Here is a 57,671-nt window from a genome sequence, read left to right as displayed (position 1 = left end):
TGCCTGCAAACTGCAACCGCATAATAATAGAAAGCGTATCATGCCGGTATCGTATGCGTCTGGCCGTTGTGGCACAAGAAAAAACGTCTTATCGTCAGCGAAAACTTGATTTTCATTCTAAAAAAGACTACATTCGTGCAGAAATTCAGGCCATGAACTCTTCATCTTTCCCCATCTCCGCAGCCAAACGCAAAGATTCCATCCTGCCGACGGTTTCAGGATTGCGCCTTACCCGCCAGCGGCAGGAAGTGTATCAAGTGTTGATGGACAAGCGCGACCACCCTACTGCCGCCGAAGTTTTCCGCCGTGCGAAACTGCGCCTGCCGTCCATTTCTCTGGCCACCGTTTATAACTGTTTGGAAGCTTTGGTCAAACATCGCCTTGTAAGACAGGTAAATTTTGATCGGGAACCGTCCCGTTATTGTCCCAACCTTGTAGAACACGGACACTTTCAGGATATCGACACCGGCATCATCCACGACATCACGCTGAAACCGGGCGTATTGCTGGAAGATGTGATCGATCTGCCTCCGGGCGCCTGCGTGAACGAGGCGGAAATCACCCTCCGCGGTTCCATCGTCAAACCATAGACATTTTCACATCATTCCACACAAGCATGAGTCTCATCATTCAAGATCTGCACGCCAACGTCCACGGGACGGAAATCCTGAAGGGAATCAACCTCGAAATCCCCAAGGGAGAAATCCATGCCATCATGGGGCCGAACGGCTCCGGCAAAAGCACCCTCTCCAAGGTGCTGTGCGGACATGAAGATTACGAGGTCACGGGCGGCAGCGCCACGATGGACGGCCACGACCTGCTCTCCATGAGCGTGGACGAACGCAGCCGCGCCGGGCTGTTCCTCGCCTTCCAGTACCCCGTCGAAGTGCCGGGCGTCACCAATGCCAACTTCCTCCGCGCCGCCATGCAGGCCCGCATGCCCGAAGGAGAAGAGCTGGATGCCGTCGCCTTCTACAAGACACTGTATGCGAAGATGGACAAACTCGGCATGGCCCGCAAGTTCACCTCCCGCGCCGTGAACGAAGGCTTCTCCGGCGGTGAAAAGAAGCGCAACGACATCCTCCAGATGATGATGCTCGAACCGACATACGCCATTCTGGACGAAACCGACTCCGGGCTGGATATCGACGCCCTCCGCATCGTCTCCGAAGGCGTGAACTCCATGCGCTCGCCGATGCGCAGCTTCCTCGTCATCACGCACTACAAGCGGCTGCTCGAATACATCAAGCCGGATGTGGTGCATGTGCTGTCGGACGGCAAAATCGTCCGCACGGGCGGCTACGAGCTGGTGGACGAGCTGGAAGAGCACGGCTACGAGTTTCTGAAAAACACGGAACAATAAAGTCTTCATGGACGAATCACCATTCAGTTTCGACTCGGCGAAGGGGAACTTCTCCTTCCCGGAAAAACACAAGTACGACGCCGGGTACGGCCTGACGCCCGACACCGTCGATTACATCGTCAACGTCAAGGGAGAAAAGGACTGGATACGCGAATTCCGCCAGAACGCCCTCCGCAAATTCGAGGAAATGCCCCTGCCCACCCACTGGGCCACGAAAGACCTCGAAAAGATCGACTTCTCCGCCATCCGCTACTACCTCGCCCACGGCGAACGCCCCAAGAAAAGCTGGGACGAAGTGCCGGACGAAGTGAAGCGCACCTTCGAACGCCTCGGCGTACCCGAACAGGAACGCGCCTTCCTCGCAGGCGTGGACGCGCAGTACGACTCGGAAACGGCGTACAACAACATGAAGGAAGAACTGCAGAAGCAGGGCGTCATCTTCGTGAACTCCACCGAAGGACTGATGGAGCATGAAGAAATCTTCCGCCCGTGGTTCGGCAAGGTCATCCCCGTGGGCGACAACAAATTCTCCGCGCTGAACAGCGCCGTCTTCTCCGGCGGCTCGTTCATCTACGTGCCCAAGGGCGTGAAGCTCAAGCACCCGCTGCAAGCCTATTTCCGCATCAATTCCGAGAACTTCGGCCAGTTCGAACGCACGCTCATCATCGCGGACGAAGACTCCGAAATCATGTACATGGAAGGCTGCACGGCTCCGCAGTTCGATACCTCGACCCTGCATTCCGCCGTCGTCGAACTCGTCGCGATGAAAAACGCGAAGATTCAATATGTGACCGTCCAGAACTGGTCATCCAACGTCTTCAACCTCGTCACCAAGCGCGGACTCGCGCACGAAGGCGCGGAAATCCGCTGGATCGACTGCAACATCGGTTCCGGCCTGACGATGAAATACCCCGGCGTCGTGCTGAAAGGCCGCCGGGCGCGCGGCGAAGTCATCTCCATCGCCCTGGCCAACACCGGGCAGCATCAGGACACGGGCGCGAAAATGATCCACGCAGCCGACGAAACCACCTCCAACGTCGTCTCCAAATCCATCAGCATCGGCACGGGCCGGGCGAGCTACCGCGGCCAGGTCGTCATCCCCAAGGGATTGAAAGGCTGCAAAAACAACACGGAATGCGATGCCCTGCTCATCAACACCGACAGCCGGACGGACACCTACCCCGCCATCAGCGTGACGGGCAACCGCAGCGCGGTGCAGCACGAAGCCTCCGTCTCGCAGGTCTCCGAAGAAATGCTCTTCTACATGCAGCAGCGCGGCCTGTCGCGAGCCTCGGCCATGTCCCTCGCCGTCAACGGATTCATCAACGAACTCGTCAAGGAATTCCCGATGGAATACTCCGTGGAGCTGCGCCGCCTGATCGACCTCGAAATGGAGGACAGCATCGGTTAACCCTTTCCGGCACCTATCACGATGAATGACGCTCTGAACCACTTCCGCCAGCAGGCCGCCTCCCGCGCCGAAACTCTTGCCGCCCCGGACCGCCTGAATGAAGACTGGCGCTACGGACGCCCCGCCGCGTATGCGGCCGCCGTGCTTGACCGCCTGCAAACGCCGCCCCCTGTGGCGGACGAAGCCGTAACCGCCACGCTGGCAGGCCCCGTACTGCCGGGAGTCAGCATCCAGCCGCTCGGCAAGCCCGAAGAGCTGGAACACCTCGCTTCCGTCCACTCCATCGGCTCCGGCAGAATCCTCGCCATGCAGCAGAGCCTGCCCGTCTGCGGCCTCTGCATCTCGATCGCCCCCGGCTGCATCGTCGAACACCCCATCGAAATCACCTGCACCGTACGCGGAGAGATGGGACTGCTCTCCCCTTCCATCCTCATCCTGATGGGTGAAGGCTCCAAAGCCACGATCCGGGAAATCCACCGGGGAGACGGCGGCAACAGCCAAATGATCGTCGGCGTGCAGAAAGCCGTACTTGCGCCGCATGCCTCCCTTTCCTACGAACTGGTGCAGGAACTCGGCAGCACGGGCCGCGCCATGGAAATAGCCGAATACAGGCTGGCCGAAGGCGCAACCCTCAACCAGCTCACGCGCCACCTCCACACGGAATGGGCGCGGCAGGAAACGACCTGCGTGCTTACCGGACGCGAAGCCCGTGCCGAACTCTTCTCCGCCAATGCGGTAGACGGCAGCCGTGTACTCGACCAGCGCACGCGGCAGATACACTCCTCGCCGGGAGCATACAGCAACCTTCTGTACAAAAACGTCGTGGGCGACACAGCCACGGCTACCTTCGCCGGCATGATCCTCGTGGAGCCCGGAGCCCATGAGACGGACGCCTACCAGGCCAACCGCAACATGATGCTCAGCGAACAGGCTTCCATCAACTCCCTGCCCGGCCTCGAAATTCTGGCGGACGGAGTCAAATGCTCGCACGGCAGCGCCACCTCCCCGATGGATGAAGAACAGCTCTTCTACCTCCAATCCCGGGGCATCCCGGAAGAACAGGCGCAGCGGCTCGTCGCAGAAGGCTTCCTGCATGATGCGGTCGTCCGCTTTCGCGGCGAAACCGGAGAATAGCGGCTTGCCATGCTCGACTGGATCTTTCCCCGCATCTGCGCCCTGTGCGGGGAACCCTCCGGTACGGCATATTCCCTTTGTCCTGCGTGCATGGATGCGTTGCCGCGCGTCGAAGCTCCGGTATGCCTTCATTGCGGCACGCCGTTACCCGGAGCATCCGCCCAGGCCGAAATGTGTGCCGAGTGTTCGGAGCATGAACGTACATTCGATTTTGCCCGCTCGACCCTGTCGCGCAGCGAAGAGGCACGCAGGCTCATCATCGACCTGAAATACCACGGCAGAAACCACCTCGTTCCGGCGCTCGCCGATCTGATGTCCGGGACGCTTCAAACCGATCCTCTTCTGCGGACAACGGCGTGGACGCTCGTCCCCATCCCGATGACTTCCGGCAGAATGCACAGGCGCGGCTACAACCAGTCCCTCCTGCTGGCAAAATCGCTTGGAAAACGCCTCGGTTTCGGCATGGCCGAACCTCTCGTCCATCTCCGCGACGCCATGAGCCAGACGGCTCTTCTCAAGCAGGAACGCGCCCGGCATGCCGACACGGTGTACCGGGTATCGCCAGCCTATGTTGCCGGCAGAAAAACAATCCCTGCCCACCTGCTGCTGATCGACGATGTATTCACCACAGGAGCAACGGCGCGGGCATGCGCCCGGCAGCTCCGCCGCCTCCCGGATGTCCGCACCGTCGCCGTTCTGACGCTGATGCGAGCCTGAAAAACGCCCGGCCTCCTTTCGGAAACCGGGCATCGCAAATGCGGCAATACCGCATCAGGCCTTTCTGCGGCGTTTCCACATCAGCCCGAGGAGGCTCATCATGCCGAGCGCAGGCGCCGACGGTTCGGGAATGGAGGCTTCGCGCGTCAACATGATCGTACCGTCCACCGCGAGATTCGCCGCATCCACCGTGTACAGGCTGCGGTCGAACACCAGCTGGGCATTCTCCAGCTTTTGGTAATCCTCAGCCCGGGCCATGTCAAACAGCTTGTAGCTGCGGCTGTCTCCTTCGGCCATGGATTCTCCGTCCAGCACATTCAGAACCAGCTTCAGGGAAGAATCGTTCATCCGGTCGAACGTGCCGGAAATGCGGATCATGTCCGACTGGTCGACCGAACGCGCTGCCGCCGTGGCAAGATCCAGCATGCAGGAAACATTCCCCAGCACAAGGCCGGAGTTGAATTGAATCGTGCCGATCTCGCCGTTGGCGGCCGCTTGCAGATTGCCCTGCACCATATTCACGATGGAAGAGAACGAACCCGTGCCGCCGATCGTGCCGCTTTCGACCTGGACGGAGCCGCCGACCTGCGCATTATTGAGCAGGATGGAACCGTTCTTCACCGTGATCGAGCCGGAACCCGTGGCTCCGTTGGCAGCGACGATCAGAGTACCGTCGTTCACAGTCGTGCCGCCGCTGTATGTACTGGCAGCAGACAGGGTAAGGGAACCCTTGCCCGCCTTACTCAATGCGCCGGACTGACCCGATTCATTGGCGATCGCCTGGGCGATCGTAACGTTGAAACCGTTGGTATCCACCGTTCCGCCTTTCGCGCTGATGGCGATGCTGCTGGCGGAAATCATGTTCGCATGGTCCTGCCGGGCTTTCAGCGTGCCTCCGTCGAAATGCACGTTGCCCGTCATATTCGTACTCTTGCGAAGAATCGAGACTGCTTCCACCGTGCCTCCGTCGGCAATGTACAGGTTGGACGTAAAGCCCGACGAAACCGCATTGGAATGCCCCAAGCCGATCGTCTCTGCCACCAGCACGCCGCCGTTGCGTACGGTCACATCCGTATCCTGCCGTACGCCGATATTGAATGTGTTCGCGACCGAGAACCGGCCACCGTCTTCCACCGTCAGCATATCCTTGCGCCCGGCTACCTTCTGGTTGCCCAGATTGACCGACACTTTGCTTTCCAGCCAGCTTCCTTCGCCCGTAACCAGAATGGCGCTATTGGTGGCGTTCGCCCCCGTCGTCCATGTGCCTGCGGAGAACTCGCCCACACCCTGCACCGTCAAATGCGCGCCCTGCGATACCTTCAGCGTGGCCGACGAAACGTCGAAACGCCCGGACGCAATATTGATCTCCGTATCTCCCGTCACTTCCAGCGTACCGGCCTTCACATTGCTGGTAGCGATGGAATTCTGGCTGGATGAAATCGAACCGCCCTGCACCGTCAGCGTTCCGGCGCCCTCCTTCGTGAAATTGGTTCCGGAAGCGGCCTGCAGCGCATCGAACACGGCATTGTTGCCGTTCGTATTGACCGTCAGATTACCCAGAGCCGACACCGTACCTGCATGAATGTCCGGCGACACGAGCCTGATCGTGGCCGCAGATGAAAAACCGACATTGTCTCCCTGATGGAATTGCCCGTCCGAAGAACTCCAGCTGCCACCCGTACCGATGCCCCAATCACCCGAAGAAGAACCTGTCCATGTATTCATCGACGATGCACCGGGCAGTGCGTAAGACGGGCGCGCCCCGCTCAAGGTATCGGGAGCCCATGCCCCGGTTTCCGACCAGTAGATGCCTCCAAGCGCCCCATAGGCCGCCGAGGATGAATTGGCCTGTCCGATATAAAAGCCGTTGATGGCCGCACCTGTGGAGCCGGACAGCGCTTCGCCGATCAGCATGCCGTTGCGCCAGACATAATACCCGGCCGCCACGCCGCCGCTCGCAATGTAGGCGATGCGGAAATCTGCCATTTCAGCAGATTGCGAACCGCCGTACAACATGGTATTCCCCCAGAAAACGCCGTTCTCGCGAATGTCGAGCTGCAGACCGGAAGACGCGGAAGTATTGCCGAACCCGATCGTCATCTGGTTGCCGAACACGCCGGAGGTCAATTGAAGGCTGACTTCAAGCGTGCGTTCGGCGATGGTGTTGCCGCTCCATTGCCATGACAGGCGCGTCGGATCCGAAGAACCCAGCGGAGCCGTAAATACGAACAGATCGCTGGGTGACGAAGAGCCCGTCGCCGTCAACTGCCGGGCGGCCACATGGGAACCCTGCACAGCCAAAGACGAACCGCCGGAAGACGAGTCCGGCAGGGAGGACATATTCTGCCGGATGAATTTGGAAGCATCGACAACGGCGACTCGCGCCTTGCCTGCCGTCCTCTGCCCCGTACCCATCGCTTCGGCCAGATTGTTGGCAAAAATCATCGATCCTTGAGCTTCCGGATGCACACCATCGGTCGTCATGGTCACAGGATCAAAGCCGATGCTGCCGTCGAACACCTTGACTTGCGAATTCCCGTTGTTCCATGAATCGCCGACGGCCATCAGCATATCGTTGATGACCTTCTTCTCGGCGGGGTAACGCCCCGTCTGCTTCGCCGTATCGACCGGAAGCACGGTACTGATGTAGAAATTGGCATTCGGATTCGCCTCACGGTACATCTCGACCATCGCCTTGATATTCGCGACCGTCTGCTCCGGAGTCGTATTGTTCACGGGGTTTCCGAAATGGTCGTTGATCCCGACCATGATCACGATCGTATCGGGCTTATAAGTTGACAAAGCGGGAAGATCCTTATTCTTGAAATGCCCGGAACCGTCGTCCCACGCCGTCCCCTTCCATCCGTCCGGCAGAGTCGTATCGAGCGCGGCGCCGCCGGGTGTCGTGGAAACCCAATTCCTGATGTAGCCTCCGCCTCGCGTACCTCCGTAATCGGGAATCTGGTCTCCCGCCTTGAAATCTCCGATCAGAGCGCCGGAATACCAGCTGGCATGGCCCTCGTGCATGCCGATGAAATTCTGTCCCTGATAGAGGGAGTTGACTCTTCCGGAATTGCGGGAACCGACCATCTGGAAATCTTTGGAACCGGACACGGCGGCTGTATTGGTGCCGTTCGTCTTATCCTGGTAACCGTTGTCAAGGAACGATTTCCAGATACTCTTGCGGTAATCCGCACGTTCCGTAATGGAATCGCCTACAAAGGCGATATTACCCAGATAGGGTGTATCCGCACCCAGCAGGGACGGCAGGATTCCCGTATAGCACGAGAAGAAAACGACGCATGTCGAGAGAGGTTTCATCGTCAAGATACAAGTTGGTTATTATCACGAAAAATACCATGAATTTTGCAGAAAAAGCATATTGAAATGGCATATTTCATCCAAATCAGAATAGCATATACGACGAGGAATGCAATGCATCTTTTCGGAAAATTCGGAGATTCATCATTGGACACTTCCTTCTTGACTCGCAAACGGAAACATGCCATCCTGCCACGCAGTGATTCCCGACAACATCTCCCTCAAAACCGCCGTACAGGTCATGTTTTACGATACGGACTGCGGCGGAGTCGTCCACAACCTCGCCTACCTGCGCTGGATCGAAGAATGCCGCACCAAGCTTGCCACAAAAATAGGCATGGACTACCTGACGCTGACGAAGGACAACAAATACACCGTCGTCGTGCGCCATGAAATCGACTACATCTTCCCCGCCGTACTGGCCGATCAGATCGAAACGATGGGCTGGCTGGAAAGCGTCGACCGCGCCTCGCTGTGGTTCCGCTTTGAAGTGCGCCGCCCCTCCGACGGCAAACTCTGCGTGCGAGCGCGGCAGCGGCTGGCCCTCGTCCAGATGCCCGAAGCCCGCCCGTGCAGGCTCCCGGCCGAATGGAAAAACCTCATCCCCCCAAACCACACTACCGCTTGATCTCCTCCCCATGGATACCTATGAATACAAAAACTCCCCCTCGGCAGAGCCGCAGGGGCCGTTTCCTCTCGACCTCCTGCCGGAACTCCGCCAAAAGGGCTATCTCGGCCCCGGTTCCTTCATTCGCGAGAACGGCGGCGAATGGGTGAGCGCACGCGGCATAGGCATTCCTCTTTTCTATCCTGCCGCCTCCCGCAAGGCGGCTTGGATGCTCGTTGCACTGCTCTGGTTCCTTTGGCTGCTGACAAACAACTGGCACATGCCTGTGGACGCACAGACGGGCAACGGCCAGCCCAATATCTGGACCTTCACCGTCGACCACCAGTGGTGGCGGCTCCTGACAGGAACCTTTCTCAGCCCCGGCGCGGTACCCCTGTGCCTCGCCACGGGGCTGATCCTCCTCATGGGGCCGTTCATCACCCCCTTTCTTGGCACCGCCGGATTCCTCCTGCTTTATGTTCTGTGCGGCATCGGCGGCAGTTTCGCCGTGCTGGAGTGGTACATTCCCCACTTCGGTTCTACGGAGGATATCGTTTCCCTGTACGAATACCAAAGCACGCCCGTGCCAGGCATCGTGTCCGCCGCCTACGGGCTTCTTGGTGCGGCGCTGGTGCTTTGCCCGCGCCGTCCGTGCATCAGGGATAATGTGCTGGCTTGGGCGGCGTCCGTCATGATATGCACGGTCGCACTCTACTTCTTCATCGGGATCACGGATAGCATCGTCCCGTACATGCGGCTCTCTTTTCTCGGCCTGCTACTGGGAATGGCGTTTGCCTCCCCCTGTGCTCTGGTGCATGCTTTCCGGCGCAGGCAGTGCGGCAAACTTCCCCAATCGGGCCATCGTTTTCTCTCCGTTTCGTCGGCTTGCAGCCTTGCCTTGTGGCTCATTTTGGCGGGAGCGTGGATGAATTACAAACAGACGGGCAAGAACAGCGCCATCGCAGCAGAAGAAGAATCCCGCTGCTACCTGCATGGCAAAGGCAAGCCTCAGAACAATCTGGCAGCCCTCGCCAGATTGATGCAAGCGGCCCGGGCAGGCTATCCGTACGCTTATGAGGCGATTGCCTACAGCCATATGGATCATCTGCCGCCCAGACACCGCAACAAACTCCATTCTCAACAATACGAACCACGGCAATACGCCACCCTCGCCTGGCAGCTCAACCGATCACCGGAGCACCGCAAACGAGCCGTTGCATGGTTTCGGAAAGCCGCTCAATACGGTTTCCCCGATGCGGCTGCGGAACTGGGCATTGCCCTGATGAACGGAGACGGCTGCCGGCAAAATTTGAGTGAGGCCCGCCTGTGGCTCACCCATGCAAAGACGAGAAAAGCCGATGAAGCCCTCGCTCGCCTGAATGTCTACGAACGGGGGCTGAAAGAGAGCTTCTGGCAGGATTACCGCCATATAAGAAACTTTTTCCGCTCCTGCTTGGCCATGATAAAACAGGACTGATATCCCAATCCCCAACGTACGCCATGAACCCTCCCAACATATCCTCTCACGGCCACCGGAGCGGATGCCTGTACGAATACGGAAACAGTTCCAAGTCCGAACCGAACGGCCCCTTCACCCTCGATGAAATGGCTGCCCTGCGGTGCCGTGGGTATGTCTCCCCTTCCACCTTCGTGCGGATGAACGGCGGAGAGTGGCAACGCGCCTCGGAATGCGGCATCCCGATTTCCTACCCGAAGGCAGACTATCCGGCTGCATGTGTTCTCGTCCTGCTGCTGCTCGCCGTCTATTGCCTGCTGCCTTCTCCGTTTCCTTCATGGGAGCTGCACACGGCCAACGGCCAGCCCAATATCTGGACGTGCGCCGTCGATGGGCAATGGTGGCGCATCTTCACCGGCACATTCTCCTGCACGGGCATCCTCTCTCTGGGTACGGCGGCCGTCCTGATCCTCTCCATGGGAGCGCGCGTCGTCCCCTTTGTGGGGCGCATCGGCTTTCTCCTGCTCTACATGCTTTGCGGCATGGGCGGCAGCCTTGCAGCGATTGCTCTCTACATCCCGGAAATCGAAACATCCTACGGTTTGTGCCATCTGCCACTCTCGGGTGTGGTTCCGGGCTGTTACGGTCTGATGGGAGCGGCGATCGTCCTTGGAGGCTGGCGGAGTTTCTGCTCTGGTACGGTCTGGTCATGGGGAGCGATGATCATGCTGGCGACGTTTCTCGTCTGCGTGGTTTTTCCCCTGTTGTTGAGCCAACTGGCCCGTGCCACTTTCCTAATGGCAACGGCGGGCCTTCTTCTGGGCATCTTGCTGGCGCTGCCATACTACCTGCTTCACCTGAGCCGCCACGACACCCCTGTAGCTCCGCCCGGTGTGCCTATGGCTCCTTCGCGCAAAGCACGGCGGATGTGCCTTGCGGCCATCTTCATGCTGGCATGCGCCGCTCTGGCCAATTATATGGCAACGGGAAGCGAAAGCGCCATACTGGACGAAGAACGCGCTTATACGGCGGATGACGAGAAGGCCGGCGAACTTCTCATCCGGGCCGCTTCCAACGGATTCCCTTATGCCTGCGAAGCGGCGGCCTACTGCTACATGGACAGGCCTCCGCTTATTCTCCGCAACTATAGCTTCAACCTGTGCTACAATCCGCAACGCTGGACGAAACCCAGCAACCGTTCGGAAAATCCGGAACAGGCCGCCTTCTGGATGGAAAAAGCCGCCATGCACGGTTTCCCGGAAGCACAGTATGAAACGGGAAAAAACTACATGAACGGTTTCGGGGTGGACAAGGATGCCGAGCGGGCCTTATACTGGCTGAACAAGGCTGTACGACAGGGCAACCGAAGAGCCGCCGGGCAAATGATCCTCTGGAAGATTCAGGATTATCTGGAAAAGGATTCCCAATCTCTGCCGTACTGGTTGAAGAAAAGCGCAGCCATATTGCCCGAAAACCTTTACCCGGTGAAGCCATGAAAAAATACCTGTATAAGGAACATCCTGATTCTGAGCCACAAGGTCCGTTGAACGTGTGGGAGATGCAGGCATTGCGCAGCTCCGGCTCCATATCGGACGACATGCTGATTCGGCGCGTCTCGACGCGCCGCCGTAAATCGTTCATGGCCTCGCCCTGGCAGCCCGCCGCAAAATGCTGGGATTGCAAGCCACAACCCAAAGCCGATTACCTGCTCCCTCTCCTCCTGCTTGCCGCCAATATCATCCTGTTTTTCCTGTCGCCTTCGGAACGCCTGAATATGGATTTCGATGCGAAAGACACGCTGCTTCCGAACGGATGGAGCTGCATCGACCAACAGGAATGGTGGAGATTCTTCACCGGATTATTCATGACAGGCGATCCCGTATTGCTGGCCGGGAATGCCTTGCTGCTGCTGACGGTCGCCCCCCTGCTCCCGCCTGTACTCGGTAGAGGCGGGTTCCTGCTGTTCTATTTTCTTTGCGGCATTATCGGCTCCTTCACGGCAGGGGGCATCATTCTGGCATATATTCCACAAATTCGCGATTTACCTGTACCTGTATTTGCCTCGCCGATGGGGGCGGCCACATTCAGCCTCATCGGAGCTTCGATGGTTTTGCCCGTCTGGCGCGCCTGGAAAATGCCGAATGCTTTCTGGAGTATGCTCCTCTTCCTGCTTCTTCCCCTCATTCTGAAGGAAATGGAACTCATTTCCTGCATGACGGGTCTGATCGTCGGACTCGGATTGATGCTCCTCTTCAAATACTTTCCGGTATCCAAAAGATCGCTTCTTCCGTGGGCCTTCCTGATTCCGGCAGCCGCTGCCGCATCCTTTGCCGGAACCGGGATCGACACGTCACTCGACGACTATTCCGAAGGCTGGGCCTACATGCAGGGCAATGGCGTGACGAAAGATTCCCGACACGCAGCGGCATGCTGGCACAAGGCCGCCGTACAAGGGTATGCTCCGGCACAAACGATCCTGGGCATTTACGAGCTCCGTACCCGCCGCAATCCGGAACGGGCCGTGTACTGGTGGAAGCTGGCGGCAGCATCCGGAGATGTGGAAGCCCAGTACAGGCTGGGCATGGCTTACCGGAACGGTACAGGCGTTTCCCGCAACGAATCGCAGTCGAGACACTGGATCGAGCGAGCGGCGGCAAACCGTCATCGTAAAGCCGCCAATGCCTTGCAACAATCGGAAACTTCAGACAAACAATGAAACAGTATTATTACAAGGAACATGCCGAGGCTTCCCCGAAGGGGCCGTTTTCGGAGTCCAAAATGGAACGCCTCCGCAGCAAGGGCATCGTCACTCCGGAGATGCTCGTCACCGTGCAGCAGGATGGAGACTGGAAACCTGTTGCCGATGAAAAGAGCCTGCGCCCGTACCCGAAAAACAGGTATGGAGCCATCCTTCTGCTGCTCGCCGTCAATTGGCTCGTTTATTTCTTCGTATCCGACCGTTCGCCTCAAGATCAGGAGCAAACGCTGAACGGTATGGCGTCCTATTGGGCCTGCATGGAAGACCATGAATGGTGGCGGTGCCTGACTGGCCTGTTCGTGGCTCCCGATTTGGGTATTCTGATCTTTTCCTCGCTCTCCCTGCTTCTGCTTGGCGTCATGGTGGCTCCCGTGATGGGGTTCTCCGGATTTCTTCTGTTCTACATCCTGTGCGGCCTCATCAGCACCATCTTATGTCTGCCGTTGGCATCATATCCGGCTTCGTCCGACGGCATCTTCTCATGGATGCTCGCTTCCTTGTTCCTCGAGTTTCCCATTCCCGGCATGCTGGCCTCTTCCTGCGGCATCGCGTCCGCCGCGATCATTCTGTGTTCCCACCGTCGGCGTTTCGGAATCAATGCCGGCACATGGTCAGCCCTGATGCTTGTCGGCGCCGCCGCCTTCTTTGCCCTCTCTTTTTCCCAGAATGTATTCCTGTTCATCACACTGTTCGGGGCTATCGTCGGCGGTTTTCTGGCGCTTCCCGGCTTCATCAAATACAACATGTTTCTTCGCCGCGAATCCGGACAAACTGAATTCAGGATCAGCATGCGGGATCAGTGGCATCTGTCCTTTACCGTGATTGCCCTGCTTGGAATCGCAACGGCTTCCTACCTGATTAGCGGAGACAAGGGAGGCTTGGCATCCTACAAAACCGCGTGGCAATGCGGCTGGACAAACGGCGAGACGGATAATAGCCCCCAGGCAGCCGAAGCCATGCTGGCGGCGGCGAAGCGCGGTTATCCCGCCGCCTGCGAGGCGGTAGGCTACCGCTATCTCAAGGGACTCGATTATCCGCCGAACCGGAAGGAAGCCGTCAAATGGTTCACTCTGGCCGCCGAATCCGGTTATCCTCAATCGCAATATGAACTGGCGAACGCCTTCAAGGAAGGACGAGGCACGCAGGCAAGCGACGAACAGGCTTTGGTATGGCTCCGGAAATCGGCAGATGCGGGTTACGGTCCCGCCGTACAGGCGCTGGCCGTCAGCTATCTGAACGGAAGCCTCGGCATCCATGATCCGGCGAAAGGAGCGGCTCTGCTGGAACAATGCATGGCGGGCATGCGCCTGTTCGAACCGGCAAAAGAAGCCGCCTACATCCTCGGCACCCTGTATGCACGAGGCGAAGGCGTCGGCAAGGATCCGGCAAAGGCGTTCGAACTGTACACGAAAGCGGCGGAACAGGGAATGGCGGACGCCCAGTGGAAACTCGCTCTCTGCTACAAAACGGGCGAAGGTGTGGCAAGCGATCCCGTCAAGTCGATTCAATGGATGCAGAAGGCTGCAGCACAAGATCAGCCCGATGCCATCCGCACGCTGCATGCTCTCCGGAAGATGTTGCCGTTCTCCGAAGATACCACGGAAGCGGATGCCCCGAAGGAGAACCGGCCATCTCCAGTCCCTCAGGATTGACCCCGCCGTTTTCCTCCTTCATGTCCGTATTGAAGCTTGAGCGCAGGGCAAAGTATGCTATGAATGGAGTACGCGCATTTCTCCGGAAACATGGATATTTCACCTGTTGACATTCATATTTGGGAAGGTGGCCCGGTACAGACCCGGGCCGAGGCTTTGAACGTCCTGTCGGAAGGTGCCACGGAGGGGCTTTCTCCCGTCCTGTCGGCCAAAGTATTGGCCCACGCCGAAGTCAGAGAGGAATCCGTTCCCACCTATTTGGAAAACGGTCTGGCCGTGCCGCATGCCCGCGTGGCAGGATTGCCCGGCATTTCCCTGATGGCCGCCTACCTGCCGGACGGCGTACCGTGGCCCGATGAGGCAAGCATGGCGGATCTCGTCATCTTCATCGCCGTCCCCATGTCGCAGGTCAGCGACTACCTGTTCATCATCCGCAAGATCATCCGCTGGCACAAATCCGTGCCCTGCGCCGAACGTTCCGCCCGCTGGGGAGATCCGGCCAATCTGAAAGCCGAACTGCAAAGCATCCTGAGCTGATGGCGACTTCACAGGCCAAGAAGAAGAAAACATTTTCCCCCCTTTCGCTTGCATGGCTCCGATTTGCCGTCGAGCTGCTGCAGAAGCTGCACATTCAGGATCGTCACTTCGTCTACCTTTGGGCGATATTCGTCGGCATTCTCGGCGCATGCGTCGCTCTGGCTTTTGAGTATTCAACGGAATTCCTTCAATGGATTCTGACGGGCGCCCATGCGGAAACTCGCGTGGATGCCTTCGAACAGATAGGAGATTGGCGGCGCATCGCCGTACCTGTGGTCGGCGGATTGCTGGCCGGCCTCACGCTGCTTTTCACCCACAAATTCGTCCCTGCCAAGGCGACGGAATACATGGAAGCCGTCTCGCTCGGCAGCGGCAAGATACCCGTGCGCCCCTCCCTGCTGCGCTGCCTTTCCGCCATCTTCAGCATCTCGTCCGGAGCGGCCATCGGAAAAGAAGGCCCTCTCGTCCAAACGGCGGCCGTCGCCGCTTCCACGCTCGGACAAAAATTCAAACTCTCGGCGCCCCGTCTCCGCCTGATGGTGGCCTGCGGCGCGGCGGCAGGCATCACGGCCGCCTTCCATGCGCCGCTGGGTGCGTGCCTCTTCGTCAGCGAGATCGTTCTCGGCACCCTGTCCATCAACATTCTCGCGCCCATGCTCATTGCGAGCAGCACGAGCTTCGTCCTGATGCACATGCTGGGCAAGCAGAAACCCATTTATGAAGCGGCCTCCACGACGTTCGGAGACATCAACCAGGTACTCCTCTGCATCGTACTGGCCATCATTGCGGCATGCGTCGCAAAGGGGTGGCTCGTCCTGCTCAAGGTATCGCGCAGCTATTTGAACGGCAAACGCCAGTTCCTCCCCCTCCGCCTGATGCTGGCCGGGCTATTCGTCGGCCTGCTCGCCTGCTATGATCCGCATGTCGTCGGCAACGGGGCTGAAATCATCGCCGGGCTCGTCCAGACCGTTTTCACACCGGAACAGGCATCCATCTTCCTCGTATTGAAAATCGTCGCTGTCGCCGTCGTCTTCGGTTGCGGCACCGTGGGCGGGGCCTTGACGCCGAGCCTGATGATCGGCGGACTTCTCGGCTTCCTCTTCAGCACGGCGCTGACCGCCATGGGCATCGGCGGAGACCATGCAGTCGCCTACACGATGGTCGGCATGGCCGCCTTCTTCACCACGGCGGCGAATGCTCCTCTCACCTCCCTCGTCCTCGTCGTCGAATTCTCCATGGCAGGCACGCTGATCTTCCCGCTGATACTCGCGGTGGTCTGCTCGCATGCCATGTCCATGCTCCTGAAGGCCAAGTCGATGTACTATGACTCCCTGACCAATGGCCCCCGCACGGCATTCGACAAGCACCTCGGAGACGTCAGCGTCAGCGACATCGCGCGCACCACTCCCGCCGTCGTGGAACCGGGCGACAAATTCGGCTCCATCGCTACCATCCTGCTGAAAAACCCCGGCGAAAACGTCTTCGTCGAAGGAAAGAACAAGCTCTTCCTCGGCACCATCATCCCGGAAGACGTGATGACCTTCGCCAAAAGTGCGACGCTGGCGAACACCGTCATCGCCATTGACGTAATGCGGGAAGACATCCCCGTCCTCTCCCCGGAAATGGGTCTTCCTGCCGCATTGGGCACCTTCACCGCCTCTGGCATGGACTCCCTCGCCGTAGTCCACCCCGACACGGGGAAAATCAGCGGCATCGTCTCCAAGGGCGACCTGTATCAGGTCATTTCGGAAATCATGAAACGGGAAAAGCTCAAGTAGCCCTGTTCTCCTCCCCCAAAGGGCCGCCCGCCCCTCATCGCGGCAGGCGTTGCTGCACGCTGCCGAGCATCCCGTACCATCGCTTCCGGTCGGCTTCCTTGACATCCGCCATTCCTCCCCGGTGCTTCATGGACGGCCATTTTCTTTGACTCAGGGAAAATCCCGCACCGGTATCAACGGACCAGCAATCCAGAACGGAGCCGTCCGACGCCTCGAAGAGCAGCACGAGCGATTGGGGATGCTTGGACGCGAGCGGCAGGACATCCACCTGCGTACATCCCCGCCTTTCGGCATGGTCCACAATATTTCGGACTGTAGATGCGTCTCGCTCCGCGAGCCGTAAAACCTCCGGCGCGGGCTTGCGTGACAGCCAGTCATAACGCACCGCCGATACGGATACAGCTTCGGTTGCACTCCGGCAACAGCCCAAACCCGAGGTACAAACCGCCAAACACACGATCCGAGCGAATATTCCCGACTTCATTTCCTCATGCTAAGACATTCACGAAGAGTTGTCCATACCGAGCTGTTACATACTTGTAACACTTCATTCTCTTGCTGTCTTCTGAACCCGGTGTTATGGTAATACGGTATGAAAACAACCCGTTCCCTTTCTCTTGCAATCTCATCGCTGTTCGCTCTGATGTCTGCGGTTCAGGCCGAACCCTCCGGACAGGAATTCGGCCTGGAACTGCTGCGCCGCGTCTCTGCCGAACACAAGGGCAACATCGCCCTGTCCCCCTACTCCGCTGCAGCCGCCATTTCTCTGGCGACGCCCGGTGCGCGCGGCCAGACACTCGAAGAGCTGCAAAAAACCATTCCCGGCAAGGCTGCACTGGATGAGGCATTCCGGCAAGCCGAGCTTAATCTGGAAATGGGTAACCGCCTCTATCTTGACAGGAGCATCGAATTCTCCCCCGATTATCTCCGCCTCGTCTCCGACGACAAAACACAATCCGAACAGGTCGACTTCAAAAAGAACAAAAGTGATGCCGCCGACCGAATCAATGCCTTCGCCAAGAAGGCGACTCACGGATTGATCCCACAAGTCATTTCCGAAAGTGACATTCCGGACGACACACGCATGATGCTTGTCAATGCCATCTATTTGAAACATCGCTGGTTGCAAATATTCGACAAAAAAGACACGCGCGTTCTGCCTTTCATCAAGCCGGACGGGTCATGGGCAGCCACTCCGCTCATGATCCAGAATCAATACGGTTTCTTGGCGACTCAGGCAGGCGACTGCATCGTCATCGCCAAATACTACGAGCACTCTCGTTCGGCATTCGTCGCCATTCTACCGCCCGAAGGCACGGAAGTGCACGAGTTCCTGAACAAATTGACTGCCGCCGAATTTTCGGAACTGATGCAGTCGCTGAACGACGCGGGCAAGCCTCGGCATCCAAGAGCGCAGCATGCCGCCATCCGGCAGGATCTGCGCATGCCGCGCTTCGATCACGATGCGAACTACAGTCTTGTGCCGGCACTGCGTGCCATGGGGATACCGCATTCGTTTCTGCCGACAGGATCAAATTTTACAGGTATGACCATAGAGCCACCCTTGGACGGCCCATTATATATCAACGGAATCAAACAATTTTGCCGCATCAAGAACGATGAAGAGGGAACAGAAGCGGCGGCAGTGACCGGAACAGGATTGGGGTGTGGAGCATGCCCGCCATCTCCCTATCTCGAACTCCCTCCTGTCATGGAATACCGCTACATCGCCGCCTATCTGAATCGGCCCTTTATCTGGATGATCGGACGCCCGGACAGGAACGATACGCCATTCTTCATGGGCGTGTACGATTTTCCGTCTTCCGAAGATACCGTGAGCAAGGGATCCGAATCGCCCCTTGCCGATGCCATCATCCGGGGGGATGCCGTCCGTGTCGAAACGCTGTTGAAACAGGGAGCCGATGCCCGGGAACTCTTCCACGAAACTCCCGTTCTCTCTCTGGCCGTCGATCGGGGGAACATCGCCGCCGCGCAGGCGTTGCTCGACCACGGCGCCGACCCTGCTCAGGGCAATCTGGTGGAATACGCCACTCTGCACGGCAACCGCAGCCTGGAAGCGTTGCTGATCGAGCGCGGAGCGACGATTGAGGAACAACATTTGAGAAGCGCGATCGAACGGCAGGATGCGGAACTCGTCCGGCTCATCCTCCACAAGAAACCCGATCTGCGCTTGTCACACTCCTTATACAATGCCATCGGATACGGAAACATCGACTTCGTACGCGCCATGCTCGAACTGGGTGACACGCCTACGATTTACGACCTCGGGCTGGCGGTCAAACTGCGCGACCCCGGCATGCTGGAACTGCTCCTGAAATACGCGGCACAGAACACCATCCAAAGTAACATCCTGCTGGAGCATCTGGTTCGGACCGGGAGAGCACATGATGTCCGGCTCTTTCTCGACCGTGGCATCAATGCGAATGCAGAACCGTTCCCCGGGCGCACCCTGCTTGATTGCGCAGGATCGGAAGACGTTCGGCAGCTCTTGAAACAGCACGGAGCCAAACCCGGCACGCTGCAGGACAATCCGCCTTCCATCTGATAGACCGGCTTCTTTCTGCCCCTCCTTTGCCAGCGGCATCGCCATCACGGTAATTATCGTTGTGGCCTGCTATTCGCTGTAGTATCCCGTCAGGCTCGCAGGAATACGGCCGCCGTCTGGTACACGGCGACGGCCAAACCGAAGCCGACGATATTCAGTGCAGCAAACTGGCCGATGGTGAACAGCCATGATCCCGTCTCCTTGCGGACGACGGCCACCGTGGCGATGCACGGCAGGGCCAGCAGAGCGAACGTCATAATGCCCAGCGCCTGCGGCAGCGTGTAATGGGCGCTGATCTTGCGGCGAGCGTCGAGCCGCTTCTCTTCGTCGGAGGCATGCACAGCCGCATCCGGCTCTCCCGGAGAGGCGAACAGGATGCCCAGCTGGGCCACGAGAAGCTCCTTGGCGGAGAATGCCCCGATCATGGCCGAATTGGCCTGCCAGTCCATCCCGGCATATTGCGACAGAGGCTCGAAAAACTTCCCGGCGCGAGCGGCGTAGCTCTGCTCCATACGTGCGGAATCCGGTATGCCGCCGCCCTGCTCCGGCTGCGGGTACGTATTCAGGAACCAGAGGACGACGACCCCCAGCAGGATGAAGGTGCCGGCCTTGCACAGGTAACCCGATACCCGCTCCCATACGCTGTGGAGGTAGGCGCCCGGAGACGGCAGCCTGTAGGGAGGCAATTCCATGATGAACGTTTCATCCCCGCCCCGGAAGAGCGTGGATTTCAGCAGGCGCGCACCGACGACAGCCACCAGAATGCCGAAGAGGTACAGCCCCCACATCGTGATACTCTGGTAGGCGGGAGCCACGAGAGCCTCGATGAACAGCGCGAAGACCAGCAGGCGGGCGGAACAGCTCATGAAGGGCAGCACGAAAATGGTCGTCAGCCGGTCTTTCTTCGATTCGATGGAGCGGGTCGCCATCACGGCGGGCACATTGCAGCCGAAACCGATCAGCATGGGAATGAAGCTTTTGCCATGCAGGCCCATCTTGTGCATGAACCGGTCCATCAGGAACGCGGCGCGGGCCATATACCCCGTCCCCTCCAGCAGCGAGAGGCAGGCGAAGAGGATGGCGATGGTAGGCACGAAGGAGACGACTCCCCCCACGCCGCCGATGATACCCTTGACGATGAGCGATTGCCACATCGGGTGGCCGTCCAGCGCCTGGGCGAGCCAGCCGCCCAGCGCATCGAACCCGCTTCGCACGAGATCAACGAGCGGGTTCCCCAGCGTAAAGGCGGCGAAAAAGACGACATACATCAGCAGCAGGAAAAGAGGGATGCCCCAGTATTTGTGGGTCAGAATACCGTCCAGCACAGCGGTCGAACGGCGGATGCGTGAAACGCCGTCTCCTCCCTGCACTTCTTCGAGCAGGCCGCGAATCAAACCGTAGCGCTTGGAAGAAAGTATCTCGGGAGCGGGAAGCCCCATTTGCCGGGACAATTCCGTTCGGCAATCCTCAATCATCTCCAGCAGGCGGCGGCCTTCCTCTCCCATCTCCGCATAGCGCGCGACCATGGCAGCATTGCCGTCCAGCAGGCGGGCGGCAATATAGCTGAAGGGCTCCTTCTGCCGGGGCAGACCGGACGATTCCACCGTATGGGCAATGAAATCCAGCACCTGCTCCGTCTGCTCGCCGTACTCCGGCTTGCGGAATGCCGGGTAGCCGGAGGGACGGTACGCCGCCTGCCCGATGCAGGCCAGCAGTTCCTCCATTCCCTTGCGCCGGAGGGCATCCGTGCGGACGATCCTGACACCCAGCATGGCCTCGAAGGCGGGAATATCGAAGCTTAACAGGGCGGCGTCCGCCTCATCGGACATGTTCAGCACGAGGATCACGGGCAGATGAAAATGCCATAATTGAAGCGTCAGGTACAAATGGCGGTCGAGATTCAGACTGTCCACCACGCTGACGATGGCTCGCACCCCGGAACGGCACAGATAATCCATGGCCAGCTTCTCCTCCAGGGAGGCTCCTCCGAGGCGGTACACGCCCGGCAGGTCGATGAGTTCCACGGGGCCGTCAGGCGTTTCCACCCCGGCCCGTGCCGCTTCGATCACGCCACCCGGGTAGTTGCCGACAAAAGCGCGGCAACCGGACAATTCATTGAAAAGAGAGGTCTTCCCGCAATTCGGGTTTCCCACCAGCAGAACCGTCGGCCTATCCTTCATACGTGTCGAATATCCTCTCCACCTGAATTCCGGCCGCTTCCCTGCGGCGCAGGGCAAGCAGCGAACCCCGCACGGCAATCAGAATAGGGCCTCCGAAAAGAGCCTGTTCCTGTATGCGAACGGCAGTACCCCGCACGAGTCCGCGATCCGCCAGCCTGTCCAAAAGCGCGGCATCCGGTACGGAGATACAGACAATGCGGGCGCGATCGCCCACGTGCAAACGATCCAGCGTCGTCGCCACGGAGGCGTCTCCCTGCTCTTCCCGGTTACAATGAGAGCATCTGCGGAAGCACCCGGCGCATGCCGCCACGCCGAAAAGACGCCGCCACCATCGGCGGGCTGCATGCCTGTCCTTTCTGCTCTCTTTCGAATGCACGCGATCAGGTTAGGGCAGGCTAACACAAGCGTCAAGCCATTCTTTCGGGCGGCAGGTTCGCCGTGCGTCATAACGGTTAGTTTAACGGCTTGCTTTCATCAGGCACGCCTTCTATCATCCCGAATATATGGAATACACAACACATACACTCAATGAAGCCAAATCCCGCTGCGTGACGACGCACAAGCGTTCCGGCACACAATGGACGACCGATATTCCCGTCGCGCTCGGCGGATATGGAGAAAACGCCACGCCCGGCGAAATGCTCGCCTCCGTCGTCGCCTCCTGCATGATGAGCATGGTCTCCTTCCTCGCCGCACGCAAGAACGTGGATACGGAAGGCATGACGATCGACGCCCGCGCCGAAGACAAGGACGGCAGCATCGTCCACCTGCATTTCCTCGTCAAGATGCCCCTGCCCGGCACGCATCCCCTCCGCAAAACGCTTGAACAGGCATCGGAAACGTGCCCCGTCCGCAAATCCCTGTCGGACAAGGTGGAAATCACTACGGAATGGATTTGGGAATAACCCAGTCTTGCATTCAACGCTGACGCTTGAAGGACGGCGGCCTGCTTCCTGCGGTCGCCGTTCGTTTTGTACCCGGATCAGTGACATTCCTTACGGGCGGACGACTGACCAGTCGAGAATCACGGCCTTGCCCGCCTTCAGGGGAAGATGCAGCCCATCGGTCGCCAGCATATCCGCCGAACCCGGGATCGCGCCTGCCCCCTTGTGCAACAGATCGCGGAACAGATAATCCCCCCGGCCCTTGCCCGCCCATTCCTGAGCCTGCCGCGGGATGTGGATGCGGAGATCGTTGAAATCAAGAGAGGGCGACAAGTTGCAAACGACCAGCAGCGTGGAAGCATCCTCCCAATGGTGGCGGAGGAAGGCGTACACCCAGTGCCCCGATGCTTCTTCACCGGGTGCACGTCCGAACGTTTCATTCCGCATGTTCGCCCAGTTGAGCCCGTAGAACACGCCATCCTTCAGAGCCGGATGGTTTAGAAGGGACAGCAGGTTTTTGTGCATGCTGCGCATCTCCCGTTCTCCCGGCGACAAACGCGCGCCGTCATAGGCGCCGCCATTGGTCCAGCGGGCCAGCCGCGGCAGGCATGTATAATCGAAGATACTCGTCCTGCCGTCGCGACCGCCGTATCCGGACGGCCCTTCGGCACGTTCCCCCACTTCCTGCCCGTTATAAACGAGTACGGGGCCTTTCGACGCGGCAAATACCGCCGTCATCACGCCCTCTTCCACCTGTTCGCCGACTCCGCCCCAGTGCTGAGGGGAACACATGCGAGGCTCGTCGTGATTTTCGACGTACCGCACACCGCCGCCGAACAGGCGCGATTCGTTCCCGTTCAGGCGGTCGAAATCGTTTGCCCAGGCACCCGCATCATAAAGTCCGTGGGAATGGTGGTAGCAGTCGGCATCGTACACCCCGGCGAATCCGGCATCAAGCAACGCAGGCAGAACATCGTCGGAAGTCGTCCGCATATCGTCGTTGTACGCTTCGGCCATGAAAAACACGGCAGCATCGCGCACGCGCGCACGGCTGATGGCCCATTTCCAGAAATACATGGGCACCATGTGCGCCATATCGCAGCGGAAGCCGCCCACACCCTGCTTCTGCCAATAGGCGATCATATCGTCCATGAACTGCCATGTGCGGGGAGTCTCGCACCGGCGGGACAGCCAGCCGGGCAGTTGATCCATGGCTGCCGCACCCAACTCGTAATTGGCGCCGTAATTGAGTTTGACCGTCTCGTACCAATCGTACCGGGAAGGTGTCCACGTCGCGGCATTATTGCCCGTCACCCGCCCATGCACGGCTTCGGGCGCGTATTCTCCGTCCGGAAGCCGCATCGGGGGGCCTCCGCCCGCCGCTCCGCGTTGCAGGTAGAAAAAAGCGTTCTCCCGCCCGCAGAACAGGGAAAAATCATCCTCTGCACCCAAGGTTGGCGATGAAGCCGATGCCGGTGCGTACCCTCGCGAAACATGATTGGGCACCAGATCGATCATCGGAACAAGCCCCGCCCTCCGGCATCGGAAAACAAGGTCTTCGAACTCGTTCAGGCGTTCGGACTGTTCCACGGCCAGTTCGGGGCTCACGTCGAACATATCCGTCACCGCATAAGGGCTGCCTTCCAGCCCTTTGACGATGCAGGGAGGCTGGGCCGGCAATCCCGGAAAGGAAGTCTGCGTCGCCTGCCGCAGAACCCCCGTCAGCCACACATGGGTCACCCCCATGGAAGCCAACTCCAAAAGAGCCTTGTCGGTAATGCCGCGAAAAGTGCCGCAACCGTTCTGCTCCAGAGTGCCCCAGTCCACGCCGGATTCCCGGAAGTTGGAGAAGTGGCGAACGAACAGCTGGTAAATGACGGGTCTCATGAGATCGATGGGTTGCAGTATACCCGCCTGCGGACCAAAGGGCGAGGCTATTCCTTCTCCTGTTTCGGTTGCCGGAACAAAAGGGTCTGGATTTTGTCCGCCTCATCTCTGGAAATTTCGCGGGCAATCCTGTTCAGCGATACATTCAGGAGGTACCTGTCCTCCTGCTCATCCAGCACCAGCACACCCTCCACATCGCCGGACAAATGCTCCGGCAGAACGGAACGCGGGAAGGAAATCTTGACGATGCCTTCAATGATCCGTGTTTCCCGCGTGACATCCAGCACATTGTCCGCAGTAGCATCCGCTGCTTTGTCTCCGCTCATGGCGATGGCAAAAGCGGTTTTGGGCGCTTCAGTCTGCTTATGCGCTTCCGCATCCAGCATATGGCGCGGAGAAAAAGGGAGATCGAACCACTCTCCGTCCGTCATGCGGCGGCAGGAAATATCCGTAGCCTCAAGAATCAGGTTGGGAGAATCGTCGGTTTCGAATGTCAGCCGGTCGGCCTTCCACACTCCCGCTTCGCCATGATAGCTCAAACGAAGAGACATATGGGGAGAGGACAGTTGGCGGAACTTCGGTTCGTACATGGACAGAAGTTGCAACACGGGAAGAACGGGGTGCAACTCGGCGGACTTGCCGTCTTCCGGACGGCAATCCAGCGCCAGACTCATGCCATAAGGGGTTGTCAAAGGGCCTTGAATCGTCCCTTGCCCCTGAAGGGAACAGGCAAACATCCATGCAAGGCTGGGAGAGCAGTAATCGGACAGATTCAGACCATGCACCGATACCTTGCCGTCGAACACGGGATTCACCGCTCCCGACACGCGCCCAGAAATCCGTATTTCAGCCGGATTTTTATCACTCGTCCTGATCGTCAAATGATCCAGCACCAAGCCATGCTCCTCCGAAATCGTCGCCGTAGCCTGTACCAGACGGCATGCCTGCAGGGGACCATAGAAGACAAGCCCACCTTTCAGCCGGACGATCCATTGATCCCCGTCGCGAGTACATTCGCAAGCGGCGCCTTCGATCCTCCCGGCATTCCCCTCCTGCCCCCATGAAAGGGACAGTTTCTGAATCTTCATATGCTGCAGCCACGCATCGCCCATAATCGAAGCGCACGCTTTCCGGGCATCAAGTTCGGAGGCGTACGAAGTGCGAAGACGCATCTTCATCCGGGAAATCTGAATATCCGTCGGAAACCAAGGCCTCAATGCGCCTGCAAGCAAAGGACGCCTGCCTGCCACGCCTACCACATTCAAGGACTCGAAAAACGAAGACTTGTCCCCTTCAATATGAATATGATCGATCGATAACACTTTACGGTTCACGTCGAGGGCGCGGAAAGCACGGGTCTCTTCCGGCAGATTCAGGGCAACCGCTAGCCGCGCATTCACGGAATCGGAATACCCGGGAGATTTCAAATACAGATCGTTCGCTACAATGACCGCAAAAAGGAGGATGACCATCACGATACCCAGCTTGACGCAAACGATGGACAACCTCTGGATGCGGCGATAGGCGCACAGGGTTCCCGTCATACCATGTCTCAACTGGAACCAGACGCTCTGTTCGCGAAGCCATTCGTCCAGATCCTGCTGCAAAGTGCCTTCTCCTTGTTTCTTTTGCACGCGCGAATATTAATTGCTGCTTGACAAAAAATCAATACCGAATTGTCCGTGCAAAACAAATTGAAAACGCATCCGCAAAATATTGTTCAAAAAAAACGCAAATATGACAAAAAGTTTTACTGCATTCAAAAATGTAAAACAATCAATAACATCTTTCCGATGAATATGGAAAACAAGACTTCAATTTGATAGAATATGAAATTCCCGTTAGGCTAACATTCTTGAATGATGGACAGCAAGGCGTAATATAATTTCCATATGGCCTATATCCAAAATCATACCATGGAGCAAATTAAATGCAAGGTCGAGTTCTGGATACCCGAGCCGGTACTGGCTCGAATCGAGATGACAGCCGCCAATTTGGAAACATCCATTGAAGACCTGATGGCGCACGCCCTCGAAGTCTATTACGGCAACACTCCCGTTTCCACCCAGCCCGATACGTACCCGCAAGCCTGAACGGCTTCGGAATACCCTTTTTCGGTCTCTCGCAACTCGACGACTACTACCAGCAAAGAGCAACAGGCGCCCTCAAACGGAAGGATGGATCTCCGAATGAACGGCAAAGCCTGGCAGACTCCCGGCAATGGCTCGAAATCGTGTCATTGCCTTTTCATTGCTTGCGTTCCCGCTCCAAATGTAGCATTATTTCCCGTCGCCTGCGGGTGGACGATTATTATACGTCCGAACCATACCGCCGCACATTCGCCATATTTCATTCCAAATCAACTTATGGACATCACAATCGAAAAGCAAGCCGACTGCACAGCTACGTTGAAAGCCACCGTACCTGCCGATGCCGTTGCTACCTTGAAGGACCAGATCGCCTCCTCCTACACCTCACACGCCAAGATCCCCGGCTTCCGCCCCGGCAAAGCACCCAAGAGCGTGATCCTCAAACGCTATGAAGCCGCCATTGAGGAAGAACTCGTCAACCGCCTGTCGGAACAGGTATGCGACGAAGCCCTCACGCAGAACCCCGACCTGAAGGTTCTCGACTTCGGCAAGGCCGAAACGGCCACCACCGACAACGGCGAATTCACCTACTCCTCCACGCTGACCATCGTTCCCGACTTCGAACTTCCGGAATACATGGGCATAGAAGTCTCCGTCGCCTCCGACGACGTGACCGATGCGGACGTCGAAGACGCCCTCAACCAGTTCGCCCAGCAGAACGCCAAATTTGAAACGGTCGACCGCGCCGCCGCCATGGGAGACGTCACCGTCATCGACTTCAAAACAACCGTCGAAGGCCAGCCGACCGCCGATGCCCTCGGCAAACCCGTCGGATTCCTCGAAGGCCGTGAAGGCCACTGGGTCTTCATGGAAGAAGACAGCTTCATGCCCGGCCTCTCCGAAGGCCTCGTCGGCTCCAAGGCCGGCGACACGAAGGACATCTCCATCACCGTCCCCGAAAACTTCCCCTTCGCCGACCTCATCGGCAAGGAACTCGTCTTCCACGTCTCCGTGAAGGAAATCCGCGAAAAGCAGGTTCCCGCCATTGACGACGAACTCTTCGCCACCGCCCTGCCCGGCAAGACGATGGACGAAATCAAGGACATCGTGCGCGAAAACCTCAAGCAGCAGAAGGAAAACGCCAACAACGAAGCCAAGGCCGACCAGATCTCCGAAAAACTGGCCGATGCCATCGACTTCGAACTTCCCGAAGCCCTCGTCGAACGCGAATCCTACAACGTCCTCCAGCGCAAGCTCTACGCAGCCATGCAGGCCGGTGAAAAGGAATTCGACGGCATCGTCGACAAACTCCGCGAAGAAGCCAAGACCGAAACCCGCCGCAACCTCCGCGTATACTTCATGCTGCAGGAAGTGGCCCGCCGCGAAAACATCTCCGTGACCGATCACGAAATGTCCAACGCCATCATGCGCCTCGCCCAGCAGGAAAAAGCCACCAACCTGAAATCCTTCGTCAAGAAGCTTCAGAAGGAAGGCCGCATCCCCGGCATCCGCCTCAGCCTCATCACCTCGAAGGTACTCGACCTCCTCGTCAAGAACGCCAAGGTCACCATCTCCGAAGCCAAGGAAGAAACGGCTGCCGCCGAATAAACGGAACGGCATCCAGACCCTTTCAGGGGGAGAAAGGACGACCGCTCCTTTCTCCCCTGTTTGCTCCAACCGAACCCTTACCGGACAAAACCCACTCACATGCCAGATATGCACCAGAATATGACCCCGCAAAACTACTATATCCCCACCGTGATCGAACAGACCGGACAAGGGGAACGCGCTTACGACATCTACTCGCGGCTTCTGATCGACCGCGTCATCTTCATCGGCACGGAAATCGACGATACCGTGGCCAACTCCGTCATCGCCCAGCTCCTCTTCCTGCAAATGACGGATCCCAAGAAGGACATCCACATCTACATCAACTCCCCGGGAGGCTCCGTCACCGCAGGATTGGCCATCTACGACACGATGCAATTCATCTCGTGCGACATCAACACCTACTGCATCGGCATCGCTGCCTCCATGGGCTCCGTCCTCCTTGCTGCTGGCACCAAGGGCAAACGCTTCTGCCTGCCGAACTCGCACGTCATGATCCACCAGGTGCGTGGCGGAGCTTCCGGCACTGCTGCCGACGTCGAACGCACGATCAACTTCATGTTCAGCCTCGACAAACGCCTGACCGCCATTCTCGCCCACCACACCGGCAAAAGCGAAAAAACCGTCAAGGCCGACCAGGACCGCGACAACTACATGACGGCGGAAGAATCCGTCCAATACGGCCTCGTCGACAAAATCCTCTCGCACAAGTCCGAGGCCAAGCCTCAGGCCTGAACATCGTCCGACCATGCCAGATAAAACAGCCAGCTGCGCCATCTGCGGCGCTCCCGAACAGGACGGACGCCCCCTCGTCCCGACGGAAAACGGAAAACAGGTCTGCTTCCAGTGCGTCGAACTGTGCGCCGCCTACATGCTGCAGAGCAAATTCGGAGGCATCGCCGCCGAACGCTTCAGCGACATGGTGAAGCACACCCATCCCGAAATGCTCCCCGTACCGGCGGCCAACCAGCCGTCCGGCCTCGCCATCGAGCAGATGGAACTTTCCGACCTGCCGACGCCCGAACAGCTCCGCAAGGAACTGGACAGCTACGTCATCGGTCAGGACCTCGCCAAAAAAACCCTTTGTGTCGCCGTTTTCAACCACTACCTGCGCCTGCGCCAAAGCATGGACGAAGGCGACAACGTGGAAATCGAAAAATCGAACATCCTGCTCGCGGGGCCGACCGGATCGGGCAAAACCCTGCTTGCCAAAACGCTCGCACGCATCCTCGATGTCCCCTTCTGCATCGTTGACGCCACGACGCTCACCGAAGCCGGCTACGTCGGCGAAGACGTGGAAAACATCGTCCTGCGTCTCCTTCAGGCGGCGGACATGGACGTCGCCAAGGCAGAACGCGGCATCATCTACGTGGACGAAATGGACAAAATCGGCCGCAAAACCCAGAACGTATCCATCACGCGCGACGTCTCCGGCGAAGGCGTCCAGCAGGCCCTGCTCAAAATCATCGAAGGCACGGAATGCAACATCCCCCCGAAAGGCGGCCGCAAGCATCCCAACCAGGAATACATCCGCGTCAACACGAACAACATCCTCTTCATCTGCGGCGGCGCCTTCGTCGGCCTTGAAGACATCATCCGCAAGCGTCTCGGCTCCAGCGCAATGGGCTTCGCCTCCATCGAACAGGATCGCGGCAAAAAGGAATACACCGAAGAGGAAGTACTCGGCAAAGCCATGCCGGAAGACTTCTTCTCCTTCGGCATGATTCCCGAGCTGATGGGCCGCCTGCCCATCTTCAGCCCCCTCACCACGCTCACGGAAGAACAGCTCGTCGCACTCCTCACCCAGCCGAAGAACGCTCTCGTGCGCCAGTATGCCAAGCTCCTTGCCATGTCGGGCGTCGAACTCATCGTCGAGGAAAAGGCCCTGCACGCCATGGCCAAGCTCGCCATCGACCACGGTACGGGCGCGCGCGCCCTGCGCTCCATCATCGAGCGCATCATGCTCGACGTCATGTACGAAGTGCCCAGCGACAAAAGCATCCGCTCCGTCACCATCACGGAAGACACCGTACTCGGCAAAGACAAACCGGTCATCAAACGCAGCAAGGCGGCCAAAGCCTGACCCTGCCTCGCCAACCCTCCTCCCTCTCCGATGAAAACGCTCGTCCTCGGCATCGAATCATCCTGCGATGAAACGGCTGTCGCCCTGCTGCTCTCGGAGAAGGAAGGGGAGGCACCCCGGCTCCTCAGCTCCATCATCTCCTCCCAGATTCCCCTGCACCGCCTGCATGGCGGCGTCGTCCCGGAACTCGCCTCGCGCAACCATTCCGCCAACCTGCCCGCCCTGCTCCGCGAATCTTTGGACAAAGCCGGATGCACCGTCGCGGATGTCGACGTCTTCGCCGCCACGGCCGGCCCGGGCCTCGTCGCAGCCCTCCTCGTCGGCAACACCACGGGCAAGGCTCTCGCTCTGGCCGCCGGAAAACCCTTCGTCGCCGTCAATCATCTGGAAGGCCACCTCCTCTCCCCCTTCGTCGCCCACCCGGCAGGGCTTGTGCCGCACCTCGGCCTCCTCGCCTCGGGCGGCCACACCCTCTTCGTGGATGTGCGCTGCATCGGCGATTACCGCCTTCTCGGCCGCTCCCTCGACGATGCAGCGGGCGAAGCCTTCGACAAAGTCGGAAAAATGCTTGATCTGCCCTACCCCGGCGGCCCAGAAATCGACAAGCGCGCCGCTCTCGGCGATCCTGCCGCCTTCGACCTGCCCCGGCCGATGCTGCATGAACCGCACCTCAACGTCTCCTTCTCCGGCCTCAAAACGGCTGTCCTCTACCTGCTGCCCAAACTCTGCCCCTCCGGCAACCCCCACGACCTGCCGGAGCAAATGCTCAACGACCTCTGCGCCTCCGTCCAGCAGGCCATCATCGATGTCCTGATCGGCAAAGCCATGCGTGCCATCCGCCAGACGAAGCACCGCACGCTTGCCATCTCCGGCGGAGTCTCGTGCAATGCGGCGCTCCGTACCCGGCTTGCAGACGCCTGCGAAAAAAACGGCGTCGAATTCATCCTGCCTCCCAACAGCCTCACCACCGACAACGCGGCCATGATCGCCTTCGCCGCGCTGCTCAAGGCTCGCGCCGGGCAGACTTCTCCGCTGGATACCCCTGTCGATCCGAACCTGCGCCTGGCAGATGCGGAAAATCGTGCTTGATTGCAGAAGCTTTTCTGCTAAACTCCGGGTTGAGAATTCCATTCACCACTCATGACTGTTCCCCTATCCACTCGCGGCAAACTCCTCGTCTTCGAAGGCATCGACGGTTCCGGAAAATCCACGCAGATCAACCTGCTGGCCGATTATCTGAACGCGCACGGCATCCGAACCCTTTGCAGCTTCGAACCGACACGCGGCCCATGGGGCATGAAAGTGCGTCAGGCGGCTGCAGGCAACGAACGCCTTGATATCGAAGAAGAAATATCCTGCCTCCTGCAGGATCGCCGCGAACACGTACACAACGTCATCGAACCCGCCCTTGAACAAGGAACATGGGTACTGCTCGACCGCTATTACCTTTCCATGATGGCCTATCAGGGGGCCAGCGGCTGCAATGTCGAGGAAATACGCGAAATGAACGAAGAATTCGCCCCCGTACCCGATCTTGCCTTCTGGCTCGACATCCCCGTCGAAACCGCCCTGCTCCGCATGGCCGAACGCGGCCTTGCCCGCGATGCCTTCGAAGAGGCCTCCTTCCTCGAACACTGCTACCGCATCTACGCCTCCATGGACATGCCTTGGCTGGTTCGCATCCCGGCGCTCGGAGATGCCTTGCAAACCCAGCAGCAAATCCGCCAGGCAGTCGCAGAAGAATACCCGCAAATCTTCAGTCGGGCCAATACCGCGGCTCTTGCCTGATGCGGTGCGCTACATGCAATCTTTTTCACCCTTGCGTCCTGTTGCGCTTCATATGAGCAACGGCGCAGGGCTCTTGCGTCCTCTCACATCGGCATCCCTGCCGCTCTGATACACGCGGAGCACGACGAATACGCGCTTCACCGTCCACATTCCGGCGACATCCTTTTCTCCTTCAGGCACGCGCTCATAGGGTGTCGGATGGAGGATGGGTATCACGATCAGCGTTTCGTACCCGACGAGCTTGACAGGATCATCCGTCTTTTCCAAAGCGGCCATACAGGCCCGGTAGGCGATCTCATCATAAAAGACGACTTCAATGCCATGGTCGACGGATACCGCCGGCACCGTATAGGCGCGATAATACGATGACCAATTTCCATGGCGCCTTGTAAAATCGCCATTGAATTTCTTCAATGTAACGGGCACAACGAGCAATGTATTGTAATCCTTTCCGAAATAGGAAGGCATCACCGACCGTACCGCATCCGGTTCCGGTTCTGCCTGTACAGGTACATCCGCCATGGCCAGGCATGACAGCAACAAGGCGATAGAGGCTAGCTTCATATAAGAGAATACAATATAGCAACGCTTCAAAGGGTCAAGATAAAATCAGAAAATAACACTAACATAAAAAGTCATTGAGCAATAAAACAAAGTAGAAAACAGTATTAAAAATATCCATATATAACTCCAACGGAATTCATATGTTGTTATACATTAATATATATCGACGGAAATTTACGGCCGGAAATCATCAGGATACGGCCGATCCGCCAGGAAAGAATGTTAAGGTGTGCGGAATATGGCCTTATACCCCGCCGATGCCCACCGGACAGGAGTAGCTACCACGCTCAGAGGAGCATCGACAACAAAAGCATCCAGCCAGGCCACGGGCTGTATCCATGCATGCAGGCCCCCTGTTTCGCAACCGTTCCAAACATACAAATCCGGAACACATGCGCCGCAGGATGCCGAGCGGACACTGTCCTGCACTGTCAGAGGATAGCGTATGGCCGTCTCCCGTGCTCCGTCCAGATCGATTTCCGGCATGGCCGTCATCGGCTCTTCCTCCAAAAACCGTATCGCTCTGCCGTTCTTCATACCGGACAGTTTGCTGCCGGACATGCGAAACGCCAAATCCCGGGGAATGAGGACGGCTACATATCCGGAAGGCTGTTCATCCTCCGGCAGCGGCTCATCGCGATATCCCCAGTAATTCAATGCCACGGCCATCGTGCCCCAGAGATCCTGCTGCCGTTCGCACACGCGCTGCCGCGCCTTCACGTAATAGCAACCGTCCTTTTCGAACAGTACATTCTTCTCCAGCACGCCGCAATCGGCATAATTGTAACGAGCGCCGATCTCCGAAATTTTAGCCGATGTGCGGGCAAACGTACATGATTGCAGAATCAGGGGAAACGCTGCCGCCAGACTGTACCACACACGTGGCTTCCTGCAACAAAACCAATAGCATAAGGAATGAATCATAGGGGAATATGATTTTCTACTCTTCCCTATCCGTTTTGTCAAGGCTGAACACGCAAACGGGCCGCTTCCCTCAGGAAGCGGCCCGCCTATCGTCGAAAAATGCGCTGCTCTGCTCAGGAGGCCTCAAGTGGCGCGCTCAGAGAGGGCACCACGGAATCCGCAGCTGAAGGAAGAGGTGCAGGAAGCGGCGCCGGAGCTTCCTTGACGGGAGGAGCTACATCAATCACCTCGAGGCGATCCTTGATACGGTTATGGAGGGAGCTGTTCGCAGATTTGGCAACTCCGGCCTGGTACATGGTCTTCGCCTTCTCCTTGTCGTTCTGTTGTTGCGCGATATCGCCCAAAGACATGTACGCCAGCGGAAGATAGGGAGACTCGCCGGAGACGACCACCTCCTGCCACATGCGAGTGGCATCGTCCAAACGCCCCTGCTGCGTGTACTGGTCGGCCAGATAGACTCGGATGCGCAGTTTCAGGTCTTCGTTGTCCGTCGATTTGAGGAGCGCATTCATGCCGGCAATGCCCTGCTGCGTCTTGCCCTTCGCCACCACGGCGGCATGGGCGAGGTATTTGGCCGTATCGGTCGAAGCCGTATCGGGATACTGGGCAGCCACGGTTTCCAGTTTCGCGGAATCGAGTTTGGCGGAAGAAATACTGAATTCGGCCTTGTCCGCCCCCATGGCGGAGACAAGAGCGGCCGAAGCCTCGGTAACCTTCTCATCCTGCATGGAATAATAGGCGATGCCGCCGACAACGCCGACCGCAAGGATGATACCTCCGACGATCAGCTTCTTGTAATGGTTGTCCAGGAAAACTTCATGCTTGGCCGGGCCGATATTGACTTCGCCAATGGCGCGGATTTCTTCGGGTGACAGGGGGGCGTCTTGCGAGGGGGTTTTATTGTCCATTTGGTCGATTTATGATAATTTTTGTTGAAGGGATGCGGCGGCCTCACGTGCGGCTTTGCCGGGCGAAGAAGCCAGCCCGAGATTGCGGTAGATCTCGCGCGTGGCATAGGATTGGTTCAGGGTGTAGAAGTGAATGCCGTCCACCTCGGCGTCCAGCAATTCGGCACACTGGGAAGAAGCGTATTGGATGCCGACCTGTTCGATGGCGGAAGGATCGCCTCCGGCCCGAAGAAGAGCCTTGAGCAGCCGGGCCGGGAAGCAGGTGCCGCCCGACAGTTCGGCCATGCGCTGCATGCCGTTGATGCTTGTAATAGGCATGATGCCGGCGATGACGGGCACATTGATGTCGACGAGGCGGCAGCGGTCCCTGTAATCGAGGAACGCGTGGTTGTCAAAGAAAAGCTGCGTACAGATGTAGTCTGCACCTTCATCCACCTTCGCCTTGAGGTAGTCCATTTCCTTGAGGCGGTTGGGTGTATCGGGATGCCCTTCGCAGAATCCGGCCACGCCGATGGTCAGGGGCTCCTGAATGCGGTTGCGCTCTTCCCATCTGCGGATGAAGCTCACCAGCTCCGCCGCATGGTGGAAGGCATCCCGGGAGGGATCGTACCCACCCTGCCGTGGAGGATCGCCGCGCAAAGCCAGTACGGCCTTGGCTCCTACCCTCACATAACCTTCTATAATATTCTCCAGTTCCTCTTCCGTATGGCCCACGCAGGTGAGGTGCGGCACCGTAGGTATCTGCCGCTCCTGCTGGATACGCTCTACAAGGCTTCGAGTCAGCTCGCGGGATGATCCTCCCGCACCGTACGTCACACTGACGAAGCTGGGCGAGTACGGCTCCAGCTCGCAAATGGTGCGGTGCAAGGATTCGGCCGCAGCCGGGGATTTCGGCGGGAAAAATTCGAAGGAGAAACAGGGAGTCCGGTCAAAGAGGCAGGATTTGGCGACGGTATCAGACATGTATGCAGGAAGAAAACGGCGTTCAGGGAAGTGCGGGCGTCAAGGGAACCTCGACGACATCCGACATTTTGGAATTTCCCTGCGGAAGGGCAGCCGGAGCCGGAGTGGCTGCGGCAGGAGCCGCGCTGTTGAGAGAAGGAAGATCACTCACCTGGGGAAGCGGCGAGATGATGACCTTGTCGCCCACTTTGGGATCGGAGGCCATGGAGGCAACCTGCATCATCGTCGGGTTCGTGATCAGATCGACTTTTTTCATGGCTGCACTGTACAGGCCGGATTCCGGATCGAAACGCTGGAGCACCAGTTCGCAGACGATGCCGCCGAACCGGGAAACCGCCAGCACCTGCGATGTCGAAAGTTCCTGATTGCCTTGCGGCTGCAGCAGGACGATGTTGTTTTCCTTGTCGTAATAGGATACGACAGCAACCGGAGCAACATTCTCAGCCGTAGCGGCAGCCGGTACCGAAGAGGAACTGGCAGAGGCGCCCTTTTTCAGGACTTCTTCCTCTTCTTTTTTGAGTTCAAGTTCTTTACGAAGGCGTTCGATTTCCGCCCTGTCCTTCGCGGCCTGATCTTCCTTCAGGATATCTGTACCCGATTGAGTCGCCGCTGCCGGAGCATCCTTCTTTTCGGAGCCATGGGTAAGGAGCTTGTCATAGTGGGAGCTTTCCTGCTCCCTCTTCTGTTCATCGCTGATTTGCTGGGTCTTGGGCAGAAGGAAGGCGACAATCCAGAACAGAACCCCCAGGGCAACAGCCAGGAAGACAAGGATGGTGACGCGAAAACTATTCATGCGAAAAAATCTAGCAGATTTGCCGTTCATTGCAAGTCAAGAATGAGCCATTCCCCGCCCATCCGAAAAAAAGGACGGCAGCCGCATGAGGGCTGCCGAACGTAAAACGGAACCGGATGGCCGGGAACAATCAGGCGTAGGCGGATTCCACGCGATGGGCCACGTCCCGGTAGCCGTAGTCCGCATCGTAAATCACCTTGAAGCTGTCGAGAGCCTTGTCCTTCTGCCCGAGGTGTTCGTGCAGGGTGCCCATCAGGTACAGGATTTCCTTCTTCGTATCGTCCATGTTGAAGAGTTCGGCATTGGCTTCTTCAAGCTGGCGGAGCGCAAGGTCATACATATTCTTGGCTTCGTAGCACTTGCCGAGCATCAGCATGGCGCGGATGCGGAGGTAGGGATTGTTGCGCGCACGCTGGAGTTCCGGAATGGCATCGGAAAATTCTCCTGCATAGAAGAGAGCCTGCCCCAGATTGAAGCGAAGCTGCGGGTCGGTCGGATTGCCTTCCACGCGGGCCTTGCAATCCGTCACCTGTTCAACGGCGCGTTCGCGGCGTTTCTCGGCAAGCCGGGCCTGTAACTCCGCATTGTCGGGATTGGCTCCGGCTGCCTTTTCCAGTGCCACGAGTTCGCTGTTCAGCATGTTTTCACGCATTTCCAGCGCCTTGGCCTGGATGGATACGTCGTTCGCGCTGAGGGAGAATGCATAGCTGTAGAAGGAATAGGCATTGGCCCAGTCTTCCATCTGTTCGTACACGGAGGCGATATCGCGCACGATGGCAAGATTGCTCTGGTCGGCCGCATAGCGTTCCGACAGGCGGGCAAGCCGCTGCTCCAATTCGGCACGCGTCAGGCCGAGCTTGTCGGCGTTGTCCAGATCGGCCGTTTCGGCGGCATTTTTCATCACGGATCGGAAATCCTTGGCGTTTTCCCAGTTCTGGGAGCGCATGGAGGCACGGGCCGTACAATCCTTCTCGCCCTTGATGGCCACCGTATCGTTCGGGTCCACCTGCAGCACACGGCGGTAGGCATCGGCGGCCTCGGCAAACTGCTCGTTCTTGATATAATGGTTCGCCAGCAAATGAAGATATTTCTTATTGGTAGAATGCCCCTGGCAAATCGTTTCGAGGGCGAAAGAGGCAAGATCCGTCAATCCCAGCTCCATGGCTGCATTGTACAGCATTTCATTGGCCTGCAGGGAGAACGGATCGTTTTCCAGATCGTCTTCCACGGAGGTAAGCACCGCATCGGCGGCCTTCTTCAGCGTGGTCAGGCGCATGCCGCCGAACATGGTCTTTTTCTTCGTCTCGGGATTTTGCTTGATCTCACAGGCACGCAGCACCTTGCGGCCTTCAAGAAAGCCGGGGGCATCCTTGACAAGAGCCTTCAACAGGCTGATGGCATAAGGATAGTTTTTTGTTTCGACGGATTGGCAACCTTTCAGCCAAAGATCCGACTGCCGGGGTGTAAGTTCCTGTTCGGTGACGATGGAGATCATAACGAGTGTGAGAGGTAAAAAGACACAAAGACAGGAGCACGTCATTGCGCGCCATCTATGTTGTGAATGTATCCTATCACGATGGGGATGCTATTTCAATCTTGTTTTTCTTCATTTTTATGAGAAAACTTCCTGCATGATACGTTTCGACGCACTCCTGTCACGATTCGGCTACTGTTCCCGCCGCGAGGCTTCCGGATGGGTGAAATCCGGACGAGCCATGCACCGGGGGCAGCCCGTTCGCAACGTCTCGGAAAAGGTCGATCCTCATGATGTTCTGATCGACGGGAAACCCGTTCCGTTCCCGGACGGAATCTACATCGCCCTCAACAAACCGACGGGTTGCACCTGCAGCCACCGCGAAGAAGGAGAGCTCGTGGACGATCTGCTGCCCCCGTCGTGGTTGCGGCGCAATCCCTCCGTCACCACGGTCGGCCGGCTGGACAAGGACACGTCCGGCCTCCTTCTGATTACGGACGACGGTCAATTCGTCCACGACATGACCTCTCCCAAAAAGCACGTGCCGAAAATCTACGCATTCACCACATCGGCGCCCGTACCGGAAGAGGCAGTCGCCCTGTTCGCCTCCGGAGAATACATGCTCCACGGCGAGGCGACGCCATGTCTTCCTGCCGATCTCGTGCTGACCGGGGAATGCTCCGGCACACTCACCCTGCACGAAGGACGCTACCATCAGGTACGGCGCATGCTGGCGGAAGCGGGCGCGCCCGTCGTCACCCTGCGCCGTACGCATATCGGCACGCTCTCGCTGGATACGCTCGGACTGGAAGAGGGGGAATGGAAGGAAATCGACCCCGCTTCCATCCGCCCATGAAGTACGACATGCCCATTGCCGTTGAAGCGGACTTCTCCGTATTGTACGAAACGGAGGACTTCCTCGCAGTCTCCAAGGCAGCCCCGCTTCTGGCGCATCCGACCGGAGAGAAAAACGAACCTACGCTCTGGCATGGCCTGCGAGAACTGCTCGCCTACGAACTGGCCACGGGAGGCCAGATATCCCTCGTCAACCGCCTCGACCGGGAAACGAGCGGCATCACCCTCGTCGCCAAAACCCTGCGCGCCGCCCGCGAACTCGGCAAGGCCATGCAAAGGCGCGAACTGCACAAGGAATACATGGCCCTCGTCCTCGGCCATCCCGCATGGCGCAGCTGCACCTGCGAAGAGCCCATCCTCAGCCAGAGCAGCGTCCGCCCCTCGCGCATCCACGTCAAGCAATGCTGCCATCCGGACGGCAAGCCTTGCTTCACCTCTTTCCGCGTACTCAAAACGATTCCCGCCACACGCAACCTGCCTGCCATGTCCCTGATCCGGTGCATACCTCGCACCGGGCGCATGCACCAGATCCGCGTTCACCTCGCCCATCTCGGCCATCCCATCCTCGGAGACAAAATCTACGGTTTCGACGAAACCTGTTACCTCGACTTCATCGCCGAAGGCTGGACTCCCGACATGCACCGCAGGCTGCACCTGCCCCGCCATGCTCTGCATAGTTGCGCCCTCTCGTTTCCATGGCGCGACGAGACTGTTCGCATCCACGCCCCCCTGCCCGAAGACATGGCCGCGCTGTGCCGCAGGCAATGACGCATGAAGCAGAGTTCCTTTTCGTTTTTTCCTTGCCTTCCGCCATCTCCGTGCCATCATGGTTGCGTATGACCACATCTACCCTCATGCTGACCATCGGCGCCGTTCTGGCAATCGGCGTCCCCTGCCATGCCGGCAAACTTCCACAGGCCGAACGCCTCCGAAGCGAAGCATACCAAAAGCTCCATCCCGACAAAAAAATCACGCCCGTAGAACTGCAGCAGGCGAAACAATCCATCGAACGATTGGCAGCCAAGCTCAGCCAGCTCGAAGCGAAAACCGCCGATCCAACCCAAAAGCAACACCTCGGCACACAACAGAGATTCTGTGAACAACTGTCTCTCAACCTCGATACAATCGTGCGCCGGAGCACCATTCATGCTACCTTACCGGACGAAACCTTTACCGCCCTGCACTTTGCCGTCTGTCTGGGATTGATCGACGTTGCCGAAATGCTGATGCAACATGGAGCCGACCCCAATGCCTTGCTGGATCCCTCATCGGAACGGCCTCTCTGGTATGCCTGCCGCTGGGATCAACCGGAAAGCATCCGGTTGCTGCTCAAGTACGGCGCCAATCCCGACGATATCGACGCCCAGGGTACAACCTGCCTTTTCGAAGCCGATCCCGACGAAGCCCGTATCCTCATCGAAGAAGGAAAAGCCAAACTCCAAACCACAAGCCGATCGCCGATGGATCCGGCATCCGTGTTGCACGGAGCCTGCAGCGGCACAGTCCCATGGACACACACCCAAATGAAGGACAGAACTTGCCGCTGGGAATTTTTCCGGGACAAAGTCAACCGGGACCGCATCGACCCCGGTTACGTCAGATACCTCATTGAAAAAGGTTGCGATGTCAACTTGGGCAACGGCACGAAAGGTACACCTCTTCACCGAGCCGTCGATACCAACCTACCCGACATCGCCGAAATCCTGCTGCAGCACGGCGCCGATCCCAATGCCACCGATGAACACGGCACGACTCCCCTGCTCATTACCGCCAAATACGGCGATAGCGGCATAGGCAAGCTGCTGTTGCAGTACAAGGCAAATCCAAACAAGGCCGACAAAAATGGCAAGACACCTCTGTACCAGGCAATCAGCCAAAACGCAACAGACGATCAACAACGTCTGGAAATGGCCGAACTCCTGTTGCAAAGCAAGGCCGACCCGAACGCTGCCGACGAACAGGGTACGACACCTTTGCATCTTGCCGCCCGTGCCGACGACTTGCCGCTGGCACGCCTCCTGCTCCACTATAAGGCCGACCCATCCTTACGCACCCAAAAAGGTAAAACCCCGGCGGACGAAGCGGGCTCCAATGCCATGAAAGCCCTGCTGACCTCCCCGACCCCTTAAAGGCAACCTCTCTCAGTGCGCGCCACGGTGGGCGGATTTCTTCACACGCAGGCCGAATACCTTCACGCGGCGCGTATTGCCCTTGTACGTCACATCGTAGAACGGCGACAGCGAACGGCGCAGCAGATACCGGCCCACGCCCCGGGAGAGGGCTCGCAGGTTGAGAATATCCTTCTCTTCCAAAAACTGGTTATCGCCTTCGTTATCCGAAAAATGTTTCTTCGTCTCCTGCGACATGCGGTGGAGAAAGCCCAGCTTGTACTTCAGGGCGATCCGTTTCAGGTTCGCCCGGTACACCTCATAGCTGCGTTTGAAAAGAATATCGCGAATCTTCGTATTGCCTTCGCACGCACTGTTGAAAAAGGCTCTCATCTCGTCCGTCTCGTCGAAAATGCAAAACACCTTGTGCTTGCTGTTCATGGACGAGTTTTCATTGTCGCGGCGGTAATTCAGCAGCACATCCGGTACGACGCAGATTTTCTCCAGCTTGGCAAGTACCTTGAAGGAGAAAGACATATCCTGAAACGACGCTCCCGGCGTTTCCAAAAAGCGGATACCGTTCGCACGCAGCCAGTTCAAATCGTACAAGGCGGCCCAGATGGCCGGATTGCCGGAAAATATCTGGGGGCGGTCAAGCGGGCAGAACACCTGCTCGCTGCGCCAGCCGCGCGGGAATGAGCACTTTTTACGGTTGCCGTCGGTCCAGTAGTCGAACCACGGGCACAGCACAACGGGCACATCGTGCTTCTGCTGCGCCGTCATCAGGATTTCGTACATGCGCGGTTCGATAAAATCGTCGGATTCCACGATGCCGAGGTAATCGCCTGTGGCGGCATCCATCCCCATATTCATCGTGTGCCCGTATCCGGCATTCGGCTTCGAAATCACTCGCACGCGCGAATCCCTCGACCGGTATTCTTCCAGAATGGCCAACGAACCGTCGGTCGAGCCGTCGTTGACGCAAATCACTTCAAGATTCTCATACGTCTGCTCCAGAATCGATTCCAGACACTCCCTCAAATAGGAAGCGACATTGTACACGGGGACAACAATGGATATCAGAGGCGAAGGCATGAGACGCAAGCGTGCTGACTGAACTCAACACGCCCAGCCTATTTGATACGCGCAAGCAAGTCAAGAAAGAAGATGTAACAAAACAATCGGCAGACAATATCCCGTTCAGCATGTCCCACCATCCGGCGGAGTCTTTGCATGCAAGCGCTATGCGTCGGGCCTCCCGTCCGCTTTCGATTTTTTGCTTGTTTTACCTGGCATGCCTGCTACAATCGCCCGGCATTTATGAGCGAATTTCTTCTTCCGTCGATCATCCCGGCGAGCATGCTCTCGCAAGCCGACGGAACGACTCCGCTTTCCTCATGGCAATTCCTGATCCAGTGCCTGACGTGGGACATCCTCATTGCCTGCATCCTGTGGAGCATCGGCCGCCGCATCCTGAAGCCGAACAGGGCCGAGCAAAAAGGCATACCCACCTCCGGCTTCACTTGGGCGGACAATACGGTCGCCCTGTGCATGTGCCTCTGCATGCTGCTGGTGAACGTATCGACCTTCGCCATCTTTGCCATGTTCATCCTCTTCCGGATGTTCACCCCGCCCGTGCGGGAGATGTACAGTTGGAAGCTCCCCTCCGCCGTATCCACCATCGTATGGATCGTCGGCATATCGCTGGTCATTCGTCTTGGTACGGGGCTCATGGAAGAAAGCGGCCTGATGGAATGGATATGCAATCGCACAGGCGCGCCTGAAGAACAGGCCGTCATTAAGGCTCTACGCACAGGCGATGCCGAAGAACAGATGCGTATCGCATTCTCCGCCATCCTCCTTGCCCCTCTGCTGGAGGAAATCTGCTTTCGCGGCTATCTCTACCCCATTCTCAAGCGATACATCCCCGCCATATGCGCCAACATCGGGGTATCCTTCTTCTTCGCCTTCGTGCATAACAGCCTGGGACAAGCCCTGCCTCTGGCTCTGATCGGCTTCCTGCTGACCATTTGCTATGAGCGCACCCGCACCCTGCTCGTTCCCATCATGGCGCACGCCGTCTTCAATGCGACGACCATCGCCTATCTTCTGATCTTCGGTACTTCATGAAACTGGACGAACTCGGTGAAAACGCCTTTCTTCGGCAGCTTCTGCCGGGCCTCCCCGGCAATGAGGAACTTCTGGTAGGGCCCGGAGACGACTGCGCCGTCGTCACCCGCGATGAGCATTGGGATACGCTGCTGAAAACGGATGCTCTCGTCGAAGGCGTCCACTTTCTCCGGGATACCGATCCGTACCTCATCGGACGCAAAGCGCTCGGACGCGCCTTTTCCGACATCGCCGCCATGGGCGGCGACCCTGAACACGCCCTCGTCACCATCCTCGTGCATCCCTCCCGGCAAGTCGAATCCCTGCTCCGGCTTTACGAAGGACTTTCCTCCATGGCTGCCGCCTATGAAGTCTCCCTGGCAGGAGGAGAAACCTCCTCGCTTCCCTTCGACGGGCTGGCTCTCAGCGTCACTGTGACAGGACGCGTCCTTCACGGAAGAGTAGTCCTGCGTTCCACCGGAAAACCCGGCGACCTCCTCTGCGTCACCGGTCGGCTGGGCGGGTCCCTCGTTTCCGGCAGGCACCTCGACTTCACGCCGAGGCTGAGGGAAGCGCGGATACTGTGCTCCAACGGACTCCTTCCCACGGCCATGATGGACTTGTCGGACGGCCTCGGCACCGATCTCCCCCGGCTGGCAGAGGCCTCGGGATGCTCCTACAAACTGAATCTTGAAAGCCTTCCCCTGCACCCGGGTTGCACGATCGAGCAAGCCCTCGGAGACGGCGAAGACTACGAACTCCTTTTCACGATCGATCCCGAGTTCGAGGATCACCTTTTCCGCGTCCAGGGACTGTTCTTTCCCGAGACCCCTGTCACGGTCATCGGACGCCTCGTTCCACGCGGCTCCGTCGCCCCTTCCATCCCTACTGGATGGCAGCATTTTCAGGCATGACGCCCGACTTGTTTGTTGGATTATTCACAGATTGTTCCACAAAAAATAGTTATGTTTTTTAACTATTTTTATTTCATTAACTCATTCATTGTATTTATATTGTAATTTTTATTCACAAAGAAACGACAACTTGTTCACAACTTATTCACATATCTTTTCACACACTCGAAAGAAAGAATAATAATCAACTCTTCCGAAATAAAACCAATTGCAAGCCTAAAAAAAAAAAAGGCGTGGAACACGCATGGAACGTCCGTTTTCATGCCGAGAAATTCCGGGTAGAAAAAAAGAGATTTTCTTTTTCTCCGGATAGAGCTAATTTCGCCTTCCCGACACTTGGCGGGCTTGCGACCGACACGGCTGCGCCCCCCTGCTCTGCGACAGATTTACACCATCGACATACTGACCATGCAACACTCTGCTCACACCCCCGTGCAATCGCTGTCCGATCTCTGGACTCGCATGCTGGACGGTCTCAGGGAACGAATCAATGCCTACGGCTTTGAGAGCTTCGTTTCCAAGCTGACCCTTCAGAACGACACAGGCACACACCTCGTGATCGCCTACCCCGCAGACATGTGCATCGACTGGGTGGAAATCAACTACGCCGACCAGATTCGCGACCTCGCCGCCCAGTTGCTCGACGGCTCCCGGCAGTTGACGTTCGAACGGGTCTACGACGGTACGCAACCTGCCCCCGCCGTGGAACAGTCCACCGAAGAAGCGCCCCCAGCCGCCCGCAAGGCAGGCAAACCGCGCCGCTCCACCCAGACCGTCAACAGCCAGCTGAACGAGAACTACCGTTTCGACAATTACATCGTCGGCCCCAATTCGGAATTCGCCCACGCAGCCGCCATGGCCGTGGCCCAGTCGCCGAAATCCATCTACAACCCGCTCTTCATCCACGGCGATTCCGGCCTCGGCAAAACGCACCTGATGCAGGCCATCGGCAACGCCATCAAGGAGCGCGACGAGAATTGCAGCGTGCTTTACATCTCCAGCGAAGAGTTCACGAACGATTACATCGCGGCCATGACCAAGAAGGGCGACCACCTGTCCAACTTCCGCAAGAAATACCGCAAGGTGGACGTGCTGCTGATCGACGACGTGCAGTTCCTCGGCGGCAAGGAAAAGACGCAGGACGAATTCTTCCACACCTTCAACACCCTCTTCGACAGCCAGAAGCGCATTGTCCTGAGCGCAGACTGCCCAGCCCACGAAATCACCAAGCTGGAACCGCGCCTCGTCTCCCGCTTCGAAAGCGGCCTCACCGTCAGCATCGCGCCGCCCAGCCTGGAAACGCGCATCGCCATCCTGCGCCACAAGCAGATGCAGTGGAAAGTCACCATCCCGGACGATGTGATCGAATTCCTCGCCAAGAGCATCACGCGCAACGTCCGCCGCCTCGAAGGCGCACTGACCCGCATCAGCATCTTCTCTTCGTTCTCGGAGCGTACTCCCACCGTCGCCGACGTGAAGGAACAGCTCAAGGACATCCTCCGCGAAGAAACATCCACACAGGTCAGCATCGACGAGATTCAGCGCCGTGTTTCCGAGCAGTTCGACATCCGCCTGTCCGACATGAGCAGCCGCCGCCGAACGGCCAACATCGCCCATCCGCGCCAGATCGCCATGTACCTCAGCCGCCAGTTGACCGGCAGCTCCCTGCAGGACATCGGCGAAGCCTTCGGCGGCCGCGACCATGGCACCGTCATCCACGCGGCCAAAACGATCGAACGCAAGATGAAAACCGATCCCCAGGTGCGCAGCGTCGTCGAGAAAATGACGTCCATGTTCACCTGAACCGAACCCCTTATTTGCATGTATGGTGAGAAAGGGCGGAAGAGACCATCTCTTCCGCCCTTTCATCGTATCCGAAGATAGCGATCGAACCTCTTACTTTCCGGCTTTCCCCGTACTGCCGAAAAGTGCTTCACATTCAAGGACAAGCTGCCCGTATTCGGGAGAAGCGGGATCCGCCTTCTTTTGCAGGGCCTGCAGGATGGACAACCTCTTTTCGACACTCATCGCCTTCCTGTTCCAGATACGATCGGCCCATGCACGGCCTTCGGCCAGATCAAGAGCAGGCAGAGCTGCCGCCAGCAGTTCGGCGGCCGCAGCCGGATACAAAGGAGAATGGTAATCCGGGTACCGCTGCAGGGCGTAGCGCGCGGCGGCGGCCCTCCAGGGAAGATCCCTCGCAAAGATGATGGACTGGCAGAACGTATCTCCGAGCGGGTAACGTTCGAGATACCCCTTCTCCTGCTCCTGATTTCCCGCTGCTTGCGCGCTCTGCCGTTCCAGCTCCTCCAGCATGCGAGCCATCTTCTCCAGAAGAGGCTGCACTTCGTCTTCGCGGGCATAGGAGAGCTGGAGCAACAAACCGTCTGCCAATCCTCTCGATCCCATCCCCTTGCACCGTGCCGGGTCCGTGATGGCGGAAAAGACCGGGTCATCGATGCGCACGGGGCTCTTTTCCGCAGCGTAGGGGATACCTGCAGCGAGAGGATACCCCGCAGCCAGTTCCGCCTTGTACAGCTTCTTGAGCCGCGCTTCAGCTTGTTCCGCTCCGATGATGGCCCGGTACAAGTGGTAAGAATACGTACCCTTGCATTCGTCGATGATGCGGCCGGCACACCATGCTCGCTTGTGTGAATCATCCATTTCGCAGGCCGTTTCATAAGCCTGTTCATAACATTGCATCGCTCGCAGATAATCGGCTCTTCGGGGATCGTCCGCCGCCTTGGGATCAAGGCCGCCAGCCTTCTCCCTGAGGTAATCGCCCCATGCCATGTAGGCGGTGCAAACCATACCGGAATTCCCCGTCTCGCGCCCCTTGTCGACAGCTGCTTGCAGGGCTTCCTGAGCCTTCTCCGACTCCTTGCGACCCATGTAATAAGAAAAACGATTGTTGAAATGCTCCCATGTATCCGCTTTCGGCTCAGCTTTCTGCAACATGCCTTCGAAAGTGCCCGCACCGCTTGTCTTCTGCATGGTACCGAGCGTATTCCACACCTCGACCGCCCTCATGGCATCCACTCCCTTGCCGAATCCCTCTTCCGCGTATTGCTGCGCATCCTGCGCCCTGCCCGCATTCAGCAGGAACGAAACGAGCCGCTGATAACGCGCACTCTTAGCCCACTGGCGAAGCGTCGCATCGTCGATGCGCATGCTGCACAGCATCCCTGCTTCTTCTATTTCTGCCGGTGAATACTCGTCGTGAAGATGCTTGATCAGGAACTCGGCTCCCTCTGTCCATTTGCCCAGCGTGGAGGCGCCCAGCAGCCATATCTCTCGGTCTTCCTCCTTTTCCGGATCCAGAAGCGAATGGAACAAGGCGATCTGAACTTTCCACTCATTGGGAGTCCTCGTCATTTCGGACATCCTCGCCCTGATCTTCGCTTTCCCCGAAGAGTCGGCAGTCGGATAACTACGCACCATGCGATCGACTTCCAGCCCCGGATCCGGCAGCAGCCCCAGATACTGGATATAAATGGAAGGATTCGCCTCGGCGAGCTTGATCAGGATTTGCATGGATTCATCCGCCGTCGTCCCCTTGTCGCGAACATCGCTCAGCAGATCATCCACATTCCCCCGGTAATCATATCCCGCAGGATGAGCCTTCAACCAAGCCCGCCTGCCCAGCGAGCGATCGTCTGAAGAATACCAGCCAAGCTCCTCGAACAGCTTCGTATCGTTGCGAAGGCTGGCCGGAATGGAGGCAAACACCTTGGCGACGCCTTCGGCATCGCGGGTCAATTCGAAAATCTGCAAAGCGGCCCGGAACTCGCCACGTGAACGGTACCCGGGCAGATCACGCAGAATATCGGCCCTCAATTGCGCCAAAGGCTCCCGGCCGAAACGGTCGAACACACGCTTGTAGGCTTGTTCCGCCGATTCCATATCCTGAAGGGCAGAAAGTTCGGATTGCGCCGCCTGCTCCTCCGCAGCGGCAAGCGGAATAAAGCATGCTCCAAGGAGCAATGCCGGCATGATACGATGATGGCTCATGATCGTCTAGTGGTGGTCAGGGGTTCGTAATGAATGAAAGCCGACGGGAAACCCGTCCGGCTGATCATACATCATAGAGACATAGGCAGGTACGTCAAGATATAAAAAACGCTACCTGCCGACTATTCCAACAATAAAAAAAGACAATGTTTTGATTGAAAATCAAAACAATTCGTCAAATAATTTCACTCCGCTCAACCGCTGCCCGATTCAGATAATATCGAAAAACACGTAGAAAATGCCGAATCCGAGAAGAGCCAGAATACCTAAAACAAGCAGCCAAACCTGCCGTTCCGTCATTTCCACCTTCTTCTTCGTTCTTCCGGGTCGAGTTCCTTTGCTCATGGGTTCGCAGAATATACCCTGCCGCATTCCTTCATGCAAGCTGAAATCGCGCATGAACCTAACGTTTAGACGCCTTTCCAAGGCACAAAAAACGCGCCGTGCCGGACAGGCACAGCGCGTTTGCAGAAAATGGTCTGCGATGTTTAATGTTCGAGATACAGGGAACCGTATGAATTCTGTCCGTCCACACCTTCCAGTTCGGCTTTCAGCGTATAGGTGACATCCTTTTTGACGGCAGGCAGCACAAGCTTGTACACGATTTCCTTCTGTTCGACACCACTGTGGCAGACATGGCGGTCTTCCGCAACGGGCGTACCGTTTTCAAGCAGCACGAGAGATTTGACGCGCAAGGCATTATTGCCACGGGAATAGACGAACGTCACGTTATTGTTGCCCGCAGCCACGTCAGGCGTTACGTTCCACTCGCAGACACCCGGCTTGATGGATTCGGGCGTCCAGTCAGCTACCTTCTTCGCATTGAACATATCTTCATGCGTCACCTTTTCCTTCACATCCTTGGCGTACTTGATGCCCGCCAGATCCATGCGCTCGTACTGGGGCTGCATGCGCTGCTTGAAGGAACGGTAATCCTTGCGTTCGGAAGGAGTCCAACCCACTTCAGCAAAGGCGCAAAGCCTCGGGAATATCTGATAATGGAGCTTGTCCGTATCGGCCACCCATTCCGTCCACATCTGGCAGCCGAGGCCGAGCACCTTCTTGTGGTACTTTTGGTCGAGGCCGGAGAAGATGGGTTCGAAGGCGTAGGCCTTGGACATGGGAATGCTGCCGTAGCTGTAGTCGAGGTACGTGGAGGAGTGCGTGGAGTTGATCACATCGTGGCCCTGCTCGATCGCCTGCTTGGCAAGATCCGCACTGCCCTTCCAGAAGTGGACGATCGCATTGCTCGCCAGCTTCTGGGTCGAAGCCGCCGCGCCCTGGCCATGAAGATCGTGGCCGAGAATATCGTTCCAGCCCATCATGCGGCGGCCCTTCTTGTCGACGATGTCGGACATTTTGTTGGTGAAATACACCTGAATGTCCGTATCCTGATTTTTGAATCCCTGCTCCTGAGCCAGCTTCTTGATGGCGGGGCTGTTCTTCCACTGGTCGAACATCACTTCGTCCCCGCCGATATGGATCACCTGCCCGGGGAACAGAGGAATCACTTCATCGAGAATGTCGGAAAGGAATTCGTACACCTTGGGATCGGACGCATCGAGAGCGGACGGCAGTTTGCCGAAATGCTCCGGCACCACGATCGGCTTCTTGTCGGTGCCGTATTCGGGATAGGAAGCCACCAGTGCGCTCACATGGCCCGGCATGCCGATCTCGGGCACCACGGTGATATTCCTGTCGGCGGCATACTTCACGATATCGCGGATCTGCTGCTGGGTATAATAGCCGCCATGCGGTTTACCCTCGCGCTTGCCGCTGCCCCAGGTACCGATCTCGGAATCGGCACGCTTGCTGCCGATCTCCGTCAGCTTGGGATATTTTTTGATCTCGATGCGCCAGCCCGCATCGTCCGTCAGATGCCAGTGCAAAACATTCATCTTCAGCGCGGCCATCTGGTCGATGATACGCTTGGTTTCCTTTTCACCGAAGAAATGGCGGGCTTCATCCAGCAGCAACGCCCTCCACGGAAAACGGGGATAGTCCGTAATCGTCACGATGGGCAAAGTCCAGCGTACGGACTTCTTGGCTTCGGGAGACGAGTTGAAGAATGCGGACGGCAACAGTTGAGCCAGAGTCTGCCCCGCATAAAAAACACCCTTGGGCCCGTTGACCTCAATGGTGACCTTGTTCGGCTGAATATCGAGCTCGTAGGCTTCTTCACCCTTGGATTTCAAGGCATCGTCCGTGCTCATTCTCACGAAGACAGGCGTCAGATTCGGTCCCAGCTTGGGTTTTGCCATGGAATCGATTTTCGAAACTTCCACTGTCGAGCCGGTACCTTCATCCAGCATTCGCTGCAGATTGAGAACCGATTCGCGCAGATTGTCATCCGAATAGAAAATGCGTGGCGTCTTCAGTTGGGTCGTTGCGGAAGTCGGATCACCGTCGGAAGGTGCCATAGCCGAAACTGGCCGGGGAATGACAGGAACATCGACGGATGCAGGAGATCCGGCCCAAGTCAAAGCCGTCATACAGAAACCAAGAATAATCGGTGATAAGTTCATTGTAAATTGAAAGGTAAAAAGGCCATGCAGACCGCTGCAAGAACCATTCGCAGTGTAACAAATGGCTATTCTCGTCGTCAAGGTAAAATCCATGATTTCTCACTGCTGCACCTTGCCGCTCAAATATTCAACATGAAAATTTTATATGATATTGCAACTCGTGAAGCATCCCGGAACAATCATTTTTTCCAACATAAACATACAAAATCAAATTACATCCAACATATACGAAACGTCTAAAAAACGAACCTCAATCTCTGGCTTGACTCCGGGAGCATATGGAATATACTGATAACTCGCTTGGTTTGTGCTCCGAGTGCGGAGCAAGCCTGTCCATATCTCTATATCACGATCATGAAACTCTGCCTCCCTCTCAAATTGCGCACGGCTCTTCTTGCCTGCAGTTCAGTTGCAGCCTGCACATTCACTCTCTCCACGGGTACTTTGGCCGTTGCTGCCATCGGTGGAATGATACTGGCCTCCCAGTCGATGGCAGCAGACAAAACGATTGCCGTGGCAGCAGACGCAGCAATGACCCAGACCTACGCCACCAACATCACCGTGGATTCCGGCAGAACGACTCTTGCCTATGGAAACAACGGTACAAGCTGGAACGCGGTGACCAATGGAAAGACTCTGACATTATCCGGCGATATTTTGGCCGGAACCGATGCAGCCTCGGGTATTCTGGATTTGCGGGCAAATTCGAATGCCAATCAACTCACCACCTTCACCATTGGAGGATCCAGTTCGGCCGGGATTGCCAAATTCAACGGCAAAATAACACTTTCCAATGAAATCTGGGGATCCGTGACCCTCAACCTGACTGGAAACAAGCTTTCAGATGCCACATTCGACTTTTCCGCAACCAACAAAAGCATTGTCGGCAATAATATATACACCCTGAATTTCACAGGCAATGCCCTGCTGTCCGGACTCCATGGCGGCGGAGATCTGCAGCCTGGGACAACCACATGCCGCGTCACGGCAGGCACGGCCGCGATCCTGACCTTGGGTGGAGCGGGTACATACAATTATCGCGGAATCTTTGGACCAGACATCGGAATCACCATGGCGGGTACAGGCACGCAGACATTCAGCGGCGTCATCGGCACAGTCACCATCGCCGGATCTACGTCCACGCCCACTGCCGCGCCCTTTACCGGAAAAATAACGGCCAATTCCGGCACACTGGCCTTCACCAACGGACTGACCTCCAATGGTGCGATTTTCCGCCTCGGAGGCGGCACCCTGACGGTCAACACCCTGACTCTGAACTCCAATTCCACGCTTGAACTGACTTCACTGAGCACGACTGCCCCCAAAGCCACATTCGGCAGCTTGGCAATGGGTACCAGCCTGATGATCGTCGATCTCGGCGGCATCGCCTCGCAGACGGACGGCACCTACAACCTTTTCTCTGTCACCGACACGGCCTTTGCCTTTAATGCATCCCTCTTCGGCACCAAAAACATCGCGGCCGGGAAAAAAGCCGTTTTTTCCTTTGCTGACGGCATCGTGAAAATGGCGCTGGCAAACAACAGCACCCATACATGGATCGGTACCGGACCTCTGGCATGGACGACGGGCGCGACGGGCTGGAACGGTACGGAAGCCTTCGATGCAGGCGATGCTGTCGCTCTGCAAGGCACAGGAACGACCAATATTACCATCACGGGAAGCGTAGCTCCTTCTTCGATCTCCATCACCAGCGGAATCTATAACATTGCGACGGCCACGGGCGGCAACGGAATCACGGGCGGAGGTACAATGACCCTCAACGGCGACAATGTCATCGTCAATCTCAACTCGGCCAATACGGGATACAGCGGCGCAATCAACGTCAGCAAAGGCATTCTGAACGCCACCGTCGCCAATGCTCTGGGCACAGGCACACTTACCGTCAGCGGAGGCACCGCCAACATCAGCAATACGCAAGGATTGACCGGCACCACCATCACAGGCGGTGAAGTCGTCATCAAATCCACGAACGCACAGGCCGGACTCGGAACCATCACTGGCACCGCCGGTAACGGCGCACTCGTCATCGACTGGACGACGGGGAACGATACCGGAACGGTCGGCTCCGCAGCACCGTCAGCCAATGTCGCAGCCTATGCGGGAGATATTATCATACGCAGCGGACGCCTTGCAGCCGGCGCTGCACTCTCCGCTTCTTCCATCTCTGTCACGGAAGGCGGCCAGCTCTATATCGGCAGCGGCACATGGGCCCAGCCGATCACCATCTCCGGCTCCGGCTGGACCGGTTCGGATGTGGCGAAGTCCGGCGCGATTCGTTTTGAAGGAGCCATTCTCAGCGGCACCTTGACTGTCGTAGGCAACAGCAGCATCCGCCTCCATTCGGGGACGGGCACCATTTCCGGCGCCATCATCGGTACAGGCACACTGACCAAAGTCGGAGGAGGCAGCCTGACCCTCAACGACAACAGCCCCGGTTTCACCGGTACGCTGGATTTCACGGAAGGCGGCACGCTGACGCTGGCCGCACGAGGCAGCGGCAAGTCGGCTCTCAATGCGGGCCACATCATCATGGGGGCCAACTCGAAACTCATTTTTGACGGCAATAACGGCAATTTCACCAGCAAGAGTACGGGAACCGTGACGTTGAAGTCGGGAGTGCAAGTCTGGGCGACCAATCCTTCTGGAGGAGCCCATTCCATCTCCATGGACTTCATTTTGGATACGGGAGATGGTTATGCAAACATAGGCGGTTTCATTTTCGGCAATGCGACATTGATATACAGCACGGTTTCCGGTACGGGCAACCTGTCAATCAAGGATGAAGGCACCGGTTCCACATACGGCAATAGTTTTGCCTTCCGCAACGGCTGGACGACCAACAGCTACAGGGGCTTGACGCTGGTCCGACGCTCGATCACCTTCGACGCCAACTCTGTGACCAACGGACTCACCCTGACGCCTTTCGGCGCCTACAATGCGGACGGCACCAGCGGCATCGCCACGATTCAAAACGGAGGCACATTGACCGTTTCGGCCAATTCGGGCACGGGCGCAGCCAATACCGCCACCCTTGCCAACGGCTTCATTCTGGACGGAGGCAACCTCACGGTCAACAACTTCGGCGCGGGTGTCATTTCCGGCTCCATCACGGTATCCGCTGCCGGCGTACTGGCATCCAACAGCGAACGCCTGACGCTGACAGGCGGGTTGAAAGGGGCGGAAGCCCTGACCTACAACAGCGGCACAGCCGGAGCTCGCCTCATTCTGTCCGGCACGGACAACAGCTACACGGGCACGCTCACCATCGGTACGGCGGCCGGCATCCAGATCGACAGCGCCGCGTCCGGGCTCTCGGGCATGTCCATCGCCACCTCGGCAGGCAAATCCGTCTTCGTCGGTGATGACAACGGCGACATCTCTCTCGACGCCACAGTGACGGGAGACGGCAGCATCTCCAAGAGCGGCACGGGCACCCTCGTCATCGCGAGCGAACATACATCCTCCTTCTCCGGAACCACCACCGTCAACGACGGTAAAATCCAGCTCGGCAACGGCGGTACGGACGGCAGCCTCGGCACCAGCACCATCGCCCTTGGCGACGGACATGCCATGGACATCAACTACGCAGCAGGCACAACCAAGCAGATTGCCAACATCATCACGGGCAGCAGCGGCATCACCCTCATCAGCGGCAATGCTTCGTTCACCGGAGACATGTCCGGCTACACAGGCATCGTCAAGGCATCCAACGGCACGAACCTTGCTCTCGCAGGCAACACATTCAACGGCAAAATCCGGCTTGAAGGCTCCAGCATGCTGAACACCTCCAACATGACGTGGAACACGGGTGCGGATGCCTCGCTCATCTACACGACCTCTTCCAACACATGGACTCTGGCCGATACCACCTTCTCCGGTACGGGTAAAATCACCATCGACGTCTCCGGAGTCACGGACTACATCAACGAGCATGAATACGTACTGGCAGTCTGGACCGGAGGCACCTGGACGGATGCCAACTCCGCCGTTATCCCGGCCGAACTGGGAGATTTCTCCTACCATGTCATCCGCAACGGCGGCACGCTCTCCATCCGCTATGCACTGGGTGCAAATGCCTACCAATGGACAGGCGACACGGAAAACGCCACACAGGGCGGCGCATGGGGGCAAGGCACGGCGCCGACGGCCACAGACAATGTTTACCTGACTGAAACCGCTTTTGTATCGACCAGCTCGACTTCCCTGACCGTCGACACCCAAACGGGACTCTCCGTCAAATCACTCAATGCCGCATTCGGACAGGCCTACACCTACACGATCGCCGGAACAGGATTCACGTCCGACACCTTCGTCAAGGGAGGAGCGGGCACCATCATCCTGAACGGAAGAAACACCTTCGGCAGCGTCACGCTGAATGCAGGCAGCACCGTCATTCACGACCCCCTCGCCTTCAATCCGGCCGCCGTCGACATCACGATGAAGGACGGAGCCGTTCTCACCTACGGAGCCAGCGCGACAGGATGGACGACCGACGTCATCTCCGGCAGCCTCAAAACGGCTGAAGGCACCGACGCCGCCATCGACATCACGGCGGACGCAGGCAGCGTCACCTGGACCCAGTATGCCGGAGCCGTCAACATCGTCAAAAGCGGTACGGGCACCCTTCAATTGAATCCCGTCGCTGTGGATGCAATCGCCACCACCATCACCGTCAACCAGGGCAGCCTTGCCATCGGCTCCGGCACCTACGCCGGAACCATCACCATGGCCGCAGCTACGAATACGCTGAGCATCACCGGAGACACCACATTCGGGCAATCCCTCACCCTGACCGCACCTCACGGCATCAGCCTTGCCGGTGGCACCCTCACCGACATGCGCACCACGATCGGCAACGACATCCGCCTCGACGGTGGCTCACTGCATTTCGGTACGAATGGCACATACGGCAGGCAACTGACCGTCGGCAGCGATGCCTCCGCCCTTTCCACGGCAGGCACGACGATTCTTGCCGGCACCATCGTACTGGAAGGAACAAATACGCTGAACCTCGATGGAGGAACATTCACCTGGCAAACGAGCGCCAACCGCGTCTCTCTCGGAGACAGCACCGTTCTCGCGTTGACGGGCGACACATCCTTCCTCAACCTCTCCATGCATGCCGGATCCAGCCTGACGGGCGCACACAAAATCACGCTTGCAGGCGGTTCGCTGAATGGAACGGTCGCAGCCGACATCGTCATGACGGGCGGAACCGACGGATCGGGTAACCTGAGCCTGAACGGCATCAATCTGTCCAAATTGACAGTAAACGGCGGTGGCAACCTGACAGGCATCACGGGTAACATCGGCGTGCTCGACATCAACCTGACCCATGGCCGCGCCACCGACTTCGGCGGCATGAACGGCGGTAAAATCACCTCGCTTCAGACCTCTGCCGGAGGAGCTCGCCTGACGGGAGTCACGGGCACCATCCACGTCGGCACGGCAGCCTTCAACTTCGGAGTCGACCAGGCGCAGCCGACGGGCGGCAACACCCCCGAAAGCGTCATCTCCGGAGCCAACCTCATCGTGGACGGAGTCCTGACCGCCAACCTCTCGGACGAACTCGTCGCCGCCCTGAAAGCACAGGCCGGAGATACGGAATTCAACGTCGGCCTGCGCGTCACGGACGGCACCCTGACGGCGGATGCCGGCAAAATCACCTACGGCAACTCCATGTCGCTGCGCATCGCCGACACGGCAATCAGCAACGGCTACATCAACTTCTCCGCCTCCTTGAGCAACATCTTCGTTGCCTCCGTCGATGGCGCGGTTACCCTGCCCGAAGCCTACACCCTGAGCGCCTACAACGCACTGGATGCATTCGAAGCCGTGCAAATGGACCACGACCTCCGCATTTCCCTGCCCGGCACCTCGCCGGACACCCATCCGGACGGCCTCGTTATGCAGCAAGTCTACGGCACGGGCACAGCCAGCAACGGAGTCACCCTCACTCTGGACAGCAGCGTGGAAGGTGAAAACGCACTCGTCACCCTGCGCAATGCCACGGCAGACACCACCTACCTCGGCAGCATCAATGCCGTCAACACCGACATCGTCAAGGACGGCGCCTATGCCCTCACCGTCGGCGGCACCTTCAAGGTAGCGGCCGACGGCAGCCTGACAGTTCGTGAAGGAGCTATCAACCTCTCCGGACAACACCGCAAGCACTCCATCGACACCTTGAACATCGGCCAGGGATCCTCCCTCGCCGTACAAGGCGCCAAGAGCCAGCTGGCCGTCAACACCCTCGACTTGCAGGGCGGCACACTCTCCATGAGCGGCTCCCAGAGCAAACTGAGCGTACAAGGCATCAACGACGGCACCTCGGGCATGATCGACCTGTCCAACCGTTCCACCCTCGACATCGACCTGGGCACCGCCCCGCTTGGCTGGTACAACGGCAGCATCGGCAGCAGCGACTCCACCGGAACCCTCAACATCAACACGGGCACGCTCGCCATCGGCACCAGCGGACGCATCGACAACGTCATCCTGAACATCGCCGACAAAAGCACCTTGAATCTGGCCACCGGAGCGGAAGCTTCCGTACGCCAGCTTCAGGGTGGAGATCTCGCCGTTCTTCAGGGAGGAGGTTCTCTAACCACCTCGGGCACAAGCTCCTTCAAGGGCGACTTGAGCGGATTCTCCGGCACGCTGGCCGTACGCGAAGGCAACCTGACCATCACAGGCATGGGCAACAGCCGAGCCTCCATCGCAGCCGGTGAAAACGGTACACTGACTCTTGACTACCGCACATGGGGAGCTTCGTACGCAAGCATGAACATCACGGGCGGCATCGTCAACCTCCTAGCGAACAACGGGAGCGGCACGAACAACCAGCTCACGCTCAGCGGCAACAGCACGGTAGCACACGGCACCCTTGCGCTCACCCTCAACACCGACCCCGTCCAGAACCTCTCCGCAGGCTACATCAACATGGCGGGGGGAGCCGCCCTCGGCTTCGGAGAAGGCAGCGTCATGCGCTTCAGCGCCAGCAGCAACTCCAAACTCATCCAGGGCACCAGCCCCGTTGAAATCGTCATCGTCAACGGCGCCACCACCGGCTCGGACAACATCACCGTCGCCTACGACCAGCTCTTCGGCAAATACTTCGATGCAGCCGGCTCCCGCCTCGAACAGCGCGGCAACCAGCTCATCCTCGTCACCGCCGCCAGCCGGTCTCCGTACTACGAAACCATCGGCCTCAGCCACAACGCCCAGGCCGGCGGCGCCCTCCTCGACCGGGCCCTCCGCACCGTCAACCCCCAGGCTGAAAACCCCGGCAGCGAACTCGCGCAAGCCATGAACGCCATCGACAGCCGCATCTCCGCGGGCAACCGCGCCGGAGCCTCCCAGCTCATGGCCGCCATCTCCGGAGCCACGGTCACCACCCTCAACGCGGCGCAGCTCGGCACCCAGGAACGCAACATGCGAGCCATCCGCAACCGCACCGTCACCATGGGAATCGACCCCTCCGTCGTCCAGCAGGACCTCCCCTACTGGAACGCCTGGGCCAGCTTCAACGGAGCCAACAGCGACATCTCGCAGAACGGAGACCAGCCCGGCTACAAACTCAGCAGCTGGGGCGGCACCATCGGAGCTGACAGCGACATCAGCCGCCACATCACCCTCGGCGTCGCCTTCACCGCCAACTACGGCAAACTCACCGCCACCGG

44 protein-coding genes (1 of these 44 running past the window's edge) are annotated in these 57,671 nt (G+C 58.0%); 27 read left to right on the top strand and 17 right to left on the bottom strand.

Translation table 11 applies throughout. From position 1 onward, the window contains the following. On the bottom strand, positions 1–42 hold the 5' end (the start) of the coding sequence (locus AC781_RS05920) for an NPCBM/NEW2 domain-containing protein (RefSeq protein ID WP_083076638.1). The gene continues 2,205 nt to the left of window position 1, outside the view; only the first 42 of its 2,247 coding nucleotides appear in the window; it begins with the start codon at positions 40–42; its stop codon lies beyond the left edge, outside the window. An 11-nt stretch (positions 43–53) separates the two neighbouring features. Between AC781_RS05920 and AC781_RS05915 the strand changes: the two genes are divergently transcribed. The 5 genes from AC781_RS05915 to AC781_RS05895 are packed head-to-tail and all read left to right on the top strand — an operon-like array spanning position 54 to position 4,625. Next, a complete protein-coding gene (locus tag AC781_RS05915) occupies positions 54–590 on the top strand; it encodes a Fur family transcriptional regulator (RefSeq protein WP_245741044.1) in 537 nt (178 codons plus the stop codon). A 26-nt stretch (positions 591–616) separates the two neighbouring features. Further along, entirely contained in the window at positions 617–1,363 is a 747-nt protein-coding gene (gene sufC / locus AC781_RS05910) for a Fe-S cluster assembly ATPase SufC (RefSeq protein WP_067774979.1), read from the top strand. Positions 1,364–1,370: 7 nt separating this feature from the next. Next, positions 1,371–2,774 carry a Fe-S cluster assembly protein SufB gene (sufB, locus tag AC781_RS05905; protein WP_067774977.1) on the top strand — a complete coding sequence of 468 codons (1,404 nt, stop codon included), beginning with the start codon at positions 1,371–1,373 and terminating at the stop codon, positions 2,772–2,774. Positions 2,775–2,795: 21 nt separating this feature from the next. Beyond that, positions 2,796–3,908: a SufB/SufD family protein gene (locus tag AC781_RS05900; RefSeq protein WP_067774975.1), complete on the top strand. Its 1,113-nt coding sequence runs from the start codon at positions 2,796–2,798 to the stop codon at positions 3,906–3,908. A 9-nt stretch (positions 3,909–3,917) separates the two neighbouring features. Next, a complete protein-coding gene (locus tag AC781_RS05895; protein ID WP_067774972.1) occupies positions 3,918–4,625 on the top strand; it encodes a ComF family protein in 708 nt (235 codons plus the stop codon). A gap of 54 nt (positions 4,626–4,679) precedes the next feature. On the opposite strand, the gene AC781_RS05890 is transcribed toward AC781_RS05895, so the two are convergent. Further along, entirely contained in the window at positions 4,680–7,946 is a 3,267-nt protein-coding gene (locus tag AC781_RS05890; protein WP_067774969.1) for an SGNH/GDSL hydrolase family protein, read from the bottom strand. Between the two features lie 181 nt (positions 7,947–8,127). Between AC781_RS05890 and AC781_RS05885 the strand changes: the two genes are divergently transcribed. The 7 genes from AC781_RS05885 (at position 8,128) to AC781_RS05855 (ending at position 16,734) form a co-directional block, all read left to right on the top strand. Next, a complete protein-coding gene (locus tag AC781_RS05885) occupies positions 8,128–8,574 on the top strand; it encodes an acyl-CoA thioesterase (RefSeq protein ID WP_067774966.1) in 447 nt (148 codons plus the stop codon). 10 nt (positions 8,575–8,584) lie between these two features. Continuing rightward, positions 8,585–10,030, top strand: coding sequence for a rhomboid family intramembrane serine protease (locus AC781_RS05880; protein WP_067774963.1), 1,446 nt, complete (start codon positions 8,585–8,587; stop codon positions 10,028–10,030). Positions 10,031–10,053: 23 nt separating this feature from the next. Beyond that, positions 10,054–11,505: a rhomboid family intramembrane serine protease gene (locus AC781_RS05875; RefSeq protein WP_067774960.1), complete on the top strand. Its 1,452-nt coding sequence runs from the start codon at positions 10,054–10,056 to the stop codon at positions 11,503–11,505. Then, the gene (locus tag AC781_RS05870) at positions 11,502–12,725 is read left to right on the top strand and encodes a tetratricopeptide repeat protein (RefSeq protein WP_067774957.1); all 1,224 of its coding nucleotides are present in this window, start codon (positions 11,502–11,504) and stop codon (positions 12,723–12,725) included. Before AC781_RS05875 ends, AC781_RS05870 begins: the two co-directional genes overlap by 4 nt. Continuing rightward, positions 12,722–14,419, top strand: a complete 1,698-nt coding sequence (locus AC781_RS05865; protein ID WP_067774954.1) for a rhomboid family intramembrane serine protease — start codon at positions 12,722–12,724, stop codon at positions 14,417–14,419. Before AC781_RS05870 ends, AC781_RS05865 begins: the two co-directional genes overlap by 4 nt. Before the next feature lie 90 nt (positions 14,420–14,509). Beyond that, the gene (locus AC781_RS05860) at positions 14,510–14,956 is read left to right on the top strand and encodes a PTS sugar transporter subunit IIA (protein ID WP_172801836.1); all 447 of its coding nucleotides are present in this window, start codon (positions 14,510–14,512) and stop codon (positions 14,954–14,956) included. Then, positions 14,956–16,734 carry a chloride channel protein gene (locus AC781_RS05855; protein WP_067774948.1) on the top strand — a complete coding sequence of 593 codons (1,779 nt, stop codon included), beginning with the start codon at positions 14,956–14,958 and terminating at the stop codon, positions 16,732–16,734. The genes AC781_RS05860 and AC781_RS05855 overlap by 1 nt, the downstream gene beginning before the upstream one ends. A 34-nt stretch (positions 16,735–16,768) precedes the next feature. Here the strand turns inward: AC781_RS05855 and AC781_RS05850 are convergent, their stop codons facing one another. Further along, positions 16,769–17,035 (bottom strand): hypothetical protein, encoded by a 267-nt coding sequence (locus tag AC781_RS05850; RefSeq protein ID WP_071133522.1) that lies wholly within the window; start codon positions 17,033–17,035, stop codon positions 16,769–16,771. 291 nt (positions 17,036–17,326) lie between these two features. Here AC781_RS05850 and AC781_RS05845 point away from each other — a divergent pair, with 291 nt between their 5' ends. Beyond that, a complete protein-coding gene (locus AC781_RS05845; RefSeq protein ID WP_067774942.1) occupies positions 17,327–19,300 on the top strand; it encodes a serpin family protein in 1,974 nt (657 codons plus the stop codon). A gap of 89 nt (positions 19,301–19,389) precedes the next feature. Here the strand turns inward: AC781_RS05845 and feoB are convergent, their stop codons facing one another. Together feoB and AC781_RS13270 are read right to left on the bottom strand one after the other, a co-directional pair. Further along, entirely contained in the window at positions 19,390–21,480 is a 2,091-nt protein-coding gene (gene feoB / locus AC781_RS05840; protein ID WP_067774939.1) for a ferrous iron transport protein B, read from the bottom strand. Beyond that, the gene (locus tag AC781_RS13270) at positions 21,470–21,856 is read right to left on the bottom strand and encodes a FeoA family protein (protein ID WP_083076633.1); all 387 of its coding nucleotides are present in this window, start codon (positions 21,854–21,856) and stop codon (positions 21,470–21,472) included. The genes feoB and AC781_RS13270 overlap by 11 nt, the downstream gene beginning before the upstream one ends. Before the next feature lie 127 nt (positions 21,857–21,983). On the opposite strand from AC781_RS13270, the gene AC781_RS05830 reads away from it, so the two are divergent. Next, positions 21,984–22,385, top strand: coding sequence for an OsmC family protein (locus AC781_RS05830; RefSeq protein WP_067774936.1), 402 nt, complete (start codon positions 21,984–21,986; stop codon positions 22,383–22,385). A gap of 90 nt (positions 22,386–22,475) precedes the next feature. Here AC781_RS05830 and AC781_RS05825 read toward each other — a convergent pair whose 3' ends face one another. After that, on the bottom strand, positions 22,476–24,251 hold the full coding sequence (locus tag AC781_RS05825; RefSeq protein WP_067774933.1) for an alpha-amylase family glycosyl hydrolase: 1,776 nt from the start codon (positions 24,249–24,251) through the stop codon (positions 22,476–22,478). Between the two features lie 47 nt (positions 24,252–24,298). After that, a complete protein-coding gene (locus AC781_RS05820) occupies positions 24,299–25,885 on the bottom strand; it encodes a hypothetical protein (RefSeq protein ID WP_067774930.1) in 1,587 nt (528 codons plus the stop codon). A gap of 282 nt (positions 25,886–26,167) precedes the next feature. On the opposite strand from AC781_RS05820, the gene AC781_RS14005 reads away from it, so the two are divergent. The 6 genes from AC781_RS14005 (at position 26,168) to tmk (ending at position 31,820) form a co-directional block, all read left to right on the top strand. Beyond that, the gene (locus AC781_RS14005) at positions 26,168–26,344 is read left to right on the top strand and encodes a hypothetical protein (protein ID WP_156850373.1); all 177 of its coding nucleotides are present in this window, start codon (positions 26,168–26,170) and stop codon (positions 26,342–26,344) included. Between the two features lie 273 nt (positions 26,345–26,617). After that, positions 26,618–27,949, top strand: coding sequence for a trigger factor (gene tig / locus AC781_RS05810; protein ID WP_067774924.1), 1,332 nt, complete (start codon positions 26,618–26,620; stop codon positions 27,947–27,949). Positions 27,950–28,057: 108 nt separating this feature from the next. Then, the gene (locus AC781_RS05805; protein WP_067775094.1) at positions 28,058–28,684 is read left to right on the top strand and encodes an ATP-dependent Clp protease proteolytic subunit; all 627 of its coding nucleotides are present in this window, start codon (positions 28,058–28,060) and stop codon (positions 28,682–28,684) included. 13 nt (positions 28,685–28,697) lie between these two features. Then, positions 28,698–30,032, top strand: coding sequence for an ATP-dependent Clp protease ATP-binding subunit ClpX (gene clpX, locus AC781_RS05800; protein WP_083076629.1), 1,335 nt, complete (start codon positions 28,698–28,700; stop codon positions 30,030–30,032). Positions 30,033–30,062: 30 nt separating this feature from the next. Continuing rightward, on the top strand, positions 30,063–31,121 hold the full coding sequence (gene tsaD / locus AC781_RS05795; protein ID WP_067774921.1) for a tRNA (adenosine(37)-N6)-threonylcarbamoyltransferase complex transferase subunit TsaD: 1,059 nt from the start codon (positions 30,063–30,065) through the stop codon (positions 31,119–31,121). A 51-nt stretch (positions 31,122–31,172) separates the two neighbouring features. Continuing rightward, on the top strand, positions 31,173–31,820 hold the full coding sequence (gene tmk, locus AC781_RS05790) for a dTMP kinase (RefSeq protein WP_067774918.1): 648 nt from the start codon (positions 31,173–31,175) through the stop codon (positions 31,818–31,820). 48 nt (positions 31,821–31,868) lie between these two features. Here the strand turns inward: tmk and AC781_RS05785 are convergent, their stop codons facing one another. The 6 genes from AC781_RS05785 to AC781_RS05760 all read right to left on the bottom strand — a co-directional run bounded on the left by AC781_RS05785 (position 31,869) and on the right by AC781_RS05760 (position 37,467). After that, entirely contained in the window at positions 31,869–32,384 is a 516-nt protein-coding gene (locus tag AC781_RS05785) for a hypothetical protein (protein WP_141675782.1), read from the bottom strand. 222 nt (positions 32,385–32,606) lie between these two features. After that, complete coding sequence (locus AC781_RS05780) at positions 32,607–33,308, bottom strand: hypothetical protein (protein WP_141675781.1); 702 nt, start codon at positions 33,306–33,308, stop codon at positions 32,607–32,609. A 113-nt stretch (positions 33,309–33,421) separates the two neighbouring features. Continuing rightward, complete coding sequence (locus AC781_RS05775) at positions 33,422–34,216, bottom strand: YfgM family protein (protein ID WP_067774910.1); 795 nt, start codon at positions 34,214–34,216, stop codon at positions 33,422–33,424. 9 nt (positions 34,217–34,225) lie between these two features. Further along, the gene (gene metF / locus AC781_RS05770; protein ID WP_067774907.1) at positions 34,226–35,179 is read right to left on the bottom strand and encodes a methylenetetrahydrofolate reductase [NAD(P)H]; all 954 of its coding nucleotides are present in this window, start codon (positions 35,177–35,179) and stop codon (positions 34,226–34,228) included. Between the two features lie 22 nt (positions 35,180–35,201). Beyond that, positions 35,202–35,972, bottom strand: coding sequence for a hypothetical protein (locus AC781_RS05765; RefSeq protein WP_067774904.1), 771 nt, complete (start codon positions 35,970–35,972; stop codon positions 35,202–35,204). A 130-nt stretch (positions 35,973–36,102) separates the two neighbouring features. Continuing rightward, positions 36,103–37,467: a tetratricopeptide repeat protein gene (locus tag AC781_RS05760; RefSeq protein WP_172801837.1), complete on the bottom strand. Its 1,365-nt coding sequence runs from the start codon at positions 37,465–37,467 to the stop codon at positions 36,103–36,105. Between the two features lie 136 nt (positions 37,468–37,603). Here AC781_RS05760 and AC781_RS05755 point away from each other — a divergent pair, with 136 nt between their 5' ends. The 3 genes from AC781_RS05755 (at position 37,604) to AC781_RS05745 (ending at position 40,430) form a co-directional block, all read left to right on the top strand. Beyond that, entirely contained in the window at positions 37,604–38,302 is a 699-nt protein-coding gene (locus AC781_RS05755; protein WP_067774897.1) for a pseudouridine synthase, read from the top strand. Beyond that, positions 38,299–39,069 carry an RluA family pseudouridine synthase gene (locus tag AC781_RS05750; protein WP_141675780.1) on the top strand — a complete coding sequence of 257 codons (771 nt, stop codon included), beginning with the start codon at positions 38,299–38,301 and terminating at the stop codon, positions 39,067–39,069. The genes AC781_RS05755 and AC781_RS05750 overlap by 4 nt, the downstream gene beginning before the upstream one ends. Before the next feature lie 68 nt (positions 39,070–39,137). Next, positions 39,138–40,430, top strand: coding sequence for an ankyrin repeat domain-containing protein (locus AC781_RS05745; protein WP_172801838.1), 1,293 nt, complete (start codon positions 39,138–39,140; stop codon positions 40,428–40,430). 12 nt (positions 40,431–40,442) lie between these two features. Here AC781_RS05745 and AC781_RS05740 read toward each other — a convergent pair whose 3' ends face one another. Beyond that, complete coding sequence (locus tag AC781_RS05740; protein WP_067774891.1) at positions 40,443–41,504, bottom strand: glycosyltransferase family 2 protein; 1,062 nt, start codon at positions 41,502–41,504, stop codon at positions 40,443–40,445. Positions 41,505–41,729: 225 nt separating this feature from the next. Here AC781_RS05740 and AC781_RS05735 point away from each other — a divergent pair, with 225 nt between their 5' ends. The 3 genes from AC781_RS05735 (at position 41,730) to dnaA (ending at position 45,235) form a co-directional block, all read left to right on the top strand. Further along, positions 41,730–42,539 (top strand): CPBP family intramembrane glutamic endopeptidase, encoded by an 810-nt coding sequence (locus tag AC781_RS05735; RefSeq protein WP_067774888.1) that lies wholly within the window; start codon positions 41,730–41,732, stop codon positions 42,537–42,539. Beyond that, positions 42,536–43,432, top strand: a complete 897-nt coding sequence (thiL, locus tag AC781_RS05730; protein WP_067774885.1) for a thiamine-phosphate kinase — start codon at positions 42,536–42,538, stop codon at positions 43,430–43,432. Before AC781_RS05735 ends, thiL begins: the two co-directional genes overlap by 4 nt. Positions 43,433–43,840: 408 nt before the next feature. Next, positions 43,841–45,235, top strand: coding sequence for a chromosomal replication initiator protein DnaA (dnaA, locus tag AC781_RS05725; RefSeq protein ID WP_067774882.1), 1,395 nt, complete (start codon positions 43,841–43,843; stop codon positions 45,233–45,235). A 93-nt stretch (positions 45,236–45,328) separates the two neighbouring features. Here dnaA and AC781_RS05720 read toward each other — a convergent pair whose 3' ends face one another. The 3 genes from AC781_RS05720 to AC781_RS05710 form a co-directional block, all read right to left on the bottom strand. After that, positions 45,329–47,425: a hypothetical protein gene (locus AC781_RS05720; protein WP_071133155.1), complete on the bottom strand. Its 2,097-nt coding sequence runs from the start codon at positions 47,423–47,425 to the stop codon at positions 45,329–45,331. 228 nt (positions 47,426–47,653) lie between these two features. Then, positions 47,654–47,788 carry a hypothetical protein gene (locus AC781_RS14360; RefSeq protein ID WP_281241769.1) on the bottom strand — a complete coding sequence of 45 codons (135 nt, stop codon included), beginning with the start codon at positions 47,786–47,788 and terminating at the stop codon, positions 47,654–47,656. A gap of 143 nt (positions 47,789–47,931) precedes the next feature. Continuing rightward, the gene (locus AC781_RS05710) at positions 47,932–49,935 is read right to left on the bottom strand and encodes a beta-N-acetylhexosaminidase (protein WP_281241785.1); all 2,004 of its coding nucleotides are present in this window, start codon (positions 49,933–49,935) and stop codon (positions 47,932–47,934) included. Between the two features lie 387 nt (positions 49,936–50,322). Here AC781_RS05710 and AC781_RS05705 point away from each other — a divergent pair. Then, positions 50,323–57,671: autotransporter outer membrane beta-barrel domain-containing protein (locus AC781_RS05705; RefSeq protein ID WP_141675779.1), on the top strand; the 7,349-nt coding region annotated here is incomplete at its 3' end.

Source organism: Neoakkermansia glycaniphila (assembly GCF_001683795.1).
GTDB lineage: Bacteria > Verrucomicrobiota > Verrucomicrobiia > Verrucomicrobiales > Akkermansiaceae > Akkermansia > Akkermansia glycaniphila.
Note: the sequence above shows the minus strand (reverse complement) of the source record. Positions and strands in the feature narration are given on the sequence as shown.

Excerpts from the sequence above, each read along its gene's own strand:
- AC781_RS05875 (WP_067774960.1), top strand. The coding sequence starts at position 10,054 with ATGAACCCTCCCAACATATCCTCTCACGGCCACCGGAGCGGATGCCTG.
- AC781_RS05830 (WP_067774936.1), top strand. The coding sequence starts at position 21,984 with ATGGAATACACAACACATACACTCAATGAAGCCAAATCCCGCTGCGTG.
- AC781_RS05750 (WP_141675780.1), top strand. The coding sequence starts at position 38,299 with ATGAAGTACGACATGCCCATTGCCGTTGAAGCGGACTTCTCCGTATTG.
- AC781_RS05720 (WP_071133155.1), bottom strand. The coding sequence starts at position 47,425 with ATGCCGGCATTGCTCCTTGGAGCATGCTTTATTCCGCTTGCCGCTGCG.
- AC781_RS05915 (WP_245741044.1), top strand. The coding sequence starts at position 54 with ATGCGTCTGGCCGTTGTGGCACAAGAAAAAACGTCTTATCGTCAGCGA.
- AC781_RS05780 (WP_141675781.1), bottom strand. The coding sequence starts at position 33,308 with ATGATTCATTCCTTATGCTATTGGTTTTGTTGCAGGAAGCCACGTGTG.
- metF (WP_067774907.1), bottom strand. The coding sequence starts at position 35,179 with ATGTCTGATACCGTCGCCAAATCCTGCCTCTTTGACCGGACTCCCTGT.
- AC781_RS05775 (WP_067774910.1), bottom strand. The coding sequence starts at position 34,216 with ATGGACAATAAAACCCCCTCGCAAGACGCCCCCCTGTCACCCGAAGAA.
- AC781_RS05765 (WP_067774904.1), bottom strand. The coding sequence starts at position 35,972 with ATGAATAGTTTTCGCGTCACCATCCTTGTCTTCCTGGCTGTTGCCCTG.
- AC781_RS05785 (WP_141675782.1), bottom strand. The coding sequence starts at position 32,384 with ATGAAGCTAGCCTCTATCGCCTTGTTGCTGTCATGCCTGGCCATGGCG.
- AC781_RS05865 (WP_067774954.1), top strand. The coding sequence starts at position 12,722 with ATGAAACAGTATTATTACAAGGAACATGCCGAGGCTTCCCCGAAGGGG.
- AC781_RS05710 (WP_281241785.1), bottom strand. The coding sequence starts at position 49,935 with ATGACGGCTTTGACTTGGGCCGGATCTCCTGCATCCGTCGATGTTCCT.
- AC781_RS14360 (WP_281241769.1), bottom strand. The coding sequence starts at position 47,788 with ATGAGCAAAGGAACTCGACCCGGAAGAACGAAGAAGAAGGTGGAAATG.
- AC781_RS14005 (WP_156850373.1), top strand. The coding sequence starts at position 26,168 with ATGGAGCAAATTAAATGCAAGGTCGAGTTCTGGATACCCGAGCCGGTA.
- AC781_RS05760 (WP_172801837.1), bottom strand. The coding sequence starts at position 37,467 with ATGATCTCCATCGTCACCGAACAGGAACTTACACCCCGGCAGTCGGAT.
- feoB (WP_067774939.1), bottom strand. The coding sequence starts at position 21,480 with ATGAAGGATAGGCCGACGGTTCTGCTGGTGGGAAACCCGAATTGCGGG.
- sufC (WP_067774979.1), top strand. The coding sequence starts at position 617 with ATGAGTCTCATCATTCAAGATCTGCACGCCAACGTCCACGGGACGGAA.
- AC781_RS05740 (WP_067774891.1), bottom strand. The coding sequence starts at position 41,504 with ATGCCTTCGCCTCTGATATCCATTGTTGTCCCCGTGTACAATGTCGCT.
- AC781_RS05880 (WP_067774963.1), top strand. The coding sequence starts at position 8,585 with ATGGATACCTATGAATACAAAAACTCCCCCTCGGCAGAGCCGCAGGGG.
- AC781_RS05805 (WP_067775094.1), top strand. The coding sequence starts at position 28,058 with ATGCACCAGAATATGACCCCGCAAAACTACTATATCCCCACCGTGATC.
- dnaA (WP_067774882.1), top strand. The coding sequence starts at position 43,841 with ATGCAACACTCTGCTCACACCCCCGTGCAATCGCTGTCCGATCTCTGG.
- AC781_RS05755 (WP_067774897.1), top strand. The coding sequence starts at position 37,604 with ATGATACGTTTCGACGCACTCCTGTCACGATTCGGCTACTGTTCCCGC.
- tsaD (WP_067774921.1), top strand. The coding sequence starts at position 30,063 with ATGAAAACGCTCGTCCTCGGCATCGAATCATCCTGCGATGAAACGGCT.
- thiL (WP_067774885.1), top strand. The coding sequence starts at position 42,536 with ATGAAACTGGACGAACTCGGTGAAAACGCCTTTCTTCGGCAGCTTCTG.
- AC781_RS05900 (WP_067774975.1), top strand. The coding sequence starts at position 2,796 with ATGAATGACGCTCTGAACCACTTCCGCCAGCAGGCCGCCTCCCGCGCC.
- AC781_RS05895 (WP_067774972.1), top strand. The coding sequence starts at position 3,918 with ATGCTCGACTGGATCTTTCCCCGCATCTGCGCCCTGTGCGGGGAACCC.
- AC781_RS05745 (WP_172801838.1), top strand. The coding sequence starts at position 39,138 with ATGACCACATCTACCCTCATGCTGACCATCGGCGCCGTTCTGGCAATC.
- AC781_RS05845 (WP_067774942.1), top strand. The coding sequence starts at position 17,327 with ATGAAAACAACCCGTTCCCTTTCTCTTGCAATCTCATCGCTGTTCGCT.
- AC781_RS05890 (WP_067774969.1), bottom strand. The coding sequence starts at position 7,946 with ATGAAACCTCTCTCGACATGCGTCGTTTTCTTCTCGTGCTATACGGGA.
- tmk (WP_067774918.1), top strand. The coding sequence starts at position 31,173 with ATGACTGTTCCCCTATCCACTCGCGGCAAACTCCTCGTCTTCGAAGGC.
- AC781_RS05870 (WP_067774957.1), top strand. The coding sequence starts at position 11,502 with ATGAAAAAATACCTGTATAAGGAACATCCTGATTCTGAGCCACAAGGT.
- sufB (WP_067774977.1), top strand. The coding sequence starts at position 1,371 with ATGGACGAATCACCATTCAGTTTCGACTCGGCGAAGGGGAACTTCTCC.
- tig (WP_067774924.1), top strand. The coding sequence starts at position 26,618 with ATGGACATCACAATCGAAAAGCAAGCCGACTGCACAGCTACGTTGAAA.
- AC781_RS05855 (WP_067774948.1), top strand. The coding sequence starts at position 14,956 with ATGGCGACTTCACAGGCCAAGAAGAAGAAAACATTTTCCCCCCTTTCG.
- AC781_RS05885 (WP_067774966.1), top strand. The coding sequence starts at position 8,128 with ATGCCATCCTGCCACGCAGTGATTCCCGACAACATCTCCCTCAAAACC.
- AC781_RS05825 (WP_067774933.1), bottom strand. The coding sequence starts at position 24,251 with ATGAGACCCGTCATTTACCAGCTGTTCGTTCGCCACTTCTCCAACTTC.
- AC781_RS05735 (WP_067774888.1), top strand. The coding sequence starts at position 41,730 with ATGAGCGAATTTCTTCTTCCGTCGATCATCCCGGCGAGCATGCTCTCG.
- clpX (WP_083076629.1), top strand. The coding sequence starts at position 28,698 with ATGCCAGATAAAACAGCCAGCTGCGCCATCTGCGGCGCTCCCGAACAG.
- AC781_RS05860 (WP_172801836.1), top strand. The coding sequence starts at position 14,510 with ATGGATATTTCACCTGTTGACATTCATATTTGGGAAGGTGGCCCGGTA.